The sequence below is a fragment of the Rhodovulum sp. PH10 genome, from assembly GCF_000293785.1.
Taxonomy (GTDB): domain Bacteria; phylum Pseudomonadota; class Alphaproteobacteria; order Rhizobiales; family Xanthobacteraceae; genus Rhodoplanes.
This window is the reverse complement of the sequence record NZ_AKZI01000012.1, coordinates 1-54,160: the sequence shown is the minus strand read 5'-3', so window position 1 is coordinate 54,160 and position 54,160 is coordinate 1. Positions and strand designations below refer to the sequence as shown.

Genomic DNA, 54,160 nt, shown 5'->3' with positions numbered 1-54,160 from the left:
TCGATATCGGGTGGGAGGTTCGGGTGTTAACGCGTTCCGGACGGGGGTTCAAGTCGCACGCGGCAGCGCAATACCGCGACTTTATGAGAATTCCCGCGAATCCGAACTTTTTTTCATTTCTTCCGGACGACGAAATCCTACCGCCGGAACCGGCCGCGCGTCAGGTCTCGACCAGCCCGGCGGTGTCGCCCGAGGGGCCGGTGCGGCGGCCGTGCGGCAGGGCGAGATAGGACTCGGACGCCATCTCGATCAGCCGCGAGGCGGTGCGATCGAACTCCCGCGCCTCGACGCCTTCGGTGGCCCGATAGAGGTGCTCGGGGTCGGCATCGGCCGAGGCGACCAGCTTCACGCCGTGGTCGTACAGCGTGTCGATCAGCGCGATGAACCGCTTGGCGGCGTTGCGATCGGCCAGATCCATCACCGGGATGCGGTCGATCAGAAGCGTGTGGAACTCGTGGGCGAGGCGGAGATAATCGAGCGATCCCAACGGCTTCTCGCACAGCTCGGCGAACGTGAAGCGGGCGACGCCCATCGAGGTGCGCGGCACCAGGAGGGTGCGCCCCTTGATCGTGAGCTCGGACGGATGCCCCTCGTGCCCATGGGTCAGCGCGAGCCACGCGGCGTCGAGCGCGGCCGTGGCGTTGGCGTCCGCCGGCACGTGCCACACCGACACGCCGGCGAGTTTTTCGCGGCGATAGTCGGTGCGCGCCTCGAGCCGCACCACCTCCATCCGCTCCTTCATCAGCGCGATGAACGGTAGAAACAAAGCGCGGTTCAGACCATCCTTGTACAGCTCGTCCGGCACCACGTTGGAGGTCGCCACCACCACCACGCCCAGTCCGAAAAGCCGGGTGAACAGGCGTCCGAGAATCATCGCGTCGGCGATGTCGGTGACGTGGAACTCGTCGAAGCACAGGAGCCACGCCTCGGCGGCGAGGTCGCCGGCGGTCAGCGTCACCGGGTCCTGGCCCGCAAACTCGCCGGCCTTGAGGCGCTGGCGATAGGCGTGCACCCGCTCGTGCACGTCGGCCATGAACTCGTGGAAATGCGCGCGGCGCTTGCGCTCCACCGGGGTGGTGGCGAAGAACAGGTCCATCAGCATGGTCTTGCCGCGGCCGACCTCGCCATGGACATAGAGCCCCCGCACCAGCGCCGGCGGCTTGGTGCGCGGCGCGAACAGCCAGCCGAGCGCCGACGACTTCTTCGCCATCCGCTGGGTGGCGAGCCGTTCCTGCAGGTCGGCGAGGTGTTCCACGACCCGGCTCTGGGCGCGGTCGCGCTCGATCTCGCCGGCGGCGAGGAGCGCCGTGTATCGGTCGGTGATGGGCACAGGGGGTCTTTCCGGGCAAGCGGACGAAGCGCTGAAGTCGAGCCTCGGTGATAAAGGCGGAGGGCGCCTCGCGACAAGGCGCTTCGCGGCCCGGCCGCCACCTCGCGTGCCACCCGTGCCTGTCGGCGGGCAGAACCTCCCGGCATACGGGATACCCACAAGCGATGGTCGTGTCGCAAGACTTTTACGCTGGATCAAATTCCGGCGATCGGACACTCGCCATACTTCGAGTCGCTCGGTGCCCCGGCATCACCATATTGCAGTGCAATATGAGCGCCGGCGGGCGCGGCGACGCGCCGCCACACGAGCCGACGAGAGCGGGCCGTCGTCCCGCCGGAAAGGCACGGGGAAAACGCCCGGGGACGCGCGACCAACGCAGGAGACCCCCGGAATGCAGGAAGTTTTCGTCGAAGGCGGGTTGATCCGCAAGCTGTGGACGATCGAGGCGCACGCCTATCGTGACCATCTGCTGCGGCTCGATCCCGACAGCCGCCGCAGCCGGTTCGGTGGCGCGGTGTCGGACGAGATGATCCGCGTCTACACGGCCACGCTGAAAAGTACCGATACCGTGATTCACGGCTTTTTCGTCGACGGCGTGATGCGCGGCGCGGCCGACCTCCGGCTGCTGTCGCCGGACGAGGCCGAAGCGGCGTTCAGCGTGGAAAAGGCGTGGCAGAGCCACGGCGTCGGCTCGGCGCTCTTGGAGCGCTGCCTGCTCGCCGCCCGCAACCGCGGCGTCACCCGGCTGCACGTGTGCTGCCTCTCGGAGAACCACCGGATGCAGCAGCTCGCCCGCAAGTTCGCGGCCGAGCTGTCGTTCGACTTCGGCACGGTGATCGGCAAGGTGGAGAACGCCCGCCCGACGCCGCTCTCGCTGATGCAGGAGATCGTCACCGACGGCCACAGCTTCGCCGCCGCCTGCATCGACTACCAGTCGCGGCTGATGAAGCCGCCGGGCAGCGGCACCACCACGCTGTCGACGCTGCCGCCAGCCCCGCCCGCCGGCACCGCGTCGCCCACCGCCGATTGACTTGCCGGCGTTTCCGGCACAAGGATTCGGCGCCGACGGTGTCCCGCTCTCGGGCGGGACGAGAAGGGAATTTCGGGCGCGTCGGGCCCGGTCGCACGACCGGACCCGCGTGAAGCCGAAGCTGCCCCCGCAACTGTGAGCGGCGAGCCTGCGCCGAAGCCACTGGGTCTTGCGACCTGGGAAGGCGGCGTAGGCCTTGACCCGCGAGCCAGGAGACCTGCCGTCGCCTGCATGGACGCCGTTCCGGGCGGGGTGTTCCGGAGGGAGGTTCGGCCGAACGGAGTGCAGGTCCGCTCGCCGCACGTCACGGGCAGCTTTTCCGGCCGCCCGTCCGTCGACGGATTCTGTCTGCATGGCCTCGCCCGCCGAACCCTGCGCCGCTCCTCGCCCGAAAACCCCCGCCGAAACACCCGCCACCCTGTTCGTCTGCGTGACCTGCCGCCGTGCCGGCGACGATCCGCAGGCGCCGCGCGCCGGCCGCCGCCTCTACGAGGCCGTCGCCGCCGCCCAGGCACAGGACGGCGGGCCGGACCTGCGCGTCGTCCCCGCCGAATGCCTGTCCAACTGCAACCGCGCCTGCGCGATCGCCTGCGCGGCACCCGGCCGCTGGACCTATGTCTATGGCGACCTCGACGAGAGGGCGGCCGCCGACATCCTGACCGTCGCCCGGCTGTTCGCGCAAAGCGCGGACGGCATCGTGCCGTGGCGCGACCGCCCGGCCGCGCTGCGCCGCGGGCTCACCGCCCGCGTGCCGCCGCTCCCCTGCGCCTGACCCCCGGAGGCCGCCATGTCGCTCGCAAAAATTCCCGTCACCATCGTCACCGGCTTTCTCGGCGCCGGAAAGACCAGCCTCGTGCGCCACCTGATGGAGAACTCCGACGGCCGAAAGCTCGCCGTGCTGGTCAACGAGTTCGGCGACGTCGGCATCGACGGCGACATCCTCAAGGGCTGCGCCGACCCGAACTGCCCGGAGGACGCGATCGTCGAGCTCACCAACGGCTGCCTGTGCTGCACCGTCGCCGACGAGTTCGTGCCGACCATGACGGCGCTGCTGGCGCGCCCCGAGCCGCCCGACCACATCTTGATCGAGACCTCCGGGCTCGCGCTGCCGAAGCCGCTCCTCAAGGCGTTCGAGTGGCCGGATCTGCGCACCCGCATCACCGTCGACGGGGTGATCGCGGTGGCCGATGCCGAGGCGGTGGCGGAGGGGCGCTTCGCCCCGGATCCCGCAGCGCTCGCCGCCCAGCGCGCCGCGGACACCAGCATCGACCACGACACCCCGCTCGGCGAGGTGTTCGAGGACCAGGTCGCCTGCGCCGACATCGTCATCCTCAACAAGGTCGACCTGATCGACGCCGCCGCCCTGCAAAAAGCCCTCGACACCGTGCAGGCCGAGGCGAGCCGGAAAATCCCGGTGGTCGAGGCGAGCGAGGGGCGGGTCGATCCGCGCATCGTGCTCGGGCTCGGCGCCGCCGCCGAGGACGACCTCGACGCGCGGAAAACGCATCACGAGGACCACGGCGCGCACGACCACGACGACTTCGAGACCATCGTGGTGACGCTGCCCGAGCAGGCGAGCCCGGCGAGCGTGGTGGAGACGCTGGAGGCGGTCTCGCTCGCCCACGGCATCTTGCGTGCGAAGGGGCATGTCGCGGTCGCCGGCAAGCCGATGCGGCTTCTGGTGCAGGGTGTCGGCGGCCGGGTGCGCGCCCAGTTCGATCGGCCGTGGGCGGCGGGCGAGCCGCGGCTCTCCCGCCTCGTGGTGATCGGCGAGAAGGGCTTCGATCACGCCGCGGTCACCGCCGCCTTGCAGGGTTGAGCCGAACACCCCATGCACATCCTGCTGCGCGAGAAGCACGGGCTCGAGGAGACCGCGACCGCCGAGGATCTCGGCCAGTCGCCGGCCGACCTCGTGGTGCTGTCGTTCGCCGATAGCGATCTCGGCGCCTTCGCCGCCGGCTGGCGCGCCGGCCGCGCCGATCTGCCGACGCTGCGGCTCGCCAATCTGCAGCGCCTGCAGCACCCGCTCTCGGTCGACCTCTATCTCGAGAAGACGCTTTCGCACGCCAAGGGCATCCTGATCAGATTGCTCGGCGGGCTCGACTACTGGCGCTACGGCATCGAGCAGGTGCGCGCGCTCGCCGCGGCGAAGGGCATCGCGCTGGCGATCGTGCCGGGCGACGGCCGCGCCGATCCGCGGCTCGACGAGGCCTCCAACGTGCCGGTCTCGACGCTGCGCCGGCTGCAGGCGCTGTGCGACACCGGCGGCGCGCTCGCGGCGCAAGGGGCACTGGCCCAGCTCGCGCTCGCCTCCGGCCTGTGGGCGGTGCCGGTGCTCGGCGTGAAAGCCCTGCCACGCCACGGGTTCTATCCGGGCGACCCGGCCGGCTGCCCGGTGGAGGCGCCCGCGCCGGGCGACCCGCCGCGTGCGCTCGTGGTGCTCTATCGCGCCTTCGTCGCCGCCGCCGACACCGCCCCGGTCGACGCGCTGATGGCCGCCCTGTCCGCCCGCGGCTTTTGCACGGTCGGCGTGTTCGTCGGCAGCCTGAAGGAGGCCGAGACCCGCGCGTGGCTGCGTGATCGGCTGGCCGTCGTGCAACCCGACGTGATCGTCAACGTCACCGCCTTCTCGGCGCGCGGCGCCGACGGCTCGCCGCTCGATGCCGCCGACGCGCCGGTGCTGCAGGTCGCGCTCGCCGGTTCTTCGCGCGAAGCATGGGAGGAGGCCGAGCGCGGGCTGTCGCCGCCCGATCTCGCGATCCACGTCGTGCTGCCGGAGATCGACGGCCGCATCTTTGCCGGCGTGGTCTCGTTCAAGGCGCAGGAGGCGCCCGATCCCGATCTCGGCTTCTCCCGCGTCGTCCACGTGCCGCACGACGAGCGCATTTCCGCCGTCGCCGACCGCGCGCGGGCCTGGGCGGCGCTGCGCCGAAAGCCACGTGCGGAACGAAAGCTCGCTCTCGTGCTGTCGGCCTATCCGGGGCGTGACGATCAGATCGCCCACGCGGTCGGGCTCGACGCGCCGGAAAGCGCGATCGCGGTGCTCGGTTTTTTGGAAGCCGCGGGCTGGACGGTGACGAGCAAACCCGCGACCCACGCTGCGCTGATCGACGAACTTTTGGCCGAGCAGATCACCTGGCCGCTCGCGGACTACGAGGCCGCGCTGCAACGGCTCCCTGCGGCCCTGCGTGACGAGCTCTTCGCACAATGGGGTCCGCCCGAAAGCGACCCCGCCGTGAGAAACGGCCTCGTCCATTTCAAAGCTCAAAAATATGGACACGTGATCGTCGCGGCGCAGCCCGATCGCGGCTCGCGCGCCGAGCGCACCGCCGAGTATCACGATCCGCGCCGGCCGCCGCGCCACGCCTTCGTCGCCTTCTATCTGTGGCTGCGCGAGGTCGCCGGCATCGATGCGCTCGTCCATATGGGCGCGCACGGCACGCTCGAATGGCTGCCCGGAAAGTCGGTCGCGCTGTCGGGCGCTTGCTGGCCGGACGCCCTGCTCGGTGCGACGCCGGTGGCGTATCCTTTCATCGTCAACGATCCGGGCGAGGCAGCGACCGCCAAACGCCGGCTCGGCGCGATCACCATCGGCCACATGACACCGCCACAACGTCGCGGACCGTTGCCGGAGGGTTTGCACACGGTCGAGCGGCTGCTCGACGAATATTCCAACGCCGATGGCCTCGATCCGCGCCGCCGCGAGCGCTTGGCAAAAACCATCGTCGAGGCAGCGCAGGACACCGGCCTCGACCGCGACAGCGGGCTCGTCCCCGACATGCCCGCGCGCGACGCGGTGGTGAAGCTCGATGCGTTCGTGTGCGACGTGAAGGCGACGCTCTTTTCCGACGGGCTGCACGTTTTTGGCCGTACGCCGAACCTGCCCGAGACGGACAAGACGTTTGCCGCGATGCCGTTCGGTGCTTGCGCCGCCACCGAGCGCGACGGCCTGCTCGCAGCGCTCGACGGAAAATTCGTTACACCGGGACCGGCCGGCTCGCCGTGGCGTGGACGCCGTGACGTGCTTCCGACCGGCCGCAATCTGTTCGCCGTCGATCCGCGCGCGGTGCCGAGCCGGGCCGCCGACCTGCAGGGCGAGACGCTCGCCGATGCGCTCTTGACGAGGCATCTGCAGGACCATGGCGACTATCCCCGTTCCGTCGTCGTCGACCTGTGGGGCTCCGCCACCATGCGCACCGCCGGCGAGGAGTTTTCCATGGCGCTGCGCCTGATCGGCGTGACGCCGACCTGGGACGACACCTCCGACCGCGTCTCGGGCTTCGAGATTCTGCCGCTCGCAAAGCTCGGCCGCCCGCGGGTCGACGTGACGCTGCGCATCTCCGGCCTCTTCCGCGACGTGTTTCCAACGCTGCCCGTTCTGTTCGAGCAGGCAACGGAGGCTTTGGCGCAACGCGACGAGCCGGCGGACGAGAATCCGTTCGTGATCGGTTCCGACCCGCGGGTGTTTGGTCCGGCTCCTGGCGGCTACGGCGTCGGCGTCGCCGAGACGGTCGACGCCTTGACCGACGACACGCTCGCCGCAGCAGCCGAAGCGTGGCTCGCCGGCAGCGCCTATGCCTATGGCCGCGCCGGCGGCGTGCTGTCACGCGACGCGCTGGAGAAGCGCGCCGGCAGCGCCGACGCCTTCGTCCACACGCAGGACCTGCCAGAAACCGATCTTCTGATGGCGCCCGATTATGCCGCCCACGAGGCCGGCTTTTCCGCCGCCGCAAAACGGCTCGGCGGGACGCCCACGCTCTATCACGCCGATTCGGCTCGCGCCGACGCACCCCGCATGCGCACGCTGACGGAAGAAATCGCCCGCGTGGTGCGCGGCCGCGCCGCCAATCCGCGCTGGATCTCCGGGCAGATGCGCCACGGCTTTCGCGGCGCCGCCGAGATCGCCTGGACGCTCGATCAGATGGCGCTGTTCGCCCATCTCGCCGGTGCGGTCGAAAGCCATCACCTCGATCTCTATTGGGACGCGACGCTCGGCGACGACGATGTCTGCCGCTTTCTGGACGCGGCGAATCCGCGGGCGGCCGAGGCGATGCGCGCGCGTTTCCGTCAGCTCGTCGAAGCCGGCTACTGGACCACCCGCCGCAACAGCGTGATCGACACCATCGCGGACTCGTCCGCGGCGAAGCCACCCGCTCGCACCGGAACCAACGCATGACTCTCACATACGAAAAGGACGGCGCAGAAATCTATCGGCGTTCCTTCGCGATCATCAGGAGCGAGGCATACTTATCGCGCTTCTCGCCGGAGGAGGAGAAGGTCGCGGTGCGGGTGATCCATGCGAGCGGAATGGTGGAGATCGCCGACGACCTGATCTTTTCCGATGGCGCGGTCGCCGCCGGCCGGGCGGCGCTGCGGGCCGGCGCGCCGATCTTTTGTGATGCGCAGATGGTCGCGCACGGCGTGACCCGCTCGCGGCTGCCGGCCAACAACGACGTGATTTGTACCTTGTCGGATTCGCGCGTGCCGGCGCTGGCGGAAAAGCTCGGCACCACGCGCACCGCGGCGGCGATGGAGATTTGGCGCGACAGATTGGGCGGCGCAGTGGTGGCGATCGGCAACGCGCCGACCGCGCTGTTTCGCCTGCTCGAGATGCTGGACGAGGGCGCCGAGAAACCGGCGGTGATCGTCGGCATGCCGGTCGGTTTCGTCGGCGCCGCCGAATCGAAGGAGGCGCTCCTAGCCGACGGCCGCGTGCCGGCGCTGATCGTGCGCGGGCGCAAGGGCGGCAGCGCGATGACCGCCGCGGCGATCAATGCGATGGCGAGCGACGCGGAATGAGCGCCACCGTCTACGGCATCGGGCTCGGGCCGGGCGACCCGGAGCTGATCAGCGTGAAGGCCGCGCGGCTCATCGCACGCGCCGAAATCGTCGCCTATTTCTGCAAGGCCGGCACGCGCGGCAATGCGCGGACGATCGCGAGCGATCTGATCAGGAGCGACGCGCGCGAGATCGCGATGGAATACCCGATGACGACCGAGGTCGCGGTCGGCGATCCCGCCTACAACGGAGCGCTCGCCGAATTTTACGAGCGCTGCGTGGAACAGCTGCTCGCGCAGGTGAATGCCGGCACCGACGTGATGGTGCTGTGCGAGGGCGACCCGTTCCTCTACGGCTCGTTCATGCACCTGCATGCGAGGCTCGTCGACCGCGCGCCGGTGGTGGTGGTGCCGGGCATCCCCGGCATGAGCGGCTGCTGGACCGCGACCGACGTGCCGATCACCTGGGGCGACGACGTGCTGACGGTTCTGCCGGGCACGCTCGACGAAGCGACGCTCGCCGAGAAGATCGGGGCGAGCGACGCGTCCGTGATCATGAAGCTCGGCCGGAATTTTGCAAAAGTCCGGCGGGCAGTGGAAGCCGCCGGCCTGATGGATCGCGCCTGGTATGTCGAGCGCGGCACCATGCCCGATCAGAAGGTCGTGCGATTGACGGACAAGCAGGACGAGGCGGCACCTTACTTCTCGATGATCCTGGTGCCCGGAAACGGACGCCGGCCATGAGCGACACTCGAGAACAGGGTTTTGTGATCGTAGTCGGACTCGGACCAGGTGACAAAAATCTGATCACACCGGAGGCGAGCGCGGCGCTCGCCGCGGCGACCGATCTCGTCGGGTACGCGACCTATGTCGCGCGGGTGCCGGAGCGACCCGGCCCGACCCGTCACATCTCCGACAATCGGGAGGAGATCGACCGCGCCCGCCATGCCTTGACGCTCGCGGCGAGCGGCCGGCGCGTCGTCGTGGTGTCGTCGGGCGATCCCGGCGTGTTCGCGATGGCGGCCGCGGTGTTCGAGGCGATCGACGAGGGCGATCCGGCGTGGCGCGCGCTCGACATCAGAGTGCTGCCGGGCATCAGCGCGATGTTGTCCGCAGCCGCCCGCGTCGGCGCGCCGCTCGGCCACGATTTCTGCGCGATCAACCTGTCCGACAATCTGAAGCCGTGGGGCCTTGTGGAAAAGCGCCTCGCGCTCGCCGCCGAGGCCGACTTCGTGATCACCTTGTACAATCCGGTGTCGAAGGCGCGCCCCTGGCAGCTCGGCCGCGCATTCGAGATTTTGCGCACCGTGCGGGCGCCCGAAACCCCGGTGATCTTTGCGACCGCCGTCAGCGACGCACGCGAGAGGATCGACACCGTGCCGCTCGGCAAAGCGGTGGCGGAGCGCGCCGACATGCGCACGCTGGTGATCGTCGGCTCCTCCCGCACCCGGACGATTGCGCGGGAGGGAAAGCCGCCGTTCGTCTACACACCGCGCAAGACGCCCGCGGAGCCGTCGCCGTGAAGCCAGCGCATCACCTCGTCGACCGTCTCGACACTCGGCCGCTGCGGAATCCTTGGGCGCCGCACCATCACGACCGGCAGGTTCAGCGCGCGTGCGGCCAAAATCTTGGCGACCGACGCGGTGCCCCCGGCATTTTTCGAGACGACAATCTCGCTGCCGTGCCGTTCGAGCATCGCCGTGTCGGAGGCGACGTCGAACGGGCCGCGGGCGACGATCACCTCGACGGTCGGAAACGGCAGCGTCTCGCGCAGCGGATCGACCAAGCGCACCAGATAAGAATGCTGCGGCTTTTCGGCGAACGCCGCGAGATGCAGCCGGCCGATGCCGAGAAAAATTCGGCGCGGCGTCGCGCCGACCGCCTCGGCGGCGTCTTCCAGACTGGCGACCTCGATCCAGCGGTCGCCGGGCTCCGCGGTCCACGGTTTTCGCTCGAGCGCGAGCAGCGGAATCTTCGTCGTCTCACAGGCCGCCACCGCATGCGTGCTCATCTGCGCGGCGAACGGATGCGTCGCGTCGATCACCCGGTCGATTCTTTCGCTTCTCAGATAGTCGATCAGGCCGCCAATGCCGCCGAAGCCGCCGACCCGAAACGGGATCGGCGGGGGCAGCGGGCTTTCGGTGCGGCCGGCATAAGAGAGCACCGCGTCGATGGTCGATTCTCCAGCGACACGCCGGGCGGAAAGCCGCTCCGCGGCGAGCCGCTGGGCGAGGCGGCGCGCCTCGCCGGTGCCGCCGAGAATCAGAACACGCAGGCGTCGCATCGCCACTCCTCGAAAGGTCGCCTCGCGAGCAACGCAGCGCCGAGACGAAAGGAAATCCGGGCCGGCGACTATAGGCGCGCGGGCCCGTGGTGTCAGGGCCGAGCATGAGCCAGTCGGACGCATCCAAGGGCCACATTGCGCTGGTCGGTGCGGGGCCGGGCGATCCCGATCTTCTCACGCTGCGCGCGGTCGCGCGGCTCGGCGCGGCCGACGTCGTGCTGTACGACGATCTCGGCAGCGCCGGCGCGCTCGCCCATGCGCGCGAGGAGGCCGAGCTGATCTCGGTCGGCAAGCGCGCGGGACGGCACGCACCGAAGCAGGCGGAGGTGAGCCGGCTGATGGTCGCCTATGCCGCGCTCGGCAAGCGGGTGGTGCGGCTGAAGTCGGGCGACCCGACCATCTTCTCCCGCGCCGACGAGGAGATTTGCGCCGCCCACGAGGCGGGCTTTTCGGTGGAGATCGTGCCGGGCGTCACAACTGCCACCGCCGCGGCGGCGCATCTCGGGGCGGCGCTCACCAAGCGGCTGGTCGCGCGCCGGGTGCAGTTCGTCACCGCCCACGAGGTGACCGGACACCTGCCGGACGATCTCGACCTCGGCGCGCTCGCCGATCCCTTGGCGACCACCTGCGTGTTCATGGGCAAGGCGACCTTTCCGGCGCTCGCCGAAAAGCTCTTTGCGCACGGTCTCTCGGTGGAGACGCCGGCGGCGGTGGTGGAAAGCCTCGGCACCGAAAGGACCGCGGTGATCAAGGGCACGGTCGAAACCGTCGCCGCGCGGCTGAAAGAAAACCCGCCGGAGGGGGCATGCATGATCCTCTACGGCGCGGCGCTCGCCGACGTGTGTCGGGCGTGAGAGCCGCGCCCGCCCGACACCGCGATCCGCATCCGGCCGGCGGTCAGAGAATGCAGACCGAGCCGGTGGTGGTGAGGCCGATCGCCCGCGCCGCGCCGCGGCTGAGATCGAGATGCAGCCCCGGCTTGAACGGCCCGCGGTCGTTCACCCGCACCTCGATCGTCTTTCCGGTGCGCGGATTGGTGACGCGGAGTTTCGTGCCGAACGGCAGCGTGCGGTGGGCGGCGGTGAGCCCGTCGGGATCGAACCGCTCACCGTTGGCGGTGTGGCTGCCCTGCCAATAGAAGGTCGTGCGCACCAGCCGGCCGGTGCCGCACACCGCCGGCATCGCCTTGCGCATCGGGTTGGGGCGGGGCACCGCCACCTCGCCCTCGTCGGCCGGCGTCGGCGCGACATCGGGGGCGATCTCGATCGGCGCGGCCGCTTCGGCCGCGGCCTCCGCCGGCGTCTCGGCGACCGCCGCCGGCACCGAGGCGATCTGCACCGCGCCGATCACCGGGGGCGGGGCGATCGGCGCCGGCAGCGCGGCTTCCGCGCTCTCGGCGGCGGCCTCCTGCTGCATCAGCGCCACCAGCTCGGCCGGCCGCGGGCGCGGCAGCGGCACGCCGCGCAACACCCGGTGGGCCACCTTCTGCGACACCGCCTTGGCCTCCTTGGCCGCCGGCGCAGCGCGCTCGGTGGCGAATCCGTCGCCCGCTCCGACCAGTCCCGTCGTGCCGACGACCACGGCACACACCAGCAATCTGCGCATGACGCCCCCCGTGGCGTGGCAGTGCGCGGCGGCTCGCCGCACCTGCGATTGACCGTCTCGACGCGTGTGCTACACATGTGACCAAAGTACGGCCGAAAAAATCTCTTCTTCGTCAGGCTGTTACGGCGACACGCCGGGCTCGTCCGGGGTGGCGCGACGTGGCGGCGCGAGCACCGGAGGCCCATGATGACGATCCGACTGCACCGCGGCGACCTGCCGGACCTCTCGCATTATCCGGGTGCGGTGGCGATCGACACCGAGACGATGGGCCTTCGCCCGGAGCGCGACCGGCTGTGCGTGGTGCAGCTTTCGCCCGGCGACGGCAGCGCCGACGTGGTGCAGATTCCGCGCGACGGCACCGACGCGCCGAACCTGAAGGCGCTGCTCGCCGACCCGACGAAGCCGAAGATCTTCCACTTCGCCCGGTTCGACCTCGCGATCCTCTACAAGACGCTCGGCGTGATGCCGACGCCGGTCTATTGCACCAAGATCGCCTCCAGGCTCACCCGCACCTATACCGACCGGCACGGGCTGAAGGACCTCACCAAGGACGTGCTCGGGATCGACGTTTCGAAGCAGCAGCAGTCGTCCGACTGGGGCGCCGCCGAGCTCACCGAGCCGCAGATCGCCTACGCCGCCTCCGACGTCTTGCATCTGCACGCCATCAAGGCGAAGCTCGACGAGATGCTCGCGCGCGAAGGCCGCACCGATCTCGCCGCCGCCTGCTTCGCCTTCCTGCCGACCCGCGCGCGCCTCGACCTCGCCGGGTGGGCCGAGGAGGACATTTTCGCCCACTCCTGAGCCACCGACGCCGCCCGCCGTGTGCCGGCCATATTCCGAAGCGACGGTGTCGCGGCGGATCGCGGGGGCAAGCGCGGTTCCGGACCGAGACGCTGGGGATGAACCGACCGACCTTCGCGGCTGCCGATCATGCTCACGCCCACGCCCTCGGCGCCGGGTGGGCGGACGACCGCGCGCGCAAATTCCGCAAGGCGGCGCGCCACAGCCGGCTGATCCGCGTGCTGCGGGTGGCGATCCCGGCCGCCATCGTCGCCGCCTGCGGGCTGGTGGTGGTGGTCACCTTCTTCAACCCGTTCCGGCTGCCGCCGGACGCCGCGATCGACCCCGGCAAGCTGGTGGTCAGCGGCAGCAAGATCACCATGGAGGCGCCGCGGCTCGCCGGCTTCACCAACGACCGCAAGCCCTACGAGCTGACCGCGCAGTCGGCCGCCCAGGACCTCACCAAGCCGACCATCCTGGAGCTGACCGAGCTGCGCGCGAAGGTGGAATCGAACGACCAGGGTGCGGTGACGCTGCAGGCGGCGACCGGCACCTACGACACCAAGGCCGACCTCCTGCGCCTCGTCGACAAGATCGTCGTGCGCACCGGCAAGGGTTTCGAGGCGCGGCTCACCGAGGCCGTGGTCGACGTCAAGAAGGGCACCATCGTGTCCGAGGCGCCGGTCACGGTGACCCTGCCGGACGGCACGGTGGCCGCCAACCGGCTCGACATCTCCGACGGCGGCGGCGTGGTGCTGTTCAGCCGCGGGGTGCGGACCAACCTGACCTTCGGCGGCGACCGCAGCCGCAGCGCGAGTGCCCAATGACGTTTCGTCCGTGCCCTGCCGCCCGGCTCGCCCGCCGCCTCTTCCTGTCGGCGGTGCTGGCGCTCGTCTGCGCACCGAGCCTGCCGGGCCTCGGCGCCGCGCCCGCGCTCGCCCAGCCGGCGAGCGGCCCGCCCAACGCGCTGCAGGGCTTCTCCCAGAATCGCGACAAGCCGGTGCAGATCGATTCCGCCTCGCTCGAGGTCCGCGACAAGGAGAAGATGGCGACCTTCGCCGGCAACGTGCATCTGGTGCAGGGCGACGTGACGCTCAAATGCAACAGCCTGGTCGTGTTCTACGAGAACGACCCGGACAAGAGCGCCAAGTCAGCCGGCGGCGGCGGCAAGCCGGCGGGCGGCATGCAGACCACCTCGGTGCCCGGCGGCGCGGCCGGACCGGGGGGCAACTCGGCCCAGCAGATCAAGCGGATCGAGGCGCGCGGCAACGTCGTCGTCACCCAGAAGGACCAGACCGCGATCGGCGACAACGGCGTGTTCGACATGAAGGCGAACACCGTCACGCTGATCGGTAACGTGGTGATCTCGCAGGGCCACAATGCCGTGAAGGGCGACCGGCTGGTGGTCGACATGACGACCGGCGTGTCGCGCGTCGAGTGCGGCAAGGGCGGCAACTGCCGGGTCCGCGCGGTGCTCCAGCCGGGCAGCCAGAACGGCTCCGACGGCCCGGGCTCCGGCTCCTCCGCCGGCGGCCGCGAGCCGCCGCGACGGCAATCCGGCCCCTCCGGCCTCTACTGATCCCGGTGCCGGCGCCCGGTTGCGCCGCCCCGCCAACCGTCTATGGTCCCGGCCGGCCGGCGCCCGGGGTGAGACGAACCCTCCCGGGCCGGCGCGGAGGCATCGAGGCGCGCGTGAGCGATCCCTATGCGAGGTTCGAGGCCGGCCAGGAGCCGGACGGTCGTCCGGGGTCCGAGGCCTATGCCGGCACCGACGGCCGGGCCGCAGCCGCGGCCGACGGACGGACCTATCGCGAGATCCCGGCGCCCCGCGCCGAGCCGCCGCCCCCCCGGCGGGCGCCCACCCGCGACTATCTGGCGATCCACGGCGTGGAGAAGACCTTCGTCGGCCGCAAGGTGGTGAAGGGCGTCAGCCTCTATGTCCGGCGCGGCGAGGCGGTCGGCCTGCTCGGCCCGAACGGCGCCGGCAAGACCACCGTGTTCTACATGATCACCGGGCTGATCAAGGCCGACCGCGGCCGCATCGAGCTCGACGGCTACGACGTCACCGGCCTGCCGATGTATCAGCGCGCCCGCCTCGGCATCGGTTATCTCGCGCAGGAGCCGTCGATCTTTCGCGGGCTCAACGTCGAGGACAACATCCGCGCGGTGCTGGAGATCGTCGAGCCGAGCAAGAAGCGCCGCGAGGCCGAGCTCGACGCGCTGCTCGACGAGTTCAATATCGGCCGCCTGCGCAAATCCCCGTCGATCGCCCTGTCGGGCGGCGAGCGCCGCCGCGTCGAGATCGCCCGGGCGCTGGCCAGCCGGCCGAGCTACATGCTGCTCGACGAGCCGTTCGCCGGCATCGACCCGATCGCGGTCGGCGACATCCAGGCCCTGGTGCGCCACCTCACCCAGCGCGGCATCGGCGTGCTGATCACCGACCACAACGTCCGCGAAACGCTCGGCCTCACCGACCGCGCCTACATCATCTATTCGGGTGAGGTCTTGACGGAAGGTCGCACCGACGACATCGTCAACAATCCGGACGTCCGGCGGCTCTATCTGGGCGAAGGGTTCCGGATGTAGCGCCAGGCCGTGCCGTTCGGCGGGGACGCCCGGCGGGTAGATCCGGCGGTCGTGCGTCTCGCGCCGGCCGAGACGGCAGCCCGTGCTCCCTCACCGCCGGCGAGAGTCTATTCCGCCGCCATTCTAGCCCGCTCCGGCGAGCCGCATACCCCGCAAAAATTCGGATATACAGCGCCGGGCAAACCGGATAAGCAAAAACCGGACCAAGTTTCGGTGTGCAATGGCGCTTTCGCAAAGACTTCAGCTCCGCCAGACCCAGTCTCTGGTGATGACGCCGCAGCTCTTGCAGGCCATCAAGCTGCTGCAGCTGTCGCATCTCGATCTCAGCGCCTATGTCGAAGGCGAGCTGGAGCGTAACCCGCTGCTCGAGCGCGACGCCGGCGAGGACAACGGCCCGGCCGAGCAGCCCGCCGAGCCGGAGCCGATCCAGAACGCCGCCGAGGGCGCCGACGAGCCGTGGATCGCCGACACGCTCGACACCAGCCGGGAGTCGATCGAGGCGCGGCTCGACACCGACCTGGAGAACGTGTTTCCCGACGAGGGCGGCCCCGGCGCCTCGCGGCTCGACGACCAGAAGCCGGCCGCCTATTCGGAGTGGTCGGGGGTCGGCTCGGGCGGCCGCGACGACGACGACTACAACCTGGAAGCGTTCGTCGCCGCCGAGGTCACGCTCGCCGACCATTTGGCCGAGCAGCTCGCGCTCGCCGTCACCGATCCGGCCGAGCGGCTGATCGGCCAGTACCTGCTCGACATGGTCAACGAGGCCGGCTACCTCGCCGGCGACCCGGCCGAGGTCGCCGACAAACTCGGCTGCCCGCCCGAGCGGGTCGAGGCGGTGCTGGAGAAGCTGCAGGCGTTCAACCCGTCCGGCGTGTGCGCGCGCAATCTCGCCGAGTGCCTCGCGATCCAGCTCAAGGAACGCGACCGCTTCGACCCGGCGATGCAGGCGCTGGTCGCCAATCTCGACCTGCTCGCAAAACGCGACGTCGCCGCCCTCAAGCGCAAATGCGCGGTGTCCGACGAGGACATCGCCGACATGATCGGCGAGATCAAGCGGCTCGACCCCAAGCCGGGGCTGCGGTTCGGCTCGGCGGTGGTGCAGCCGGTGGTGCCGGACGTGTTCGTGCGGGCCGCCCCCGACGCCAGCTGGATCATCGAGCTGAACACCGACACGCTGCCCAAGGTTCTGGTGAACCAGACCTATTATGCGCGGGTCGCGGGCCGGACCAAGAAGGACACCGACAAGACCTATCTGTCCGACTGTTTGCAGAGCGCCGCCTGGCTGGTGCGCGCACTCGACCAGCGGGCCAAGACCATCCTCAAGGTCGCGACCGAGATCGTCCGTCAGCAGGACGCCTTCCTCACCCAGGGCGTCGAGCATCTGCGGCCCTTGAACCTGAAGACGGTGGCCGACGCGATCGGCATGCACGAGTCGACCGTCTCGCGCGTCACCGCCAACAAGTACATGGCGACCCCGCGCGGCACCTTCGAGCTGAAATTCTTCTTCACCTCGGCGATCGCCGCGGCGAACGGCGGCGAGGCGCATTCCGCCGAGGCGGTGCGCCACCGCATCAAGCAGCTGATCGACGCCGAGGCGCCGAACGACGTGCTGTCCGACGACACCATCGTGGAGAAGCTGCGCGAGGCCGGCATCGACATCGCCCGCCGCACCGTCGCAAAGTACCGGGAGGCGATGCGGATTCCCTCCTCGGTGCAGCGCCGCCGCGAGAAGCAGATGCGCGCCGCCGCGGTTTAGCTCTTCCCGCCGGATGGTGTAAGGCTGCGCCGCACCGCACCGGGCCGCATGCCGCCGGCGGATGCCGAGACTGCGGCCGCACGACGGCCGGGCGGCCAGACGCGAGCGAAAATGCCGGACGACGACGCCAGCGCAGCTCGGGTGCCTTTTCCGGACGGCGGAGCGCTCGCCCTCGCGCCGGACGCAGCGCCGACGCGCGCCCAGGAGCCGGAGGCATCGGACCCGGCGCTAGCGCCGGCGCCGGCGCCGGCGGCGCCGACCGAGGCGGACCGCCCGATTCTCGCGAGCCCCACCGTCCGCGGCACGCTGCGGGCGGCGCTCGTTGTCTCGGTCGCCGCCCACGTCGTGGCGTTCTTCCTGCTCGCCGGACCGGGCCGCCGGCTCGCCGCCTCACCAAATCAGCCGATCGAGGTCGAGCTGGTGCAGGCGGAGCCAGAGGAACCGCCGAAGGAGGACGAGGCGAAGGCGGGCGCGCCGGAGGTGCAGGCCGAGGTCGAAAAGCCCGAGCCGGAGAAGGCGCCGGAGCAGAAGCCCGAAGAAAAGCCTCAGGAAAAGACCGAGCAGAAGCAGGCGGAAGCGCAAAAGCCGCCGCTACAGGAGAAGCCGGCGACGCAGGAGCCCGCGAAGCAGGACCCGGTGAAGCAGGAGACGTCCCAGGCTGCGCCGCAGCAGGCCGAGGCCTCGCAAACCCAGCAAAACACCGCGCAGGCAGCGCCAGAGCAGTCGGCAGCCGCGGAGACCCCGCCCGCGGACTCGCAGTCACCCGAGGCGCCGGCCGAGGAAAAACCGATGCCCTCGCCGTCGGGCGTTTTTGCGCAGATGCAACAGACCGAAGAACCGGCCGCGAGCTGGGTCGACTCGCCGCTGATGACGCTGTCGAACGGCTATCAAACCCCGGCATCGAGCGCCAAGCTGACCGAGGCGGAGATCGCCGCCTTCCGCCGGCATCTCCAGGGCTGCTGGAACGCCCCGGCGGGCCTCGCCGGCGCCTCCCGGCTGATGGTGGTGCTGCGGGTCGGCTTCTCGCGCACCGGTGCGCTCGCCGGCGAGCCGACGCTGATCGCCGCGAGCGCATCCCCCAAGGGCGCGGCGCTGATCGACACGGCCAAGCGCGCGCTGCGCGGCTGCCAGCCGGTCGGCGTGCTGCCGGCCGAAAAATACAAGGAATGGAAGCTGCTCGACCTCGCCTTCTCGCCCGCCGGCCTCACCGGTTTGCCGGATTTTTGAGACCGGTGGCAGGGCCTTCTCCTCGTCCTGAGGGGCCGCGAAGCGGCCGTCTCGAAGGACGAGGCCCGAGGCTCGCCACCGTCCGTGCGGCCGCGCCTCACGCCATCGGCGGCGGGACGTCAAGCACCGAGCGGGTGATGGGAAAACGGTCGGCGAGCAGCGCCGCCTCGAACCGCCCGGCATATTCCGACCAGGAAATCCCCTGCTGGTGACGCAAGGCCGCCTCGTGCTGGCGCCGCCACAGATCGTCGTCGGTGAGGAGCGCCACCGCCCGCTCCGCGAACCGCGCGGGATCGGCCTCGTGAAAGCCGGTGATGCCGTCGAGCACCCGCTCCGGCACCGCCGCGACCGGCGCCACCACCGCCGGCACGCCGAGCGCCTGCGCCTCGCCGACCGCGAGGCAGAACGCCTCCACCTTGTGGCCGAGATAGAGCATCACCCGCGACCCCCGCATCTCGCCGATCAGCGTTTCGCGCGATACGGTCGGGTGGACGCGCACCGAGGCGCGCAGCGCCGGCGACGGGTTTGCCGGCAGCAGCGAGCCCGCCCACTCGTCCCACGGATCGACGCCGGGCGGCGTCTGGTGCACGCCGAAAACGTCGAGCACCGCGTCGGGCACTCTTGGCAGGATGCTTTCGCCCCAGATCTCGACCAGCCGGCGGAGGTTTCTCTGCGGGTTGGAGGCAAAGATCGCCCGGCGCGGCGGCGGCGCCGAGAGCGGCGCAAACCCGCGGACGTCGTCGCCGAGCGCAAGTGGGATCAGGATGTGCGGGTTCCGGCGCGGCAGGAACGGCGAGTAGATCCGCACCTGGTGCAAGCTCTGCAGCACCGGGATCGGCCGGTGCCACCACACTTTGCCGATCTGCTTGTAGTGCTTGAGGTGGTTCGGCTGCCACAGCACCCACACGGCGAGCCGCTTCGGCCGCTTCACGAAGGACAACAGCCGCGGATGCTGACAAGCGACATAGAGGTCGCAGGTTTCGGGCCGCTCCGAGGTCACCGGGCGCCATTGCACGCCGTGGTCCTCGACCGGCGCCGCGCAGTTGGAGAAGACGGTGACGCGGTGATTGCGCCGCACCAGCTCGCGGGCGAGCCGGATCACCGAGGTTTCCGTGCCGCCGAGCGGACGCGTCTCGAGGTCCCGGCCGTCGTAGCCGCCGGTGGTGTCGGTGATGACGATGTCGGCCATTGTTCTCGGACTCGGGGGCGGGTGCACTGCGGAAACGCTGGCGCCGTCATAGCGCACTCGGCGCCGTCGCTGAACTCACCGCCGGCGCCTGATCCGCACATAGAGCGCGCCGGTGCCGCCGTGGCCGGTGGCGGCGTCGAAGCCGGTCACCAGCGCGCGGAATTCCGGCAACGACAGCCAGTGCGGCACCTGGCGGCGCAGGACACCGCGGCTGCGGGCGAACGGGTCGCCGTCGCCGCCCTTGCCGGTGATCACCAGCACCCAGCGCGCGTCGCGCGCCTGTGCCTGGGCGAGAAACCGGTGCAGCACGGCATGCGCCTCGGCCTGGGTGAAGCCGTGCAGATCGAGCCGGGCGTCGATCTCGATCACCCCGCGCACGACCTTCTTCGTCTCGCGGCGCGACAGCGGGGCGAGCGCCGGCACCTGCGGCACGGCGGGCTTTTCCGGGCGGGCCGGCACCGAGGCGCGCGGCGTCGCCGGGCGAGGGCGGGCGGCGGCGGCCCGGGTCTCGGCCGGCAATGGTGCGACGCTCGCCGGCGAAGCCGTGCGCGGCAAAGGCTTTTTCGGCTCGAGCGGGCGCACCGAGCGCAGCACCGCGGTCCACACCCGCTGCTCCTCCTCGGTCAGCTTCCGGCTCATCGCGCGGCTCCGGCCTGCGCCTTCGCCGCCGGGCGGGGGCGCGGCAAGGGCATTCTTGCGCCCGCCGCCACCGGATCGATGCCGCGCGGCACCAGCATCGCGAAGTATCCCGGATGGCGCAGCCGCCCGGCGATGGCGCCGGCGGCATCGCCCGCCCCGAGAAAGAGGTCGGCACGCGCCGGGCCGACGATCGCCGAGCCGGTGTCCTGGGCGATCATGGTGCGGCGAAACGGGTCGGACGTATCCGGCCCCGCGATCGGCAGTGCGGCCGAGATGAAGAACGGCGTCCCGTAGACGTGCAAAAGCTTGTCGACCGCGATCGAGCGGCCCGCCGTGAGCCGGATGCCCTGGGCGCCGATCGGGCCGCGCTCGTCGTCGAGCCCGACCACGCGGAAGAAGACATAAGAGCGGTTCTGCCGCCGCACCTCGGTCGCCGCCTCGGGATTCGCCAGCATCCAGGCATGGATGCGCGCCATCGACATCTCGTCGCGCGGGATCGCGCCGCGCTCGATCAGCACCCGGCCGACCGCGGTGTAGGGCCAGCCATTGTGGCCGTCGTAATTGACCCGCAGCAGCGTGCCGTCCTGGAGCCGCAGCCGGGCCGATCCCTGGATCTGGACGGTGAGGAGATCGGCGGCGTTCTCCAGCCAGGCGAGCTCGAGATGGCGGCCGGACAACGCCCCTTCCTCGATCTCGGCGCGATCCCAGTAAGGCACCCGCTCGCCGGTGGCGGTGCGGCGAAACACGTCGCCGCGGTTCGGCGGCGGCTCGCCGGGCGCCGTCTTCGGCACCACGAGATCGGGCGGGCGGTGATACATCGGGACCGAAAAGCGCGGCGAGGGGAAGCGGGAGGCCGGAATCTCCGGCTCGTAATAGCCGGTGAGGAAGCCTGCGTCGGCACCGAACGGCGTGATCGTCACCGGCCGGAAATTTTTCTCGAAGAATTTGCGCGCTGCACCGTCGTCGAGCCGCCGCGCCTTCACCGCCCGCCGGCACAGCGCGACCAGCGCCCGGCGCATCGGCCGAAGGTCGTCGGCGCCGGCACGAGTGCCGGCACTCGTGCCGGCGCCGCGCAGGATCGGGCGGCAGCTCGCGAGAAAAGCGGAGAAGGCCGCTCCCTGGGCGTCGTCGGACCAGCCCGGAAGATCGGCAAAGGCGACCGGCTCGAGGCCGGCGCCAGGAATTTGCAGTGGAGAAGGAGGCGCGGAAGGCCGGTGTCTCGCCGACGCCGGCCCGGAGGCGGCCAAAACAACCGCCGTCAGGCCGACGGCGATTGCGAGCGCGAAGCGGTGCGCGCGGGCGTGTGGCAGCAAAGCCGCGGCCGTGCGCGGCGCTGGCGCCCTGGTCCGCATCGCATCGCCCGGCCTGTTCCCGGCCTACTGGCCGGCCTCGGTGGCGACCAGCTTCCAGTTCGGATCGCGCGAGGTGACGTCACGGGCAAAGGTCCACACGTCGGTGACCTCGGTGACCTTGTCCTCGTGGCCGTCGACCACCGCGCCGGCGCGGTCGCGCGTCGCGGTGACCAGCTGCGAGACGAAGCGCAGCGTCACCTGGGCATTGCGGCCGCGCAGCTCGGCGCCGGTGATCGCCGCCTCGTCGATCGACACGAACCGGGTCTCGACCGTCTCGCCGCGGCTCTCGCGGTCGCGGATGGCCGCCTCGAAGCCGTCGAACACGTCCTTGGACAACAGGTTGCGCAGCGTGCGGCGGTCGCCCTCGGCGAACGCCGAGACGATCATCTCGTAGGCGGCGCGGGCACCGGCGAGGAAGTGCTTGGGGTCGAACTCGGGATCGGCCGCCATGATGGCTTCGAGCCCGGCCGCCGCCGGCGAATCGGTCGGCACCACGCCGGCCAGCCGCTCGGCGAGCGACACCGTGGGCTCGGCCGGCCGCGGGCCGATGTCGGGGCGGGCCTCGCCGCGCTGCGGCAGCGCCACCACCTTGTCGTTCGCGGCGCCGTTGGCCGGGCCGTTCGCCGGATTGTTGTTGCGCACCGCGTCACGCGAGGAGAACGGATCGTAGGGCGGCCGCTCGCGGCCGGTGCGCTGGCCCAGCACACTGCGCAGCCGCAGGAAGATGAACACGGCGAGCCCCAGGAAGATGAAGGTCAGGGTGTCGAACACGTCCTGCACGCTCTCGCTGACGTTGAAAATGGCTATGGCCGCCGGCTTCGACCTTCGGCCGGGACACGGATCCGATCGAACGGGTTCCGGCCCGGGTCGCGGTGATCTAGGCTCCTCCGCCGACTCCGGACCGGCTTCGATCCGTGCTCGGAATCCGCGGCGGGGCCGAGAGCCGTGTCCTGACTTAACTCCCGGCGCCTCGTGGTTCCAGTGGCCGCGGCCACACGTCGCGTCGACCGATGCCGAGCCGGGGTGAACGGGTTTCACCCATGGGCATACGGGTAACAGTTGTGACCGCTTCCGGGTGGGAGATCAATGAAAATCGGAAAATGGCTCCTGCTCGGTGTCCTGCTGCTGCCGCTCGCGGAGCTGGTCGCGTTCGCGATCGTCTCGGCCCTGATCGGCGGCTACGGGGCGACCGTTCTCGTGCTGGTCGGCTCGGCGATCGGCGGCACAATGCTGTATCGCGAGGGGCCGGACTGGCTGCGGTCGCTGCGCGACGTCCTGGCCGGGCGCGCCTCGCCGGCGATGGCCCGCCGCCTGCCGGTGCGACAGGCGCTGATCGCCGTGCTGCTCGCCGTGCCGGGCCTGCTCACCGACGCCGTGGCGCTGGCGCTGCTGCTGCCGCCGGTGCGCACCCGGCTCGACATGCTGCTCGGCCGGATCGGCCCGCACGATCCGGGGCCGGGCCCCGGCGCCGGCTTCCGCCGCCCGCCCGGCGGGATGATCGATCTCGATCCCGACGAATGGGAGCGGCTGCCGGATCCCTCCGCCCGCAAGGGACGCAAGCGGCGCAAGAGCTGACCACCGCACCCCCGCTCGGACCGGTTCCCGCCGGTTCCGCCGGCTTGTCGGTCCCGGATGCGTGTGTTAGCCACGACCACGACGTGCCGGCGGCACCGGCGGCGTCCCGTGCGCACGACCGAACGCACACATTTCATTCGCAGGATCGGCAGCGAGCCGCTCGCGGCAAGGAGAGTTCATGGCCACGACCACCAATGGCGGGGACGAGGCGCACCCGGCGCAGCCGACGGGTCCGTCGCTCAACGTGCTCGCGCAGTACGTGAAGGACTTCTCGTTCGAGAACCCGAACGCCCCGCGCAGCCTGATGCAGGCGCCCAAGCAGCCGCAGATCGGCGTGCAGATCAACGTCAACAGCCAGGCGATGTCGGCGACCGAGTTCGAGGTCGAGCTGAAGCTCGAGGGCAAGGCCGAGCTCGACGGCAACACGCTGTTCGGCTTCGACCTGCTCTATGCCGGCGTCTTCCGCCTGCAGAACATCCCGCAGGAGAACCTGCCGCCGCTCCTGATGATCGAGTGCCCGCGCCTGCTCTTTCCGTTCGCGCGCGAGATCATCGGCAACGCCGTGGTGCACGGCGGCTATCCGCCCTTGCTGCTCGACCCGATCGACTTCGTGTCGCTCTATCAGCAGAAGGTCGCGAGCATGCAGGCGCAGCAGCCGACCACGGCCTGAGTTTTTCGCGCTCGTACCAAGGGCGACAGAGTCCGACCTCGTCCTGAGGAGCACTCCGCAGGAGTGCGTCTCGAAGGGCGAGGCCACGGTGCGGGCCTCATCCTTCGAGACGTCGCCTTCGGCGACCCTCAGGATGAGGTCATCGTTTCCCGCTGCTGGTATTACGGTTTCGAGACGAGCGGCGGCGGCGGGGTTTTCTCACCCGGCCGCCGCTTTTTCTCGTGTCGCGTCCTCGGCGGCCGCGGCCTCCGTCGGCGCCGGCAGATAGTCGCGCCACAGCGCGTCGTCGCCGAGCGTCTTCACGAAGTCCCGGTGCGCCGCGATCTCGTCCGCGGTCAGCCGCGGCGCGAGCGGCACCGGCCGAACGCGCGGGGCGGCGCTCGCCGCCACCAGCACGCGCGAGGCGCCGGCGCTTTCGAGCCCGAGCTGGGCCTGCCGCGCCTCGATCAGCTCGAGATAGACCTCTGCCAGAAGCTCGGCATCGAGCAACGCGCCGTGCTTGACGCGGCGCGAGGTGTCGACCCGGAAGCGGGCGCACAGATCGTCGAGCCGGTTGGAGGCGCCGGGAAACTTTCGCCGCGCCAGCAAGAGCGTGTCGATCAGCTGCGAGCGCGGGATCGCCGGCCGCGAGAGACGCTCCAGCTCGGCATTGAGAAAGCCGAGGTCGAACGAGGCATTGTGGGCGATCAGCGGGGCGTCGCCGAGAAAGGCGACGAGCTCCTCGGCGATGTCGGCGAACAAGGGCTTGTCGGCGAGAAACTCGGCCGACAGGCCGTGCACGTCGAAGGCCTCGGCCGGCATGTCGCGCTGCGGATTGATGTAGCGGTGAAACGTCTGCCCGGTCGGGATGCGGTTGACCAGCTCGATGCAGCCGATCTCGACCAGCCGGTCGCCCTTGAAGGGGTCGAGCCCGGTCGTCTCGGTGTCGAACACGATTTCGCGCATCATCGTGGAAGCATCCTCACGGGCGCGTCGCGTCGGCGGCACGACTCGCGACCGCCCGCAGGATCGCATGAACCTGGGCCCTGGCGGAATCGAAGCCTTTTGCGCTGTCCACGATGAAATCGGCCCGCTTGCGCTTTTCCCCGTCGGGAAGCTGCTTGGCGAGCAGCGCGAGGAATTTTTCCTCGCTCATGCCGGGCCGCTTGAGCACCCGCTCGCGCTGCAGCCAGGCGGGCGCCGACACCACGACCACATAGTCGACGCGGGCGTCCGCGCCGGTCTCGAACAGGAGCGGAATGTCGAGCACCGCGACCGCCGCACCCTCCGCGCGGGCTTTTTCCAGGAACGCCGCCTCCTCGCGCTGCACCAGCGGGTGGACGATCGCCTCGAGCCTTTTCAGCGCCGCCGCGTCGTTCACCACCCGCGGCCCGAGCCTTCCGCGGTCGATCCGCCCGTCGACGGTGACGCCCGGAAACGCCGCCTCGATCGGCGCCACCGCGTCGCCCTCGTAGAGCCGGTGGACCGTGGCGTCGGCGTCGTGCACCGGCACGCCGGCCTCGGAAAACATCCGGGCGGTCGCCGATTTGCCCATTCCCAGCGAGCCGGTCAGTCCGATCACCTGCATCACGAACGTCCGAAAATGAAAAGGTCAGGCCGCGAGATGCCCCTCGCGACGCAAGAATCCGAGCAGCGGCAGCAGCGGCAGCCCGAGAATGGTGAAATGGTCGCCCTCGATCCGCTCGAACAGATGAATCCCGACCCGCTCGAGCTGGTAGCCGCCGACGCTCGCGAGCACCGCGTCGCCGGCGGTCTCGAGGTAAGCGTCGAGGAAGCGGTCGGTGAGGCGGCGCAGCGTCAGGCGGGCGGTGTCCACATGGCTGTGGATGACGCGGCCGTCTTTTGCGAGGGCGACCGCCGCGTGCAGCTCGTGGGTCCGGCCACCGAGCGCACGCAGCTGCTCGCGGGCGGCGGCGAGGTCGGCCGGCTTGTCGAACCGCGTCTCGCCGAGCGCCAGCGTCTGGTCGGCGCCGATCACGATGTGGCCGGGCCAGCGGCCGGTCACCGCCTTCGCCTTCTCGCGCGCCAGCAACAGCGCGGTGTCGGCCGGGGCGAGAGGCCCGTCGCGGCTCTCGACCGCCCGCTCGTCGATGTCGGCGGCGTCCACCACCACCGGCAGGCCGGCGGATTCCAGAAGCGAGCGGCGGACGGCGCTGCGCGAGGCGAGCACCAAGGGCGTGTTCGACTGCCACAGCATCATTCGTGGTCCAGCGGCTGGCGACGGCGCTCGGCGAGCAGCGCCATCACCGCGGCCGCGGTCTCCTCGATCGAGCGGCGGGTGACGTCGATCGACGGCCAGCCGTTCTTGGCGCACATGCGGCGCGACAATTGAATCTCCTCGGTGACCGCGTCGCGGTCGATGTACTGGTCGTCCTCGTTGTGGGCCTTCAGCCCCAAGAGCCGGTTCTGGCGGATCGCGACGATCCGCTCGGGCGTCGCGAACAGCCCGACCACCAGCGGGTTCTTCAGCGTGGGAAGCTCGGGCGGCAGCGGCACGCCGGGAACCAGCGGCACATTGGCGGTCTTGATGCCACGGTTGGCGAGATAGATCGAGGTCGGCGTCTTGGAGGTGCGCGACACCCCGACCAGCACCACGTCGGCCCGCTCGAGGTCGTCGGTCATCTGCCCGTCGTCGTGCATCATCGTGTAGTTCAAGGCGTCGATCCGCTTGAAATACTCGGCATTGAGCACGTGCTGGGCGCCGACCTTCGGGGTCGATTCGGTGCCGAGATGCGATTCGAACAGCCGCAGCACCGGGCCGAGGATCGACAGGCACGGCAGGCCGAGATCGAGGCAGGTCGCCTCGAGCCGGGTGATCAGGGCCTCGTCGAGCAGCGTGTAGAGCACCACGCCCGGCTCCTGCTCGATCTCGGCGAGCACGTGGTCGAGCTGCTTGCCGGTGCGCACGGCGGGGTAGACGTGCTCGACCGCCGACACCTGGATGTATTGCGCGGTCGCCGCCCGGGCGACGGTGATCAGCGTCTCGCCGGTCGAATCCGAGATCAGGTGCAGGTGAAAGAAGGCGGTCGGCTTGCTCATGGGGTCCGCGGGGGCGACGGTGAACAGGGACGGGGGACGAGTGTGGACCGCTGGGGAGAACCCGCGCGCGCGCCGCCTCGCAGCCGACCGGGCGGTGCACCCCCTCCCGAACGAACCACATGTTCACAGGAGGGGACAGCCAGGGGCGGATTTATACTCCTTCATTGTGAACAACGGCAATGGTATCAGGCCATGAGCGACAGGCCCACGCGGCCGCTGCGGCACGGGGTTTTTCGACACGCCCCGCCGGCACGGCCGATGAACGAACGGTGGACCACGATGTGGACGACGCTGCGCGACCTGTGGACGGGGGAGTCGTGAGTCTTTTCCCGCCTCCAACAGACTCAACACTTAAAAATCTCTTAATAGATTGAAGAAGACGATGTCAGACACCCGTTCCACGATTCCCGACGCTTCGGTTCCCGGCTCCTCGCCCGCCTCCGGCGGGACGACCGGCAAGCCGATGCTCGACGTCCTGTCGGGCAAGACCGCGACCGTGCCGCCGGTCTGGATGATGCGCCAGGCGGGCCGCTATCTGCCCGAGTACCGGGCGACCCGCGAACAGGCGGGCAGCTTTCTCGACCTGTGCTTCTCGCCGAAGCTCGCGGCGGAGGTGACGTTCCAGCCGATCCGGCGGTTCGGCTTCGATGCGGCCATCCTGTTCTCCGACATCCTGGTGGTTCCCCACGCGCTCGGCCAGACGGTGAGCTTCGCCGCCGGCGAGGGTCCGCGGCTCGCGCCGGTGGTGAACGCGGAGAATGTCGATCGGTTCGGAACCTTCGACCTCGGCAAGCTCGACGCGGTGATCGAGGCGGTCGGGTTGATCAAGGCCGGGCTGCCGCCGGAGGTGACCTTTCTCGGCTTCTGCGGTGCCCCCTGGACGGTCGCGACCTACATGGTGGCGGGGGAGGGCACGCCCGACCAGGCGCCGGCGCGCACGCTCGCCTATCGCGATCCGGCGACGTTCCAGAAGCTGATGGACGCGCTGGTCGAGGCCTCGATCACCTATCTGGTCGCGCAGTTCCGCGCCGGGGTCGATGCCGTGCAGCTGTTCGACACCTGGGGCGGCATCCTGCCGCCGCTCGAGTTCGACCGCTGGGTGATCGCACCGGCGAAAAAGATCGTCGACGGCGTGCGATCGCAGGTGCCCGGTGCAAAGATCATCGCGTTCCCGCGCGGCGCCGGCACCCAGCTCGAGCGGTTCGTCGGCGAGGTTCCGGTCGATGCGGTCGGCCTCGACTGGACGATGGATCTGAAGTTCGCCCGCGAGCGCATCCAGAGCAAGGTGGTGGTGCAGGGCAATCTCGACCCGCTTCTGCTGATCGCCGGCGGCGAGGCGCTCGATCGCGGCGTCGACGCGATCCTCGAGGCGTTCTCGGGGCGGCCGTTCGTGTTCAATCTCGGCCACGGCATCACGCCCGACGCACCGATCGCGAATGTCGAGCGGATGCTGAAGCGCGTGCGCGGGGCGTGATGGCAGACGCCGGTCCGCCTCGGGGCGAGCTCGCCTCGCCGGGCCGGCGGGTGGTTCGTGCGGCGATCGGGCTGTTGGCGCCGGTCGCCGCGGCGGTCGGCTTCGTGCTGGTGGTGCCGGTCGAGGCCTATTTCTGGATGAAGGCGGCGCATCTCCTGGCGGTCGGCGGCTGGATCGCCGGCATGCTGGCGGTGCCGCCTTTGTTCGCGATGCACGTGGCGGCGGGCTCCGGCCCGTCGGCCGATCTGCTCTCCGGGATCGAGCACCGGCTGGTGCGGCGGCTGGTCAATCCGGCAATGGTGCTGACCTGGGGGCTCGGCGGCTGGCTCGCCTGGCAAGGGGGCTGGCTTTCGAGCGGCTGGTTCCACGCCAAGCTCGCGCTGGTCTTCCTGCTGTCGGGCGTGCACGGTGTCGTGTCGGCCGAAACGCGTCGTCTCGCGCGCCCCGGCGGGCCGGAACGCGCCCGCGGACGGGAGCGAACCTATCGCGTTCTCGACGGGCTCGGGGTCGCCTGCGTGGTCGCCATCGTGGTACTGGTGGTGGTGAAGCCCTTCTGAGCAGCAACCTGCACGTCCTTTCGCCAGCGAACTCTCTTGCGTATCGGACGGCGTTTACCTATGTTGGCGCCATCTCCCCGAACGCAGGCAGATGCGACCGAACAGGGCCCCCCGGGGCCAAATCGCAGCATCGGGGCCAGAGGCCCGAGCCCATTTCGCCCGAAGACCTGCGACCTCCCTTCCAGCGTCGAGCGGCATTCGCCCGTCGACCCACAGGATAACCCGCATGCGGGAAATGAAGCTTCAGGACCTCAAGTCCAAGACTCCGACGGAATTGCTTGCGTTCGCGGACGAGCACGAGGTGGAGAACGCCTCCACCATGCGCAAGCAGGAGCTGATGTTCGCCATCCTCAAGCAGCTCGCGCAAAAGGATATCGAGATCATCGGCGAAGGCGTCGTCGAGGTCTTGCAGGACGGGTTCGGGTTCCTGCGCTCGCCCGAGGCCAACTACCTGCCCGGTCCGGACGACATCTACGTCTCGCCCTCCCAGATTCGCCGGTTCGGCCTACGCACCGGCGACACCATCGAAGGCCAGATCAGGAGCCCGAAAGAAGGCGAACGCTATTTCGCGCTCCTCAAGGTCAACACGATCAATTTCGAGGACCCGGACAAGGCGCGCCACAAGATCAATTTCGACAACCTGACCCCGCTCTATCCCGACGAGCGGCTGCGCATGGAGGTCGAAGATCCGACGCGAAAGGACCTGTCGGCCCGCGTCATCGACATCGTCGCCCCGATCGGCAAAGGCCAGCGCGCCCTGATCGTGTCGCCGCCGCGCACCGGCAAGACGGTGCTCCTGCAGAACATCGCCCACGCGATCACCGCCAATCACCCCGAGTGCTACCTGATCGTTCTTCTGATCGACGAGCGCCCGGAGGAAGTCACCGACATGCAGCGCTCGGTGAAGGGCGAGGTGATCTCTTCCACCTTCGACGAGCCGGCCTCCCGCCACGTGCAGGTCGCCGAGATGGTGATCGAGAAGGCCAAGCGGCTCGTCGAGCACCAGCGCGACGTCGTCATCCTGCTCGATTCGATCACCCGGCTCGGCCGCGCCTACAACACGGTGGTGCCGTCCTCCGGCAAGGTGTTGACCGGCGGCGTGGACGCGAACGCCCTGCAGCGGCCGAAGCGCTTCTTCGGTGCGGCCCGCAACATCGAGGAAGGCGGCTCGCTGACCATCATCGCCACCGCGCTGATCGAGACCGGCAGCCGGATGGACGAGGTGATCTTCGAGGAGTTCAAGGGCACCGGTAACTCGGAAATCATTCTCGACCGCAAGGTCGCGGACAAGCGGACGTTTCCGGCGATCGACATCACCCGGTCCGGCACCCGCAAGGAAGAGCTGCTCACCGAGAACCAGACGCTCAAGAAGATCTACGTCCTGCGCCGCATCCTCAACCCGATGGGCACCATGGACGCGATCGACTTCCTGCTGGACAAGCTGCGCAACACCAAGAACAACGGCGAGTTCTTCGATTCGATGAACACCTGATCGTCCGCCGGACGACCGGGCACCGTCGCGAAGCACCGCGGTTCGCTTCACCCCATGCCGAACGGTCTTGCGGCCTTCTCCGAACGGCCGCGACGGGATTTTGCGTCTGTCATGGGGCGGGGATCGTGATCCGCGTCGACATTTCGGCGGGGTGGGCGGGGGATGCTCGCCGGCGTGTCACCGGCTCGAGGGAGCGGGTATGCGGAGCGTTCCCCAGCGGCTGGCGATCGGCGAGGCGCGGTGGCCGCACGATCGCGCCGCCGTCGAGGAGTTGTTTCGCGAATATGTCGGCTCGCTCGGGCTCGATCTCGGCTTTCAGAAGGTCGACCGCGAGCTCGCGACCCTGCCGGGCCGCTATGCGAGGCCCGCGGGCTGCGTGCTGATCGCCCATGCCGGTGACGAGCCGGTGGGCGTGGGCGCATACCGCCGCTTTCGCGGAAAAACCTGCGAGATGAAGCGCTTGTACGTCCGCCCGGCGTTTCGCGGGCTGGGCATCGCCCGCTCGCTCGCGGGCGCGCTGATCGAGGAGGCGCAGGCGGCGGGCTACCGAAGAATGGTGCTCGACACGCTTGGCGGCATGAAGGCCGCCCGCGCGCTCTATGCCGCGCTCGGCTTTTCCGTGATCGAGCCCTATTACGTCAATCCACTGCCCGACGTGATCTATCTCGGCCGGGCGCTGTGAGCGGTCCGAGCGCGGAGGTCAGGTCTCGGGTTGGGCGGGCGGCGTGACGAGGGAGAGGATCGCCTCCCGCAAACCCTCCGGGGTCGTCACCGGCAGCGAGCAGCGCTCGCCGGCGCACACGAAGGCGGCGCCCTCCGGCGCGGCCGCCGCTTGCGCGCGGGCCGGGTGATTTTCGGGCAGCGCCTCGGGTGATGGTGCGCGGAAGAGGATGCGCGACCCGAACGGAATATGCTGCGCTGCACCAGTGAGCGCAGCAATGTGCGGCCCTTCGCCGACGATCGCGATCTCGAGGCCGCGCAACCGGAGGTCCAGCGCGTTCATCACCGACAAATGGCCGAACAGATTGTCGGCAGCGCGCGGCAACAAGCCCTCCAGCAGGGCGTCGGCGCGCTCACGCCAGCGGTCGTCGCCGGTGAGCACCGCGAGGCGGACGAGATTTTGCGCGGCGAGACCGTTCGGGTTGGGGATCGCGTCGTCGGTGGTGGCGGATGGCCGCACCACCAAGCCTTCGGCATCGTCGGCGCTGAGATAATAGGTGCCCGTCTCGACATCCTGGTGATGGTGGTCGAAGGCCTCTTGCCAGGCCACCGCGCGATCGAGAAACTCTTTCTCGCCCGTGGCTTCGTGGAGGGCGAGGGCGGCGCGGATCATCGCGGCATAATCGGAGGCGAGGCCGGGAAAGAGCAGCCGGCCGTCCCGCCAGGAGTGGCCGAGCCGGCCGTGGCGCGTCATCTCGGTCGCGACGAAAGCAAAGGCGCGGCGGGCGAGGTCGATCGAGGCCGGGACGTCGAGCAACGTGCCGGCATTGGCGAGCGCGGCGATCGTCAATCCGTTCCAGTCGGCGAGGATCTTGTCGTCGGTTCCCGGCCGGACGCGCGTGCTGCGGGCATCGAACAGACGTTGACGCATCGCAGCAAGGTCGGCCTCGATCCGTGCATCTGCGTATTTGTGCAACGCAAATGGTAGCCCGGTGCGGGCCTGGGCCGCCTGGTCGAGCCCCGGCAGGCGATCGAGAATGGTCTTCCCTTCGAAATTGCCGGCCGGCTCGACGTCGTAATGCGCGGCGAAGCGCGCCGCGTCCTCCGGCCCGAGCACGCCGACGATCTCCTCGAGCGTCCAGACATAGAACTTGCCTTCCTCGCCCTCGGAATCCGCGTCCAGGGAAGCGCAGAACGCGCCCTCCGGCGTCGTCATCTCGCGCAAAAGCCAGCCGACCGTTTCCTCGGCCCGCTGGCGGAACAGCTCGTGGCCGGTGCGGGCATGGGCGAGGGCAAGCAGCTCGAGGAGCTGGGCATTGTCGTACAGCATCTTCTCGAAATGCGGCACCAGCCAGCGGTCGTCGACCGAGTAGCGGGCGAAGCCGCCGCCGAGATGGTCGAAAATACCGCCCTCGCACATCCGCTCGAGGGTGAGCGCCACGAGATCGTAGAACAGGTTGGTCGGGTGGGCGAAGCCGGTGCGGGCGTCCTCCCGCTCGCCGGCCCGCCAAATCGTTTCGAGCATCGTCGGCTGCGGAAATTTGGGCGCGCCGCGCAAGCCGCCGTTCACGAGGTCGATCGCGCCGGCGATCTGGGCGGCCATCCGGTCGAGCTCGGCAAGCCCGATCACCGGGCGCCCGGCGGCCTGTGCCCGATGCGCCAGCCGGCCCATCAGAGCGCGGCGATTCTGCTCGATTTTTTCGGGCTCCTCGCGAAACAGGCGGGACACCTCGCGGAGCACATCGACGAAGGCCGGCTTGCCGAAGCGGGAGACGCGCGGAAAATAGGTGCCGCCCCACACCGGCTCGCCGGACGGGGTGAGGAACATGGTCAGCGGCCAGCCGCCCTGGTCGCCGAGATGGTGCAGCGCCGCCATGTAGATCTGGTCGATGTCGGGCCGCTCCTCGCGGTCGACTTTTATCGGCACGAACAGCTCGTTCATCACCGCGGCGGTCGCCGGATCCTCGAAGCTCTCGTGCGCCATCACGTGGCACCAGTGGCAGGCGGCGTAGCCGACCGAGAGCAGGATCGGCTTGCCGGTGCGCTCGGCCTCGGCCAGCGCCTCCGGCCCCCACGGCCACCAGTCGACCGGATTGTGCCGGTGCTGCAGCAGATACGGGCTCGTCTCGTGCGCGAGGCGGTTATCGTGCGCGGGCGTCGGTGTCGTGTCCATGAGGCTCCCCGGTTGTCGGTAGTGTGGGGAGAAACGGTTGACGCCGCGAGGGGTGCCCGGCGGATTTTGTCGGGCCGGTCGGCGGGGCTTTACGGGGCGAGAAGTTTGCGCCATCGCTCGCCCGCCATGACGACAGTTTCCGATACGATTTTTGCACTCTCGTCCGGCCGGCCGCCCGCCGGTATCGCGGTGGTGCGGGTGAGCGGCGCGCTTGCGCGTGAAGCGTTGCGCCTGCTGGTGGGGCGCGTGCCGGCGCCGCGGGTGGCGGTGGTGGTCATGGTTAAAAATCCGGAAACGAGCGAGCCGATCGACCAGGGGCTGGCGCTGTGGTTTCCGGGTCCGGCGAGCGCGACCGGCGAGGACGTCGCCGAGCTGCACGTTCATGGCGGCCGGGCGGTAGTCGGGGCGATTCTGGCGTCTCTGGGCCGAATCTCGGGGTGCCGGCTGGCCGAGCCCGGCGAGTTCACCCGACGCGCATTCGACAACGGCAAGCTCGACCTCACCCGCGTCGAGGGGCTTGCCGACCTGATCGCGGCCGACACCGAGGCGCAGCGGCGCCAGGCGCTGCGCCAACTGACCGGATTGTTGGGTGACCGTGCGGAAGACTGGCGGAAGACGCTGATCGAGGCGCAGGCGCTCGTCGAGGCGAGCCTCGACTTCTCCGACGAGGGCGACGTGCCGGACGATCTGGCTACGCCGGCGCGTGCACGGGCGAAAGCGCTGCGCGAAGAAATCGCCGGCGTGCTGGCGGACGGTGGACGGGGCGAGCGGCTGCGCGACGGGCTGACGGTCGCCATCGCCGGCCCGCCGAACGTCGGAAAATCGAGCCTGTTGAACAGGATCGTGCGGCGCGAGGCGGCCATCGTGTCGCCGATCGCCGGCACGACCCGCGACGTCGTCGAGGTGCATCTCGATCTCGGCGGCTGGCCGGTGACGCTGCTCGACACCGCCGGGCTGCGCGACAGCGACGATCCCGTCGAGCAGGAGGGGATTCGGCGGGCGCGGGCACGGGCGGGGGAGGCCGACGTCGTGCTGTGGCTGGTCGATTCGACGGGGAGCGAGGCGCCGGCGCCGGCAGAGTTCAGTGCGAAGGCTTGGATCGTCGGGACCAAGGCCGATCTCGGCGGTTGGCCACTCGGCCCGGCGGGGGGTGGCCAGGTTGCGACGTCGGCGAAGACGGGGGAGGGGATTTCGGCGCTGCTGAAGGCGTTGGAGGACGCAGCCGCCGGGCTGGTGGGATCCGGAGAGCCGGCGCTGGTCACGCGGGCGCGGCATCGTGAGATGCTCGAGGAGACGGTGGCGGCGCTCGATCGCGCGCTCGCGATGAACGGCGCAGGGCGCGAGGAGATTTTTGCCGAGGAGCTGCGGCTCGCGGCGCGGGCGCTCGGGCGGCTGGTCGGGCGGGTCGACGTCGAGGAGGTGCTCGACGCGGTGTTCCGTGATTTCTGCATCGGGAAATGATAGATCGCCCGGCGGGCTACGGCCGGTGTTTCACGTGAAACAATCGCGCGAGCGAGGCGCCAGCGAATGGACATGCGATACGACGTCGTCGTGGTGGGAGGCGGGCACGCCGGCTGTGAGGCGGCGGCCGCGGCCGCGCGAATGGGCGCGCGCACCGCGCTGGTGACCCACCGCTTTGCCACCATCGGCGCGATGTCGTGCAATCCGGCGATCGGCGGGCTCGGCAAGGGCCATCTGGTGCGCGAGATCGATGCGCTCGACGGGCTGATGGGACGGGTGGCGGATGCGGCCGGCATCCAGTTCCGCGTGCTGAACCGGCGCAAGGGCCCGGCGGTGCGCGGGCCGCGCTGCCAGGCGGACCGGACGCTCTATGCCGCCGCGATGCAGGCGGCGATCCGCGCCACGGCGAACCTCTCGGTGATCGAGGGCGAGGCGGAGGACCTCGTGATATCGGAAGGCCGGGTGACGGGGCTCCGGCTCGCCGACCGGCAAAGGATTGCCGCCGGCGCGGTGGTGCTGACGACCGGCACGTTTTTGCGCGGGCTCATCCATATCGGCGAGCGGACGACGCCGGCCGGCAGGGTCGGCGAGGCGCCGGCGATCGGCTTGTCAAGGACACTCGAACGCCTCGGCTTTGCGCTCGGCCGGCTGAAGACCGGCACGCCGCCGCGGCTCGACGGGCGGACGATCGACTGGGCCGCGCTCGAGATGCAGCCGGGCGACGACCCGCCGGAGCCGTTCTCGACGCTCACCGAGCGGATCACGACGCCGCAGATCGAATGCGGGATCACCCGCACGGTCGCGGCGACCCACGACGTCATCCGCGCGAACGTGCACCGCTCGCCGATGTATTCGGGCCAGATCGCCAGCCGCGGCCCGCGCTACTGTCCCTCGATCGAGGACAAGATCGTCCGATTCGGCGAGCGCGACGGCCACCAAATCTTTCTGGAGCCCGAGGGGCTCGATACCGACACCGTTTATCCGAACGGGATTTCCACGTCGCTGCCGGAGGAGGTGCAGGCGGCCCTGGTGGCGACCATCCCTGGCGTCGAGCGGGCAAGAATCACGCGGCCGGGTTACGCGATCGAGTACGACCACGTCGATCCGCGCGAGCTGTTGCCGTCGCTCGAGGCGCGGCGGGTGGCAGGGCTCTATTTCGCCGGCCAGATCAACGGCACGACGGGCTACGAGGAGGCGGCGGGGCAGGGGCTCGTCGCCGGGCTGAACGCGGCGGCGCGGGCCGGAGGCGGTGGGCCGATCCTGTTCGACCGGGCGGACGCCTATCTCGGCGTGATGATCGACGACCTGGTGACGCGCGGCATCGCCGAGCCGTACCGGATGTTCACCTCGCGCGCCGAGTATCGGCTGACGCTGCGGGCCGACAATGCCGACCAGCGGCTCACCGATCGAGGCATTGCGCTCGGCTGCGTCGGCACGGTGCGGGGGGAACGGCATGCTGCGAAAATGTCGGCGCTCGAAGAGGCGAGGGGGCTTGCCCGCAGGCTCACCGTGACGCCGTCGCAAGCCGAGCGCTACGGCATCGCGCTGAAGAAGGACGGGCAGCGGCGCAGTGCCTTCGATCTTCTGTCCTATCCCGATTTCCGGATGACGGACGTGGCGCGCATCTGGCCGGAGCTTGCCGCGCTGCCAGCGGCGGTCGCGGCACAAGTCGAGATCGATGCCAAATACGCGGTCTATCTCGAGCGACAGGCGGCGGATGTCGCGGCGTTCCGGCGGGACGAGGCGGTGAAGCTGCCCGAAAACATCGATTATGGCGCGGTGCCGGGACTGTCGAACGAGGTGCGGCAGCGGCTCGGCGCGGCGAAGCCGGCGACGCTCGGCCATGCCGCGCGGCTCGACGGGGTGACGCCGGCGGCGCTGATGCTGCTGGCGAGCCATCTGCGGCGGCCCAAGGCGGGGCGGGAAAGCGCATGAGCGGGCACGCCGAGCCGCACCGCCGGCCGCCGCGGGTTCTGCCGGCGATCGATCCGGCCGACCGCGCTGCCGCGCTGGCGCTGACCCCTGTTTCACGTGAAACAGAGGCCCGGCTCGATCGTCTGGTCGCGCTGCTGCTCGCCCGCCAGGCCGTCACCAATCTGATCTCGCCCGGCAGCATCCCGACCCTGTGGACCCGCCACGTCGCCGATTCGCTCCAGCTTCTCGACCTCGCCCCGAACGCCCGCATCATCGTCGATCTCGGCAGTGGCGGCGGCTTTCCGGGGCTGGTGCTCGCCTGCGCGCTCGCCGAGGTGCCGGGCGCGAGGGTCCATCTGGTCGAGAGTATCGGCAAGAAGGCGGCGTTTCTGGCGGAGGCCGCCGAAACCCTCGCGTTGCCTGTTGTCGTTCACCCCGAGCGAATCGAATCCTTCGTCGCGCGAAAAAACGTGCGGCCGGACGTGGTCACCGCCCGCGCGCTCGCGCCCCTGCCGGCGCTGCTCGCTCACGTCCATCCGCTCCTGAAAAGCGGGGGATTTGCGCTGCTGCCGAAAGGCCGCGACGTCGCTGCCGAATTGACCGAGGCGCGCAAATCCTGGACAATCACCGCCGACCTCGTGCCGAGCAGGACCGATCCGGAGGGCCGGATCGTCGTCGTCCGGCACGTGGCCCCGCGCCGCTGACCCGCCGCCCGCACACGCCCGCCTCCGGCCGGCGTGCCTCGCCGCGGACCGCGGAGGACCACCGGAAGCGCGATCAACCGGAAGCGACCGAGATGTCGGACATGTCCACGGATGTGGTGCCGTTCCCCGGCGAGGCGCCGGCCGCCGGCCGCCGTCCCCGCGTGCTCGCGGTCGCCAACCAGAAGGGCGGCGTCGGCAAGACCACCACCGCCATCAATCTCGGCACCGCGCTCGCCGCCAGCGGCGAGCGGGTGCTGGTGCTCGACCTCGACCCGCAGGGCAATGCCTCGACCGGCCTCGGCATCGATCGGCGGAACCGCAGCGCCTCGACCTACGACGTGCTGATCGGCGACGCGCCGCTCGCTGACGTGGTGGTGCCGACCTCGGTGCCGCATCTGTGGCTCGCGCCCTCGACCCTCGACCTCGCGGGCGTGGAGCTCGAGATCGGCCAGACGCGCGACCGGGCGTTTCGCCTGCGCAACGCCGTGCGCGACCTGGCGAGCGGGCCGAACGGGTTCACTTATGTCCTGGTCGACTGTCCGCCCTCGCTCAATCTCCTCACCGTCAACGCGATGGCGGCGGCGAACGCGATCGTGGTGCCGCTGCAGTGCGAGTTCTTCGCGCTCGAGGGGCTGACCCAGCTTCTCGAGACCGTCGAGCAGGTGAAGTCGACCCTCAATCCGGACCTCACCATCCACGGGGTGGTGCTGACCATGTACGATGCGCGCAACAATTTGTCGGCCCAGGTGGTCGCCGACGTGCGCGACTATATGGGCGGAAAGGTCTACAACACGGTCATCCCGCGCAATGTCCGCGTCTCGGAGGCGCCGTCCTACGGCAAGCCGGTGCTGGTCTACGACCTCAAATGCGCCGGCAGCGAGGCCTATCTCCGGCTCGCCACCGAGGTGATCCAGCGCGAGAAGGAGCTGACCGAGCGGCTCGCCGGCTAGCGTTTCCTGCCGCGCGCCGCGAGCGGGGCGTCCCGCCGCGCGCGGTCGGGTGCGGGGCCGGACAGCATGGGCCGTAGTTTGTATATAAAGCTGGCGGCATCGCGCCGGCTCGTCTTTATACTTGGTATGAGAAGCTCGTCGTGGTGATGAAGAGACCGTCTGGAGATCGTGCCATGGCCGAAGACGCCCCGCGCTCGCGCCTCGGGCGCGGCCTTGCCGCGCTGATCGGCGACGTCGATCCGGGAGCCGCGGGGTCGGGGTCGGCGGCGTCCGCCGAGCGCGTGCGCGGCACGCGAAAGGTGCCGATCGAGTTTCTGCGCCCCAATCCGCGCAACCCGCGCCGCACGTTTGCCGAGGCCGAGCTCGACGAGCTCGCCGCCTCGATCGCCGCGCGCGGGCTGATCCAGCCGATCGCCGTGCGGCCGGTCAAGGGCGCGAGCGAGTCTTACGAGATCATCGCCGGCGAGCGGCGCTGGCGCGCCTCGCAGCGCGCCGGGCTGCACGACGTGCCGGTGGTGGTGCTCGACGTCACCGACAGCCAGGCGCTCGAGCTCGCGATCATCGAGAACGTGCAGCGCGCCGACCTCGACCCGCTCGAGGAGGCGATGGGCTATCAGGCGCTGCTCGACAGCTTCTCCTACGCGCAGGAGGACGTCGCCAAGACGGTCGGCAAGAGCCGCAGTCACGTCGCCAACACGCTGCGCCTGCTGAAGCTGCCCGAGGGCGTGAAGACGCTTCTGAGCGCCGGAAAGCTCACCGCAGGGCACGCCCGCATGCTGGTCGGCGAGCCGGATGCCGAAAAGCTCGCGAACGAGATCGTCGCCCGCGGCCTCAATGTGCGGCAGGTCGAGGATTTGGTGCGCAAGGACGGCGACGGCCCGCGGCCCGGGCCGAAGCCGAAGGCGCCGCCGAAGCCGAAGGACGCCAATACCCGCGCGCTCGAGAAGCGGCTGTCCGACACGCTCGGCCTGCGCGTCACCATCGATCACGAGGGCGAGGCGGGCACCATGCACATCCGCTACGCGGATCTCGACCAGCTCGACGAGGTGTTGCGGCGGCTCGAGGCGGTGTGAGCCTTTATTCCTCGGGTGCGTCGGGGCGCCAGTGGGCCGTCGGGGGCAGGCGGGGCAGCCGCGCCCATATGATCGCTTGACCGCATATGCGCATTGGCGCATAGCGGTCGCATGGCCGACCCGATCCGAATCCTCGCCGCGCTCGCCGAGCCGACCCGCCTCGCCGCCGTCCGCCTCCTGTGGGACGGGCGGGAGCACTGCGTGTGCGAGCTGATGCGCACCATCGGCGCCACCCAGTCGCGCATGTCGCGCCACATGGCGGTGCTGGAGGCGGCCGGCCTCGTCATCGGCCGGCGCGATGCCCAATGGGTGCGCTATCGCCGCCGCCCCGATCTGCCGGCGGAGGTCGCCGCGTTGGTCGATGCCGCCGTGGCGCTGTCCGATACCGAGGCGCGGAGCGCCGCCGCATGACCCTCGCTTCGCCACACCCGGACCGGGCGCTCGCGAGGAAGCTCGCCGCGACCGCGGGTGTGCTGGCCGCGTGGGTCGCCCTCTACGCCGCGCTTCCCGCCCTGTCGGAGACGCTGGCGGCATCCCTCCCGCTCGATCCGAAAAGCGGCCTCGGCCGGGCGGTTGCCTTCTTCCTCTACGACACCCCGAAGGTGCTTCTGCTGCTGACGCTCGTCGTGTTCGCGATGGGCGTGGTGCGCAGCTTCTTCTCGCCCGAGCGCACCCGTGCGCTGCTCGCCGGCCGCCGTCTCGGCACCGGCAACGTCGCTGCCGCAGCACTCGGCGTGCTGACGCCGTTCTGCTCCTGCTCGGCGGTGCCGCTGTTCATCGGCTTCGTCGGCGCCGGGGTGCCGCTCGGCGTCACCTTCTCGTTCCTGATCGCCGCACCCATGGTCAACGAGGTGGCGCTCGGCCTGTTGTGGGCGCTGGTCGGCTGGAAGGTGGCGCTGACCTATCTCGGCTTCGGCCTCGGCGTCGCGATCGTCGCCGGGCTGGTGATCGGGCGGCTGAACCTCGAAGCCTGGCTCGAGCGTTGGGTGCGCGAGCTGCGCACCGCCCCGGTCGGCGTCGCGGCGGCGTCGCCAGGTCTCGCCGACCGGATCGACGCCGGCACCGAGGCGGTGCGGGAGATCGTCGGGCGGGTGTGGATTTGGGTGGTCGCCGGCATCGCGCTCGGCGCCGGCATTCACGGCTTTGCGCCGGCCGACCTGCTCGCCGCGGCGATGGGGCGCGACGCCTGGTGGTCGGTGCCGGCCGCGGTGGTGATCGGCATTCCGATGTACGCCAACGCCGCCGGCATCGTGCCGGTGGTCGAGGCCTTGCTCGGCAAGGGCGCCGCGCTCGGCACCGCGCTCGCCTTCATGATGAGCGTCACCGCGCTGTCGCTGCCGGAGCTCGTGATCTTGCGCAAGGTGCTCACGCTGCGGCTGATCGCGGTGTTCGTCGGGGTGGTCGGCCTCGGCATCCTCGCCGTCGGCTTCTTGTTCAACGCGTTGTTCGGTCCATGACGGCAGAACGTGGGGACGGGACGAGGAAGGTCGTCAGATGAAGGTCGTAAAAGTGCTGGGGCCCGGCTGCAAGCGTTGCACCGCGACCGCCGAGATGGTGCAGAAGGAGGCCGAGGCGCTGGGTGTCGCGGTGACGATCGAGAAGGTCACCGACTACGCCGCGATCGCCGGCTACGGCATCGCCGCGACGCCGGGCGTGGTGATCGACGGCACGGTGGTGCATGCCGGCGGACTGCCGAAGCCCGACGACGTGCGGCGCTGGCTGTCGGCCTGACGCCGCAAGCCCGACCGGGCCGACCTGGCCGGGTGGGGCTTGCGCCGAGGTATCGTTTCCATTATTCTAGAACTATGGAAACGTTACAGGCGATCGACGCCCTCGCGGCACTGTCCCAGGCGACGCGGCTCGAGGTGTTTCGCCTGCTCGTTAGGCACGCGCCGCACGGGCTGCCGGCCGGAACGGTGGCGGAGGCGCTCGGCGTGCCGGCCAACACGCTGTCGGCCCACCTGTCGGTGCTCGGCCGCGCGGGCTTGGTCGAATCGCAGCGGCACGGCCGCTCGATCGTCTATCGCGCAAACCTCGATCGGCTGCGCGAGGTGGTGCTGTTTCTGCTGAAGGATTGCTGCGGCGGTCGCCAAGAACTGTGCGCCCCGCTGATCGCCGATCTCGTCCCGTGCTGTCCCGCCGAGGAGCCCGCCGATGGCCGACCCCTGTAACGTGCTGTTTCTCTGCACCGGCAATTCCGCCCGCTCGATCATCGCCGAGAGCATCTTGCGCCAGGACGGCGCCGGGCGCTTCCGTACTTTCTCCGCCGGCTCGCGGCCGGCCGGCCGGGTGAACCCGCTCGCTTTGAAGGTGCTCGCCGACTGCGGCTACCCGACCGAGGGCTTGCGCTCCAAGAGCTGGAGCGAGTTCGCCGGCGACGACGCGCCGAAAATGCACTTCGTCTTCACGGTGTGCGACGATGCCGCCGGCGAGCCCTGCCCGGTGTGGCCCGGCCAGCCGATCACCGCGCATTGGGGGATCGAGGATCCGGCCGCCGTCACGGGCTCGGAGATGGAGAGGATCCGCGCCTTCGTCACCGCCTTCAAATATCTGCAGCGGCGGATCGCTCTCTTCACGGCATTGCCGATCGGCTCGCTCGACGCGCTGGCGCTCGGCGGAAAGCTGCGCGAGATCGGCCGCATCGAGGGCGCCACCACGCCACGCCCGCGGGTCGCGTGAGGCCGGTCGGAGACGTCGGCATGAGCAGGTTCGAGCGGTATCTCTCCGTGTGGGTCGCGCTGTGCATCGTCGCCGGCATCGCGCTCGGCCAGACGATGCCCGGCGTCTTCCACGTCCTCGGCGGCATGGAGATCGCGCGGGTGAACCTGCCGGTCGCCGTGCTGATCTGGCTGATGATCGTGCCGATGCTGATGAAGATCGATTTTTCCGCGCTCGGCCGGGTGAAGGAGCACTGGCGCGGCATCGGCGTCACGCTGTTCGTCAACTGGGCGGTCAAGCCGTTCTCGATGGCGCTGCTCGGCTGGCTGTTCATCGGCTGGCTGTTTCGTCCGCTGCTGCCGGCGGATCAGATCGACGGCTACATCGCCGGCCTGATCCTGCTCGCCGCCGCGCCCTGCACCGCCATGGTGTTCGTGTGGAGCAACCTGTCCGACGGCGAGCCGCACTTCACCCTGAGCCAGGTCGCGCTCAACGACGTGATCATGGTCTTTGCCTTCGCGCCGCTCGTAGGCCTGCTGCTCGGGCTGTCGTCGATCACCGTGCCGTGGGGCACGCTGGTTCTGTCGGTGGTCTTGTACATCGTGGTGCCGGTGATCGTCGCCCAGATGATTCGGCGGCGGGTTCTCGCGACGGGGGGTGGTGAGACCGGCAAGCCGGCCGGCGGGCCGGCCGACGAGTCGGCCGACGAGTCGGCGGCGCTGGCACGGCTGCTCGGCCGGCTTCAGCCCTTGTCGCTCGTCGCGCTGCTCGCGACCCTCGTGCTCCTGTTCGGCTTCCAGGGCGAGCAGATCATCGCTCAGCCTCTCGTCATTGCGCTATTGGCCGTGCCGATCCTGGTGCAGGTCTACTTCAACGCGGGGCTCGCTTATCTCCTCAACCGCGCCGCGGGAGAAGCCCACTGCGTCGCCTCACCCTCGGCCCTGATCGGCGCCTCGAACTTTTTCGAGCTGGCGGTCGCCGCCGCGATCGGCCTGTTCGGCTTCACCTCCGGCGCAGCCCTCGCGACCGTGGTCGGCGTGCTGATCGAGGTGCCGGTGATGCTGTCGGTGGTGAAGATCGTCGGCGCGACGAAGGGTTGGTACGAGCGGCCCCGCATTGCCTCGCGCCCGGTCTCCGCCCGGCGCTCCTGACGGCCGCAGCCGCCTCCGCCACGCGTCGTGCCCGTCCCGTGCGTGACCGACGGCCGGACAGGTCATACGGATGCGCGTGGCAAGGATCGGGAGGAAAGCGCTGGTGCTGCCGGTCAGGATTGAACTGACGACCTCTCCCTTACCAAGGGAGTGCTCTACCACTGAGCTACGGCAGCGACCGCCGCGGCGCGACACCGAGCGGTGCGGCGCGGAACGCGGGTTCCTTGCCACAAGGCGCGGCACGGCGCAAGCCGAGATGCGGCGGTCCCCAATCGGCGCGCGGTCTCGGTGACCGTGCTCCCGTGGTGGCGGTGCGCTGCAGGCAAGGTCGATCCGCCTTCCCGTGGCGGCGGAAGGCCGCCGCGGGCGTCTTCCACGCGGCTTCGGGTTCCACGCGTCTTCCTTCGGGGCGGCGACGCGGAAGGCCGCCGCAGGCCGGATCGGCGTGCGACGACCATGATTCGCGGCCCGGCGCGGCAGGGATGCCCGCGGCCCCGGTCTCGGCCGTGGCCGCAGAGCATGCCGCCGCCCTGATTCCCGCCGGCCGGCGTCCGCTCAGGGGCCGCCGCTGCCGCCGGTGGCGCCGAAGATTTGGCCGGTCGAGTAGCTCGACGTCTCCGCCGCCAGCGCGACATAGAGCGGCGCGAGCTCGACCGGCTGGCCCGGCCGGCCGAGCGGGGTGGAGGCGCCGAACCGGGGGATCTCCTCCGGCGGCTGGCCGCCCGAAGGCTGCAGCGGGGTCCAGATCGGGCCGGGCGCCACGCCGTTGACGCGGATGCCGCGCTCGGCGAGCTGCTTGGCGAGCGCCTTGGTGAACACCATGATGCCGCCCTTGGTGGTGGCGTAGTCGAGCAGATCCTTCGGCGGATCGTAGGCCACCACCGAGGTGGTGTTGATGATCGCCGCCCCGGCCGGCAAATGCTCGAGCGCCGCCTTGGTGATCCAGAACATCGCGTAGAGATTGGTCTTCAGCGTCCAGTCGAACGCGTCCGACGAGATCTCGGTGATCGACGGCGCGGCGTGCTGGCGGGCGGCGTTGTTGACCAGGATGTCGAGCCCGCCGAGACCGCTCACCGCGTCCGACACGAGCTGCCTGCAGAACGCTTCGTCGCGGATGTCGCCCGGCAGCGGCACCGCCTTGCGGCCGGCGTCGCGGATCAGCTTCACCACGTCGTCGGCATCCGGCTGCTCGACCGGCAGATAGTTGAACGCGACGTCGGCGCCCTCGCGCGCATAGGCGATCGCCGCCGCCCGGCCGATGCCGGAATCGCCGCCGGTGATCAGCGCACGGCGGCCTCGGAGCCGGCCGGATCCGCGGTAGCTCTCCTCGCCGTGGTCGGGCTGCGGCTCCATCCGTTGCGCGAGCCCCGGCCAGTCCTGCTCCTGGCGTGGAAACGGCGGGCGCGGATAGGCGTCCTGCGGGGCGAGCAGCCCGGACGACCCGGCATGCGCGCCGCCGGCGCCCCCGTTCGACGCCGAGCCGGCAGTGCCCGACCCGGCAGTGCCCGACCCGCCGGCTCCCGTCGAGCCCGACGATCCCGAATTCTGCGCCCCCGAATTCTGCGCCGAGGCGGGGCCGTCGAGGGCGGCAAGCAGGCCGGTGGCGATGCCGCCACCGACCACCACCCGACGCGAGGCGTCTCGACGCGAGGCGTCCCGACCCGAGGCGTCGCTCGTGTCCGCTGTCATTCCGTCTCTCCGTCTTCCGATTGACCGTTTCCGGCGCGTCATACTGTTTCCGAATGATCAACTCGGACCATCGGCCGCGGCACGGCCTCCACCTCTCCCTGCCGGGGAGAGGTCGGACCGCGAAGCGGTCCGGGTGAGGGGGACCTCGAGCAAATTACTGGCGCACACGCCCCTTGGCCCGGCGAGCTGCGCTCGCCGACCCTCTCCCCACGGGAGAGGGTGAGAACCCGAGCCGTTCAGCCGGAAACCGTATCACTCGGCCCCGCGGCCGACGCCCGGCCGATAGCCGCTCTGGGCGACGGGCTCGTCGACCTTGAACGCGGTCGCGAACGGCACGAGCTGCCACAGCGCCGACAGGCCGACGATCACGTAGATCACGCGGGCAAAATCGGCGCCGAAGATCGCGTCGACCAGATTGAACTCGAACAGGCCGACCAAGCCCCAGTTGATTCCGCCGACGATGATCAGGATCAAGGTGATCAGGTTGATGGCCTTCATGTCAGGATCTCCCGTTGAAACACAGTCGCGGGGAGAAAGGCCGACGGCGCGCGTTGTTCCTGTGCGTCGCCCGACACAGCGGCAACGATTTCGTGTGTCGTCACAACGACATGACGATAGTTTTCCCGAACGGGGAATGCAGTCCCGGTCCTCGATCGCGCGCGCCGACGCGCGCCGACGCGCGGCGGCCAGGGACGGCGAGGCACGGCGACGAGAGACGGCGGCGCCGCGTCAAGCCTTGCCGTTGCGGCTCTCGCCGTATTGCAGAACCTGCACCTTCTCGATCGTCACCAGCCCGGACGGCATCATCGCGTCGAGGGTCGGCAGGAAGGCGTCGATCTTCTCGGGCGTGTCGATCAGCTCGATCACCATCGGCAAGTCGGCCGAGAGGCGGAGAATCTTCGTCGTGTGCAGCGTCGAGGAGTGGCCGTAACCGATCGGCCCGCGCAGCACGGTGGCGCCGGCGAGCCCCGCTTCGCGCGCCTTCAGCACGATCGCCTCGTAGAGCGGGCGCTTCTCGAACTTGTCGTCCTCGCCGATGAAGACGCGGAGCAGAACGGCATCGCGGGGAAGCTTCATGGTGTCGTCCCCTGACGTCATGGGTCAAATCCACCGCATCGTGTTGATGGTCGCGGCCAGCGCCGCGCCCGCCCACACCGCGATCAGGCACAGTAGCACCGAACCGACCACGTTGCCGCCGGCCGACAGCCACTGGCCGTCGCGCATCAGGTCGAGCGTCTGCAGGCTGAACGAGGAGAAGGTGGTGAAGCCGCCGCACACGCCGACCATCACGAACTGGCGCGCCGGGGTGCCGACCAGGAGCCGGCCGTCGGGGCCGGTGAGGGTCGCGACGAAGCCGATCACGAACGAGCCGACCACGTTGACCGTGAAGGTACCCCAGGGAAACGTCTCGCCGATCAGGCGGGCGACCAGCCCCGAGCAGAAGAAGCGGCCCATGCCGCCGAGCGCGCTGCCGACCGCGATCCAGAGATAAGCCATCGTTCCATCCCGAACGAACACGACAACAAAAAACCGCCCGCGGGCGGTTCGGGACGGATTCCCGCCGCTCGGCGCGGCAGGAGTCGTCAGCCTCGGAACCGGACGACCGGGCGAGGCGGTTGTCGGGGGACTCCATCCCCATCGGGCGAAAACCTAGCGGCAGCATGCCGCACCGGTCAATCCCGTCGGAGCGCGCCGCCTCCATGCAGCGGTGGTGGGAGGTGGTGAGTCGACACCGCCCCGCGGGTCGACAAGAGCGGGGGCGGGGGCCTATCGTCCCCCTCGCGATGCCGACACGCCGACCCGGAGGCTTTTCGATGAACGAAACCCGCACCCGCGTCGTCACCGTCGGCGAGGTGATGATCGAGCTCGCCCGCGGCGCCGACGGCCGGTTCGGCCTGTCCTGCGGCGGAGATGCCTTCAACACCGCGATCTATCTCGCCCGCGCCGGCGTGCCGGTCGCGCACGCGACTGCGCTCGGCGACGATCTCTATTCCGACCGCATTTTCGCGCTCGCCGCCGCCGAAAGCGTCGCCGGCGACCTGATGCTGCGCCGGCCCGGCCGGCTGCCGGGCGTCTACATCGCCGACACCGGGCCGGACGGCGCGCAGATCGTCCATGCCTGGCGCGAGGGGGCGCCGGCCCGCGAGCTGTTCGACGCCGCCGACTGGGCGACGATCGCCGAAGGCTTGATGGGCGCCCGGCTGATCTATTTCTCCGGCATCACCTTGTCGCTCTACTCCAACACCGGGCTCGGCCGCTTCCTGGCGGTGGTCGAGCTCGCCCGCAAGAACGGCACCCGCGTGGTGTTCGACGGCAATTTTCGCGCCCGCGGGTGGAACGGTGATCTGGGGCGGACGCGTGCCGTCTACATGGAGGCCCTGAAGCGGGTCGACCTCGCGCTGCCGACCTTCGAGGACGAGGCGCTGCTGTGGGGCGATCCGAGCCCGGAGACCACCATCGCGCGGCTGCAGGCGTTCGGGATCGGCGAGATCGTCGTCAAGAACGGCTCGAAGGGGGCGCTGCTCGCCACCGCCGAGCGCAAGGAGCACGTGCCGGTGCCGGAGATCGTGGTGCCGGTCGACCGCACCGCCGCCGGCGACGGCTTCAATGCCGGCTATCTCGCCGCCCGCCTCGCCGGCCGGCCGCCGCTGGAGGCCGCAGGCCTCGCCCACCGGCTGGCGGCGGACGTGATCCGCCACCGCGGGGCGATCGTCCCGCGCACGGAAACCGTGATGCATTGAGGGGACCGGCAAAACGACGGTGGCCGCAGCCGCCGTCGTCGCCGGTCACGCTTCGTCACGCCTTGGGGTGACGCGCCAGGAAGTCGCCCATCCGGCCGAGGGCGGTCTCGATCTCCTCGGTCGAGGCCGCATAGGAGAGCCGCACATAGCCTTCGCCGCAGACGCCGAAATCGGGGCCGCCGATCAGCGCGACGCCGGTCTCCTCGAGCAGTGCCGCGGCGAGCGGCTTCGCCTTCCAGCCGGTGCGCGAGACGTTGGGGAAGGCGTAGAACGCGCCCTTGGGCGTGGCGCAGGAGACGCCGGGGAGTTTGTTCAGCCCGTCGACCACGATCTTCCGGCGGCGGTCGAACTCCTCGACCATGGCCACCGTCGCGTCCTGCGGCCCGGTCAGCGCGGCGATGCCGGCATACTGGGTCGCCGCGTTGACGCAGGAATAGAGGTTCACCGCGAGCTTGCGGGCGTTGTCGTAGAGCTTGCCGGGCCACACCGCGTAGCCGAGCCGCCAGCCGGTCATCGCATAGGTCTTCGACCAGCCGTTGAGCAGAATCAGCCGGTCGCGGATCTCCGGATAGGTCAGCAGGCAGACATGGGTCTCGCCATCATAGAGCATGTGATCGTAAATCTCGTCCGACATCACCGCGACGTTCGGCCACTTGGCGAGGCCGGCGACCAGCTTGTCGACCTCCGCCTTGGGGGTGACGCCGCCGGTCGGGTTGGCCGGCGAGTTGACGATCAGGAGGCGGGTCTGCGGGGTGATCAGGCCGAGCGTCTCCTCGGCGGAGAAGGCGAAGCCGTTCTCCTCGCGGATCGGCACCGGCACCGGCCGGGCGCCGGTGAACTCGATCATCGAGCGATAGATCGGAAAGCCGGGGTCGGGATAGAGGATGTCGACGCCGGGCTGGCCGAACATCAGGATGGACATGAACATGGTCGGCTTGCCGCCGGGCATGATCATCACCTCCTCGGGCGACACCGAGACGCCGAAGCGGGCGTGGAGATCGGCGGTCACCGCCTCGCGCAGCGGCAGGATGCCGACCGCCGGGGTGTAGCCGTGGTGGCCGTCGCGCAGCGCCTTCACTGCGGCCTCGACGATGTGCGCCGGGGTTTTGAAGTCGGGCTGGCCGATGCCGAGATTGACGACGTCGCGGCCGGTGGCGGCGAGGGCGGTGGCGCGGGCGAGCACCGCGAAGGCATTCTCCTCGCCGATGCGGTCGAAACTCGCGACGGTATCGAGCATTCTCGTCTCCTGATGGCTGCCGGCGGCCGATTCGGCCGGCGGGTCGGCACGACTTCGAGGGAGACGATAGTGGAAAGCCGTTTCGAGGCGGATCACCGAGGCCATGCGGTGGGCGCAGGCCAGCCCGGCCGTGTACCTCTCGCGTTCCGCAATGCGGGGGTGCGGACATGAACCCGCTGGTCGAGATCGCCATCCTGCTCGCGCTCTTCCTTCTCAACGGCTTCTTCGCGATGGCCGAGCTCGCGGTGGTGTCGTCGCGCCGCATCCGGCTGCAGCAGATGGCGGAGGAGGGATTGCCGGGCGCCGCGCAGGCGCTTCGGCTGGCCGACGATCCGGGCGGCTTCCTGTCCGCGGTGCAGGTCGGCATCACCCTGATCGGGATCCTGTCGGGCGCGTTCGGCGGCGCGACGCTCGGGCCGCGGCTCGCGCCGCTGCTGGAGGCGGTGCCGGGGCTCGCGCTCTATGCCGACCAGATCGCGGTCGGCCTGGTGGTGGTGATCGTCACCGGCCTGTCGGTGGTGCTCGGCGAGCTGGTGCCCAAGCAGATCGCGCTGTCCGCACCGGAGACGATCGCCCGCCGGATCACCGGGCCGCTGCGGCTCGTTCAGACCGTGTTCGGCCCGTTCGTGTTCCTGCTCGAGCGGTCCTCGACGCTTCTCCTGAAGCTCCTCGGCATTCGCGAGCGCAACCGCAACGGCGTCACCGAGGAGGAGGTTCTCTACACCGTCAAGGAGGGCACCGAGGCCGGGGCGATCGCCGAGGTCGAGCGGCAGATGATCGGCGGCGTGCTGGCGCTCGCCGACCGCCCGGTCGCCGCCATCATGACGCCGCGGCCCGACGTCTCCTGGATCGATCTCGACGACGAGCCCGACGAGGTCGCCCGCGACGTCGCCGACTCGCCGTTCTCCCGCATCGTGGTGGCCCGCGACGGCGACCTCGGCCGGCCGCTCGGCGTCGTCCAGAAGAAGGACTTGCTCGGCGACCTGATGGCCGGGCGCGGCCTCGCGGTGGAGCCGCATCTGCGCGAGCCGCTCTACGTGCCGGAGAGCATCACCGTGCTGCGGATGCTGGAGATGTTCCGCACCGCGCCGCTGCATCTCGCGTTCGTGGTCGACGAGTACGGCGACTTTCTCGGCCTCGTCACCCTGCACGACGTGCTGCGGGCGATCGCGGGCGACATCCCGGAGGAGCACGACCCCAACCCGGACGACATCGTCGCGCGGCCGGACGGCTCGTTCCTGGTCGACGGCCGGGTGGCGATCGACGAGCTCGCCGACCGGCTCGACCTGCCCTCGCGCCCCGAGGGCGAGTTCCACACCGCGGCCGGGCTCGCGCTCGAGACGCTCGCCCGCATCCCGACCGAAGGCGACACCTTCGACATCGAGGGCTGGCGGGTGGAGGTGGTCGACATGGACAACCGGCGGGTCGACAAGCTCTTGTTCACGCCGGCGGCGAAGGCCGGGTGAGGCGGGCGGTTCAGCCGGTGCCGGCGAGCGACCGGCTGATGCGGGTGACGATGCCGTCCCAGGCGCGTTTCTCCGCGGCCGGATAGGCGAGATAGACGCAGTGCATCCGGCCCGCGGCGCGGCGGGGAAAATTGCACCGGCTGTAATAGATGTCGCTGCCGGCAAAGCCGGAGACCGCGAAGAACCGGCCGGTGACCCGGCGATAGACCAGCTCGTCCCGCGGCACCCGCAACGTGCGGCGCAGGAAGCCGGCGGGCGTCACCCCGCGGGCATTCTCCTCGGTGTAGATCATCATCCGGGCGCGGCCGTCGGCCGAGCGCAGCTCGATGCCGTCGCCGCGCCGGGCCGGACCCGCCCTCACCGGAAAGATCGCCGCCGGCAGATCGACCCGCGTGCCGCCGTCGCCGGAAAAGCGCACCCAGCCGGGATCGTCGAGCGACGCACGAGCGGCGATGCCGCCCGGAATTTGTCCGCCCGGCATTCGTGCGCCCGAAGTCTGCTCGCGCGCCGTCTGTGCCGTGGCCGGCAGAGGCCCGGCGAGCCCGGCCGCCGCGGCGAGAGCCACCACCGACGCCGCGAGCCCCGCGATGGTCGTTCCGGTGATGTCCGTTCCGGCTCGCATGGCTCGCCTCCCGTTGCTCTCCGGCGCCGCCACCGGCGGTCGTCGAAAAGCAACGCGAGGCGCGTGTGACCGTTCCTGTGTGGCCGTTCCTGCGCGAACGAACGGACCGGCGAGCGCGCCGGCCCGAGCACCGCCACCCTTTCACAGCCACCCTTTCACCGCCACGCGCTCACCGCCACGCGCTCACCGCCACGCGCTCACCGCCGCGGCGGTCGGCGCATCCGTTGGCGGCGCGGCGTCAGCGGCACTCGGCCGCGGCCTTGTCGAGCGCCTGAGAGACGCCCATCAGCGAGTACTGGTCGGTGGTGGTGGTGCCGCGGCTCGACACGCCCTTCACGGTCGCATCGGCGCCGCGCCGCATCGCCTCGACCAGCCGCGACTCCTCGGCGACGTTCTTGGTCCAGCCGCCGTCGCCCTGGGTGTAGAGGTCGAAGGTCGAGCCGCCGATGGTGATGGTCGCGTCGGCGTCCGGCTTCAGCCCGTAGCCGAAGATCACCGACACCTCGTCCTTGACGTTCTCCGCCGGCCGGGTCGACACGAACAGATAGGGCGGATCACGCGGCCGGTTGGGCGGATCGGTCTCCGCCTTGACCGGCTTCGACAGCGCGAAGCACACCTTCTTGCCGCCCGGAGTCGCCGTGTAGGCACCCCAGTTCTCGTACTGCCCGATCAGCTTGGGCTGGCTGTTGCCCGCCTGCGCCAGCCGCACCACGGGGGCCGCCGACGCCTCGATCGCGATCGTGCTCACCATGCCGAGCGCCAGCAGCGCCACCGGCAGGGCCGGCGTCAGCCGGCCGAGAGTCGTATCGACACCCGGCGTCAGCCGGCCGAGAGTCGTGTCGACAGCCGGCGTCAGCCGGCCGGAAAGGAACTCGGAGTGTCGTGTCTTCGGGTCTCGTGCGAAATCCATCCGGACTTGTTATCCCATTCTCCAACCGAAAATTTTCCCAGGGAATCGCAGCATGGTACCGCAACCCCGCCGGGGCGCCTAGACCGAACCGGCCGGGGACACCGGCGGGGCGCCGGCGAGCCGAATCGATGGTCGGCGCTTAGCGTGCCAATTCGTCGAGCGCGTGGCGAGCGGCCTCGCGATGCTCCGGAGAGACGTGGGAGAAGAACAATTTCAGCACGGTGGCGAGCACGGCGGCGTCGTCGGTGAAGCCGAGGCCGGCGACGAAGTCGGGAACCAGGTCGGTCGGCAGCACGAAATAGGCGAGCGCGCCGAGAATCGCGATCCGCACGTGGCGCGGCGTGTCGCGGTCGAACGCGCAGTAATAGGCGGCGAGCAGATCCTCGGCGAACGGCAGCCGGGCGGCGAAGCGCCGGATTTTCGGCCAGAACTCCGCCCGCACCGTCGCCTCGTCGCGCGCCGCGCGGGCAACGAGGTCGTCCGCCGGCGCAGCGCTGGCCGGTTCCGTCCCGGTGCCTGCCGATCCGCGTGCAAACTCCCAAGCCCTGATCATCGTTCGCCCCTCGGTTGCGTCCCGCTCGTTCCAGGAGAAAGAATATGCGCGGGCGGCCGCTTCGCAAGCCGCCCAGGGTCCGCCGCCCAGGGTTCGCCGCCCAGGGTCCGCCGCCGGGGCGAGCCGTCGGGCCGCACGGCGCGGCGCGCTATCGGCCGCCGGCGATCTTTTCCATCGCCGCCGCGAGCGTGACGTCGCGCTCGGTGACGCCGCCCGCCTCGTGGGTCGAGAGCGTCACCGCCACCGTCTTGTAGACGTTGGTCCATTCGGGATGGTGGTCGAGCTTTTCGGCGACCAGCGCCACCCGCGCCATGAAGCCGAACGCCGCGTTGAAGTCGGCGAAGCCGAAGGTTTTCGCGATGGCGTCGCGCGGCGCCTCGCCGCGCTTGGAAAGATCCTCCCAGCCGGGCAGGGCGGCGAGCGCCACCTTGCGGCGCTCCGGGGTCAGGCGATCGATCATGCGGTCCTCCTCGCGAACGGTCGCGACACGGGGTCGCGTCTGGTGGGTGGATCGGGCCGATCCTATCTCCGGTTCGTGACTCTTGAGCGGAGCGCCCGACGGCTTCACGGAACTCGGCCGGAATCCGCACCTCTCGAAGGAAACGCTCGGGGCTCGCATCGGGTCGCCGCGGAGGATTTTTCCCATGTCGTGGTCGGTCAATATCGGCACCATCGCGGGCACCGCGGTCCGCATTCATCTCACCTTCGTGCTCTTTCTCGCCTGGATTTTCGGCGCGAGCTGGGTGCAGGGCGGCCCGGCCGCGGCGTGGAACGGCCTCGCCTTCATGATCCTCCTGTTCGCCTGCGTGCTCGCCCACGAGTTCGGTCACATCGCCGTCGCCCGCCGCTTCGGCGTGCGCACGCCCGACGTCACGCTGTTGCCGATCGGCGGTGTCGCGCGGCTCGAGCGCATCCCGGAGAAGCCGGCGGAAGAATTTCTGGTCGCGATCGCCGGGCCGATGGTGAACGTGGTGATCGCCGCGGTGCTGATCGTGCTTTTGGGGGCGCACGGGGCGGCGAACGATCTGGTCGCGGTCGAGAGCACGCGGGTGTCGATGCTCGATCGGCTGGCCGCGGTGAACGTCTTTCTGGTGCTGTTCAACCTGATCCCGGCGTTTCCGATGGACGGCGGACGGGTGCTGCGCGCGCTCTTGGCGATCAGATTGGGTCACGTGCGGGCGACCGAGATCGCCGCGACGATCGGCCAGTTCACCGCCTTCGCGTTCGGCTTTCTCGGGCTGTTCGGCAACCCGATCCTGATCTTCATCGCGATCTTCGTCTATCTCGCCGCCTCCTCGGAGGCGCAGCTGGTCGCCATCCGGGCGATGTCGCGCGACGTGCCGGTGTCGGCGGCGATGATCACGTCCTATGCGACGCTCGCCCCCGACGAGCCGATCGAGGCGGCGATCGAGACGCTTCTGCGCACCAGCCAGCAGGAGTTTCCGGTGGTCGATCCGGCCGGGCGCCTGGTCGGCGTGCTCAGCCGCGCCGACATGATCAGGGCCTTGAAGAATGTCGGCCCGCAAGCGGTGGTCGCCGAGGTGATGACGACGGAGATCCCGATCATGAGCCATCGCGGCCGGCTCGAGCACGCGTTTCGCATGCTGCAGGAGAAGCAGAAGCCGGCGGTCGGCGTGGTCGACGCCTCGCACCGGCTGATCGGCCTCGTCACCTCGGAAACCGTCGGCGAGATGCTGATGGTGCGCGACGCCCTGCCGAAGAACACGCGCATCGGCCCCTGGGGCCGCGCGGCGGACGCCTAAGAGCCCGTTTGGGAACTCCGACGGGGCTGCGCCGGAGCCGCTTTCGCCGATCCGGCAGGAGCCGATCGAGGCG

At 70.0% G+C, this 54,160-nt stretch carries 55 protein-coding genes, 1 tRNA gene and 2 riboswitches; of the genes, 34 read left to right on the top strand and 22 right to left on the bottom strand.

The genetic code is table 11. The features are described from left to right. Window positions 1-160 precede the first annotated feature (160 nt). Complete coding sequence (gene zapE, locus A33M_RS03125; protein ID WP_008383357.1) at window positions 161-1,330, bottom strand: cell division protein ZapE; 1,170 nt, start codon at window positions 1,328-1,330, stop codon at window positions 161-163. 391 nt (window positions 1,331-1,721) lie between these two features. Between zapE and A33M_RS03120 the strand changes: the two genes are divergently transcribed. From A33M_RS03120 to cobJ, 7 genes are all read left to right on the top strand, one after another. Then, the gene (locus tag A33M_RS03120; RefSeq protein ID WP_008383355.1) at window positions 1,722-2,360 is read left to right on the top strand and encodes a GNAT family N-acetyltransferase; all 639 of its coding nucleotides are present in this window, start codon (window positions 1,722-1,724) and stop codon (window positions 2,358-2,360) included. A 19-nt stretch (window positions 2,361-2,379) separates the two neighbouring features. Next, window positions 2,380-2,599: riboswitch (cobalamin riboswitch) on the top strand. Window positions 2,600-2,712: 113 nt separating this feature from the next. Continuing rightward, window positions 2,713-3,132: a DUF1636 family protein gene (locus A33M_RS03115; RefSeq protein WP_008383353.1), complete on the top strand. Its 420-nt coding sequence runs from the start codon at window positions 2,713-2,715 to the stop codon at window positions 3,130-3,132. A gap of 15 nt (window positions 3,133-3,147) precedes the next feature. After that, on the top strand, window positions 3,148-4,179 hold the full coding sequence (cobW, locus tag A33M_RS03110) for a cobalamin biosynthesis protein CobW (RefSeq protein ID WP_008383352.1): 1,032 nt from the start codon (window positions 3,148-3,150) through the stop codon (window positions 4,177-4,179). Window positions 4,180-4,191: 12 nt separating this feature from the next. Next, on the top strand, window positions 4,192-7,536 hold the full coding sequence (cobN, locus tag A33M_RS03105; RefSeq protein WP_008383351.1) for a cobaltochelatase subunit CobN: 3,345 nt from the start codon (window positions 4,192-4,194) through the stop codon (window positions 7,534-7,536). Further along, a complete protein-coding gene (locus A33M_RS03100) occupies window positions 7,533-8,159 on the top strand; it encodes a precorrin-8X methylmutase (RefSeq protein WP_008383350.1) in 627 nt (208 codons plus the stop codon). Before cobN ends, A33M_RS03100 begins: the two co-directional genes overlap by 4 nt. Continuing rightward, entirely contained in the window at window positions 8,156-8,881 is a 726-nt protein-coding gene (locus A33M_RS03095; protein ID WP_008383349.1) for a precorrin-2 C(20)-methyltransferase, read from the top strand. The genes A33M_RS03100 and A33M_RS03095 overlap by 4 nt, the downstream gene beginning before the upstream one ends. Next, window positions 8,878-9,660 (top strand): precorrin-3B C(17)-methyltransferase, encoded by a 783-nt coding sequence (cobJ, locus tag A33M_RS03090; protein ID WP_040619050.1) that lies wholly within the window; start codon window positions 8,878-8,880, stop codon window positions 9,658-9,660. The genes A33M_RS03095 and cobJ overlap by 4 nt, the downstream gene beginning before the upstream one ends. On the opposite strand, the gene A33M_RS03085 is transcribed toward cobJ, so the two are convergent. Continuing rightward, window positions 9,621-10,421 (bottom strand): cobalt-precorrin-6A reductase, encoded by an 801-nt coding sequence (locus tag A33M_RS03085; protein WP_008383347.1) that lies wholly within the window; start codon window positions 10,419-10,421, stop codon window positions 9,621-9,623. The genes cobJ and A33M_RS03085 overlap by 40 nt on opposite strands. Window positions 10,422-10,525: 104 nt before the next feature. Between A33M_RS03085 and cobA the strand changes: the two genes are divergently transcribed. After that, window positions 10,526-11,275, top strand: coding sequence for a uroporphyrinogen-III C-methyltransferase (gene cobA / locus A33M_RS03080; RefSeq protein ID WP_008383346.1), 750 nt, complete (start codon window positions 10,526-10,528; stop codon window positions 11,273-11,275). Between the two features lie 43 nt (window positions 11,276-11,318). Here the strand turns inward: cobA and A33M_RS24350 are convergent, their stop codons facing one another. Further along, entirely contained in the window at window positions 11,319-12,026 is a 708-nt protein-coding gene (locus A33M_RS24350; protein ID WP_052026821.1) for a septal ring lytic transglycosylase RlpA family protein, read from the bottom strand. Window positions 12,027-12,212: 186 nt separating this feature from the next. Between A33M_RS24350 and A33M_RS03070 the strand changes: the two genes are divergently transcribed. The 6 genes from A33M_RS03070 (at window position 12,213) to A33M_RS22085 (ending at window position 18,375) form a co-directional block, all read left to right on the top strand. Continuing rightward, a complete protein-coding gene (locus A33M_RS03070; protein ID WP_008383344.1) occupies window positions 12,213-12,827 on the top strand; it encodes a ribonuclease D in 615 nt (204 codons plus the stop codon). Between the two features lie 98 nt (window positions 12,828-12,925). Beyond that, window positions 12,926-13,633 (top strand): LPS export ABC transporter periplasmic protein LptC, encoded by a 708-nt coding sequence (gene lptC, locus A33M_RS03065; RefSeq protein ID WP_008383343.1) that lies wholly within the window; start codon window positions 12,926-12,928, stop codon window positions 13,631-13,633. Next, the gene (locus A33M_RS03060; RefSeq protein ID WP_008383342.1) at window positions 13,630-14,385 is read left to right on the top strand and encodes an LptA/OstA family protein; all 756 of its coding nucleotides are present in this window, start codon (window positions 13,630-13,632) and stop codon (window positions 14,383-14,385) included. The genes lptC and A33M_RS03060 overlap by 4 nt, the downstream gene beginning before the upstream one ends. A 113-nt stretch (window positions 14,386-14,498) precedes the next feature. Continuing rightward, the gene (gene lptB / locus A33M_RS03055; RefSeq protein WP_008383341.1) at window positions 14,499-15,392 is read left to right on the top strand and encodes an LPS export ABC transporter ATP-binding protein; all 894 of its coding nucleotides are present in this window, start codon (window positions 14,499-14,501) and stop codon (window positions 15,390-15,392) included. A 220-nt stretch (window positions 15,393-15,612) separates the two neighbouring features. Beyond that, a complete protein-coding gene (rpoN, locus tag A33M_RS03050) occupies window positions 15,613-17,148 on the top strand; it encodes an RNA polymerase factor sigma-54 (RefSeq protein ID WP_008383340.1) in 1,536 nt (511 codons plus the stop codon). Window positions 17,149-17,259: 111 nt separating this feature from the next. Further along, a complete protein-coding gene (locus tag A33M_RS22085) occupies window positions 17,260-18,375 on the top strand; it encodes a hypothetical protein (protein WP_052026820.1) in 1,116 nt (371 codons plus the stop codon). 97 nt (window positions 18,376-18,472) lie between these two features. Here A33M_RS22085 and A33M_RS03040 read toward each other — a convergent pair whose 3' ends face one another. The 4 genes from A33M_RS03040 to A33M_RS03025 all read right to left on the bottom strand — a co-directional run bounded on the left by A33M_RS03040 (window position 18,473) and on the right by A33M_RS03025 (window position 22,326). Further along, on the bottom strand, window positions 18,473-19,564 hold the full coding sequence (locus A33M_RS03040; protein WP_008383338.1) for a glycosyltransferase: 1,092 nt from the start codon (window positions 19,562-19,564) through the stop codon (window positions 18,473-18,475). A gap of 75 nt (window positions 19,565-19,639) precedes the next feature. Beyond that, window positions 19,640-20,203: a Smr/MutS family protein gene (locus tag A33M_RS03035; protein WP_008383336.1), complete on the bottom strand. Its 564-nt coding sequence runs from the start codon at window positions 20,201-20,203 to the stop codon at window positions 19,640-19,642. Continuing rightward, complete coding sequence (gene mltA / locus A33M_RS03030) at window positions 20,200-21,222, bottom strand: murein transglycosylase A (RefSeq protein WP_337459997.1); 1,023 nt, start codon at window positions 21,220-21,222, stop codon at window positions 20,200-20,202. Before mltA ends, A33M_RS03035 begins: the two co-directional genes overlap by 4 nt. A 357-nt stretch (window positions 21,223-21,579) precedes the next feature. Then, window positions 21,580-22,326: a Tim44/TimA family putative adaptor protein gene (locus tag A33M_RS03025; RefSeq protein ID WP_008383333.1), complete on the bottom strand. Its 747-nt coding sequence runs from the start codon at window positions 22,324-22,326 to the stop codon at window positions 21,580-21,582. Between the two features lie 315 nt (window positions 22,327-22,641). Between A33M_RS03025 and A33M_RS03020 the strand changes: the two genes are divergently transcribed. After that, a complete protein-coding gene (locus A33M_RS03020) occupies window positions 22,642-23,130 on the top strand; it encodes an FxsA family protein (protein ID WP_008383331.1) in 489 nt (162 codons plus the stop codon). Window positions 23,131-23,308: 178 nt separating this feature from the next. Further along, the gene (secB, locus tag A33M_RS03015; protein ID WP_008383328.1) at window positions 23,309-23,800 is read left to right on the top strand and encodes a protein-export chaperone SecB; all 492 of its coding nucleotides are present in this window, start codon (window positions 23,309-23,311) and stop codon (window positions 23,798-23,800) included. A 198-nt stretch (window positions 23,801-23,998) separates the two neighbouring features. Here the strand turns inward: secB and dnaQ are convergent, their stop codons facing one another. Genes dnaQ through A33M_RS02995 form a run of 4 tightly spaced genes read right to left on the bottom strand, consistent with a single transcriptional unit; the run spans window position 23,999 to window position 26,839 of the window. Continuing rightward, entirely contained in the window at window positions 23,999-24,745 is a 747-nt protein-coding gene (gene dnaQ, locus A33M_RS03010; RefSeq protein ID WP_052026823.1) for a DNA polymerase III subunit epsilon, read from the bottom strand. A gap of 16 nt (window positions 24,746-24,761) precedes the next feature. After that, entirely contained in the window at window positions 24,762-25,367 is a 606-nt protein-coding gene (gene coaE / locus A33M_RS03005; RefSeq protein WP_008383324.1) for a dephospho-CoA kinase, read from the bottom strand. A 24-nt stretch (window positions 25,368-25,391) separates the two neighbouring features. Then, entirely contained in the window at window positions 25,392-26,000 is a 609-nt protein-coding gene (locus A33M_RS03000) for a Maf family protein (RefSeq protein ID WP_008383322.1), read from the bottom strand. Beyond that, entirely contained in the window at window positions 25,997-26,839 is an 843-nt protein-coding gene (locus A33M_RS02995) for a pyruvate, water dikinase regulatory protein (protein WP_008383320.1), read from the bottom strand. Before A33M_RS02995 ends, A33M_RS03000 begins: the two co-directional genes overlap by 4 nt. Window positions 26,840-27,302: 463 nt before the next feature. Here A33M_RS02995 and hemE point away from each other — a divergent pair, with 463 nt between their 5' ends. The 4 genes from hemE (at window position 27,303) to A33M_RS02975 (ending at window position 31,044) form a co-directional block, all read left to right on the top strand. After that, window positions 27,303-28,313, top strand: coding sequence for a uroporphyrinogen decarboxylase (gene hemE, locus A33M_RS02990; protein ID WP_040619048.1), 1,011 nt, complete (start codon window positions 27,303-27,305; stop codon window positions 28,311-28,313). Next, window positions 28,313-28,870: a CopD family protein gene (locus A33M_RS02985; protein ID WP_052026819.1), complete on the top strand. Its 558-nt coding sequence runs from the start codon at window positions 28,313-28,315 to the stop codon at window positions 28,868-28,870. The genes hemE and A33M_RS02985 overlap by 1 nt, the downstream gene beginning before the upstream one ends. A 226-nt stretch (window positions 28,871-29,096) precedes the next feature. Beyond that, window positions 29,097-30,362, top strand: a complete 1,266-nt coding sequence (gene rho / locus A33M_RS02980) for a transcription termination factor Rho (protein ID WP_008383314.1) — start codon at window positions 29,097-29,099, stop codon at window positions 30,360-30,362. 199 nt (window positions 30,363-30,561) lie between these two features. Next, on the top strand, window positions 30,562-31,044 hold the full coding sequence (locus A33M_RS02975) for a GNAT family N-acetyltransferase (protein ID WP_008383311.1): 483 nt from the start codon (window positions 30,562-30,564) through the stop codon (window positions 31,042-31,044). Between the two features lie 18 nt (window positions 31,045-31,062). Here the strand turns inward: A33M_RS02975 and A33M_RS02970 are convergent, their stop codons facing one another. Then, the gene (locus A33M_RS02970) at window positions 31,063-33,195 is read right to left on the bottom strand and encodes a thioredoxin domain-containing protein (protein WP_008383309.1); all 2,133 of its coding nucleotides are present in this window, start codon (window positions 33,193-33,195) and stop codon (window positions 31,063-31,065) included. A 126-nt stretch (window positions 33,196-33,321) separates the two neighbouring features. Between A33M_RS02970 and mnmE the strand changes: the two genes are divergently transcribed. The 11 genes from mnmE to arsB all read left to right on the top strand — a co-directional run bounded on the left by mnmE (window position 33,322) and on the right by arsB (window position 43,106). Continuing rightward, a complete protein-coding gene (gene mnmE, locus A33M_RS02965; RefSeq protein WP_040619047.1) occupies window positions 33,322-34,656 on the top strand; it encodes a tRNA uridine-5-carboxymethylaminomethyl(34) synthesis GTPase MnmE in 1,335 nt (444 codons plus the stop codon). A 66-nt stretch (window positions 34,657-34,722) separates the two neighbouring features. Then, entirely contained in the window at window positions 34,723-36,591 is a 1,869-nt protein-coding gene (gene mnmG, locus A33M_RS02960) for a tRNA uridine-5-carboxymethylaminomethyl(34) synthesis enzyme MnmG (RefSeq protein ID WP_008383304.1), read from the top strand. Next, window positions 36,588-37,274 (top strand): 16S rRNA (guanine(527)-N(7))-methyltransferase RsmG, encoded by a 687-nt coding sequence (gene rsmG / locus A33M_RS02955; protein ID WP_008383301.1) that lies wholly within the window; start codon window positions 36,588-36,590, stop codon window positions 37,272-37,274. Before mnmG ends, rsmG begins: the two co-directional genes overlap by 4 nt. Before the next feature lie 101 nt (window positions 37,275-37,375). Beyond that, window positions 37,376-38,224, top strand: coding sequence for a ParA family protein (locus tag A33M_RS02950; protein ID WP_040619073.1), 849 nt, complete (start codon window positions 37,376-37,378; stop codon window positions 38,222-38,224). A gap of 173 nt (window positions 38,225-38,397) precedes the next feature. Further along, complete coding sequence (locus A33M_RS02945; RefSeq protein WP_008383297.1) at window positions 38,398-39,297, top strand: ParB/RepB/Spo0J family partition protein; 900 nt, start codon at window positions 38,398-38,400, stop codon at window positions 39,295-39,297. A gap of 111 nt (window positions 39,298-39,408) precedes the next feature. Beyond that, complete coding sequence (locus tag A33M_RS02940; protein WP_008383296.1) at window positions 39,409-39,708, top strand: ArsR/SmtB family transcription factor; 300 nt, start codon at window positions 39,409-39,411, stop codon at window positions 39,706-39,708. After that, window positions 39,705-40,754: a permease gene (locus A33M_RS02935; protein WP_008383293.1), complete on the top strand. Its 1,050-nt coding sequence runs from the start codon at window positions 39,705-39,707 to the stop codon at window positions 40,752-40,754. The genes A33M_RS02940 and A33M_RS02935 overlap by 4 nt, the downstream gene beginning before the upstream one ends. A 37-nt stretch (window positions 40,755-40,791) precedes the next feature. Beyond that, window positions 40,792-41,028: a thioredoxin family protein gene (locus A33M_RS02930; RefSeq protein ID WP_008383292.1), complete on the top strand. Its 237-nt coding sequence runs from the start codon at window positions 40,792-40,794 to the stop codon at window positions 41,026-41,028. Window positions 41,029-41,102: 74 nt separating this feature from the next. Further along, window positions 41,103-41,468 carry an ArsR/SmtB family transcription factor gene (locus A33M_RS02925; protein ID WP_008383290.1) on the top strand — a complete coding sequence of 122 codons (366 nt, stop codon included), beginning with the start codon at window positions 41,103-41,105 and terminating at the stop codon, window positions 41,466-41,468. Then, window positions 41,452-41,976 (top strand): arsenate reductase ArsC, encoded by a 525-nt coding sequence (locus tag A33M_RS02920; protein ID WP_008383288.1) that lies wholly within the window; start codon window positions 41,452-41,454, stop codon window positions 41,974-41,976. The genes A33M_RS02925 and A33M_RS02920 overlap by 17 nt, the downstream gene beginning before the upstream one ends. Window positions 41,977-41,996: 20 nt before the next feature. Continuing rightward, on the top strand, window positions 41,997-43,106 hold the full coding sequence (gene arsB, locus A33M_RS02915; RefSeq protein ID WP_008383286.1) for an ACR3 family arsenite efflux transporter: 1,110 nt from the start codon (window positions 41,997-41,999) through the stop codon (window positions 43,104-43,106). A 101-nt stretch (window positions 43,107-43,207) separates the two neighbouring features. Here arsB and A33M_RS02910 read toward each other — a convergent pair. The 5 genes from A33M_RS02910 to crcB form a co-directional block, all read right to left on the bottom strand. Beyond that, window positions 43,208-43,282: transfer RNA gene (locus A33M_RS02910), tRNA-Thr, on the bottom strand. Between the two features lie 379 nt (window positions 43,283-43,661). Further along, window positions 43,662-44,795, bottom strand: a complete 1,134-nt coding sequence (locus tag A33M_RS02905) for an SDR family oxidoreductase (RefSeq protein WP_052026818.1) — start codon at window positions 44,793-44,795, stop codon at window positions 43,662-43,664. A 252-nt stretch (window positions 44,796-45,047) separates the two neighbouring features. Continuing rightward, a complete protein-coding gene (locus tag A33M_RS02900) occupies window positions 45,048-45,293 on the bottom strand; it encodes a DUF378 domain-containing protein (protein ID WP_008383281.1) in 246 nt (81 codons plus the stop codon). 231 nt (window positions 45,294-45,524) lie between these two features. Then, a complete protein-coding gene (locus tag A33M_RS02895; protein WP_237718257.1) occupies window positions 45,525-45,893 on the bottom strand; it encodes a DUF190 domain-containing protein in 369 nt (122 codons plus the stop codon). A 3-nt stretch (window positions 45,894-45,896) separates the two neighbouring features. After that, a complete protein-coding gene (gene crcB, locus A33M_RS02890) occupies window positions 45,897-46,292 on the bottom strand; it encodes a fluoride efflux transporter CrcB (protein ID WP_008383276.1) in 396 nt (131 codons plus the stop codon). A 70-nt stretch (window positions 46,293-46,362) separates the two neighbouring features. After that, a riboswitch (Fluoride riboswitch) is annotated at window positions 46,363-46,441 on the bottom strand. A gap of 168 nt (window positions 46,442-46,609) precedes the next feature. On the opposite strand from crcB, the gene A33M_RS02885 reads away from it, so the two are divergent. Then, window positions 46,610-47,536: a sugar kinase gene (locus A33M_RS02885; protein ID WP_008383274.1), complete on the top strand. Its 927-nt coding sequence runs from the start codon at window positions 46,610-46,612 to the stop codon at window positions 47,534-47,536. 55 nt (window positions 47,537-47,591) lie between these two features. Here the strand turns inward: A33M_RS02885 and A33M_RS02880 are convergent, their stop codons facing one another. Further along, window positions 47,592-48,773: a pyridoxal phosphate-dependent aminotransferase gene (locus A33M_RS02880; RefSeq protein WP_040619071.1), complete on the bottom strand. Its 1,182-nt coding sequence runs from the start codon at window positions 48,771-48,773 to the stop codon at window positions 47,592-47,594. A 167-nt stretch (window positions 48,774-48,940) separates the two neighbouring features. Here A33M_RS02880 and A33M_RS02875 point away from each other — a divergent pair, with 167 nt between their 5' ends. Beyond that, entirely contained in the window at window positions 48,941-50,239 is a 1,299-nt protein-coding gene (locus A33M_RS02875) for a hemolysin family protein (RefSeq protein WP_008383270.1), read from the top strand. A gap of 10 nt (window positions 50,240-50,249) precedes the next feature. On the opposite strand, the gene A33M_RS02870 is transcribed toward A33M_RS02875, so the two are convergent. From A33M_RS02870 to A33M_RS02855, 4 genes are all read right to left on the bottom strand, one after another. Continuing rightward, on the bottom strand, window positions 50,250-50,861 hold the full coding sequence (locus A33M_RS02870; RefSeq protein ID WP_008383269.1) for a hypothetical protein: 612 nt from the start codon (window positions 50,859-50,861) through the stop codon (window positions 50,250-50,252). A gap of 238 nt (window positions 50,862-51,099) precedes the next feature. Beyond that, window positions 51,100-51,771 carry an invasion associated locus B family protein gene (locus A33M_RS02865; RefSeq protein ID WP_008383267.1) on the bottom strand — a complete coding sequence of 224 codons (672 nt, stop codon included), beginning with the start codon at window positions 51,769-51,771 and terminating at the stop codon, window positions 51,100-51,102. A gap of 139 nt (window positions 51,772-51,910) precedes the next feature. Then, window positions 51,911-52,324: a YkvA family protein gene (locus tag A33M_RS02860; protein WP_083850276.1), complete on the bottom strand. Its 414-nt coding sequence runs from the start codon at window positions 52,322-52,324 to the stop codon at window positions 51,911-51,913. 148 nt (window positions 52,325-52,472) lie between these two features. Next, window positions 52,473-52,784, bottom strand: coding sequence for a 4a-hydroxytetrahydrobiopterin dehydratase (locus A33M_RS02855; RefSeq protein WP_008383260.1), 312 nt, complete (start codon window positions 52,782-52,784; stop codon window positions 52,473-52,475). A gap of 184 nt (window positions 52,785-52,968) precedes the next feature. Between A33M_RS02855 and A33M_RS02850 the strand changes: the two genes are divergently transcribed. Beyond that, window positions 52,969-54,087: a site-2 protease family protein gene (locus tag A33M_RS02850; RefSeq protein WP_008383259.1), complete on the top strand. Its 1,119-nt coding sequence runs from the start codon at window positions 52,969-52,971 to the stop codon at window positions 54,085-54,087. Window positions 54,088-54,160 lie beyond the last annotated feature (73 nt).

What these genes read in the sequence shown, in the direction of transcription:
- A33M_RS02935 (WP_008383293.1), top strand. Translation starts at nt 39,705, where the DNA reads ATGACCCTCGCTTCGCCACACCCGGACCGGGCGCTCGCGAGGAAGCTC.
- A33M_RS02885 (WP_008383274.1), top strand. Translation starts at nt 46,610, where the DNA reads ATGAACGAAACCCGCACCCGCGTCGTCACCGTCGGCGAGGTGATGATC.
- A33M_RS24350 (WP_052026821.1), bottom strand. Translation starts at nt 12,026, where the DNA reads ATGCGCAGATTGCTGGTGTGTGCCGTGGTCGTCGGCACGACGGGACTG.
- A33M_RS02880 (WP_040619071.1), bottom strand. Translation starts at nt 48,773, where the DNA reads ATGCTCGATACCGTCGCGAGTTTCGACCGCATCGGCGAGGAGAATGCC.
- mnmE (WP_040619047.1), top strand. Translation starts at nt 33,322, where the DNA reads ATGACGACAGTTTCCGATACGATTTTTGCACTCTCGTCCGGCCGGCCG.
- mnmG (WP_008383304.1), top strand. Translation starts at nt 34,723, where the DNA reads ATGGACATGCGATACGACGTCGTCGTGGTGGGAGGCGGGCACGCCGGC.
- A33M_RS02925 (WP_008383290.1), top strand. Translation starts at nt 41,103, where the DNA reads ATGGAAACGTTACAGGCGATCGACGCCCTCGCGGCACTGTCCCAGGCG.
- A33M_RS03115 (WP_008383353.1), top strand. Translation starts at nt 2,713, where the DNA reads ATGGCCTCGCCCGCCGAACCCTGCGCCGCTCCTCGCCCGAAAACCCCC.
- A33M_RS02905 (WP_052026818.1), bottom strand. Translation starts at nt 44,795, where the DNA reads ATGACAGCGGACACGAGCGACGCCTCGGGTCGGGACGCCTCGCGTCGA.
- A33M_RS02940 (WP_008383296.1), top strand. Translation starts at nt 39,409, where the DNA reads ATGGCCGACCCGATCCGAATCCTCGCCGCGCTCGCCGAGCCGACCCGC.
- A33M_RS02855 (WP_008383260.1), bottom strand. Translation starts at nt 52,784, where the DNA reads ATGATCGATCGCCTGACCCCGGAGCGCCGCAAGGTGGCGCTCGCCGCC.
- A33M_RS02950 (WP_040619073.1), top strand. Translation starts at nt 37,376, where the DNA reads ATGTCCACGGATGTGGTGCCGTTCCCCGGCGAGGCGCCGGCCGCCGGC.
- A33M_RS03060 (WP_008383342.1), top strand. Translation starts at nt 13,630, where the DNA reads ATGACGTTTCGTCCGTGCCCTGCCGCCCGGCTCGCCCGCCGCCTCTTC.
- A33M_RS03040 (WP_008383338.1), bottom strand. Translation starts at nt 19,564, where the DNA reads ATGGCCGACATCGTCATCACCGACACCACCGGCGGCTACGACGGCCGG.
- A33M_RS02975 (WP_008383311.1), top strand. Translation starts at nt 30,562, where the DNA reads ATGCGGAGCGTTCCCCAGCGGCTGGCGATCGGCGAGGCGCGGTGGCCG.
- A33M_RS02985 (WP_052026819.1), top strand. Translation starts at nt 28,313, where the DNA reads ATGGCAGACGCCGGTCCGCCTCGGGGCGAGCTCGCCTCGCCGGGCCGG.
- rsmG (WP_008383301.1), top strand. Translation starts at nt 36,588, where the DNA reads ATGAGCGGGCACGCCGAGCCGCACCGCCGGCCGCCGCGGGTTCTGCCG.
- A33M_RS02895 (WP_237718257.1), bottom strand. Translation starts at nt 45,893, where the DNA reads ATGACGTCAGGGGACGACACCATGAAGCTTCCCCGCGATGCCGTTCTG.
- A33M_RS03000 (WP_008383322.1), bottom strand. Translation starts at nt 26,000, where the DNA reads ATGATGCTGTGGCAGTCGAACACGCCCTTGGTGCTCGCCTCGCGCAGC.
- A33M_RS02945 (WP_008383297.1), top strand. Translation starts at nt 38,398, where the DNA reads ATGGCCGAAGACGCCCCGCGCTCGCGCCTCGGGCGCGGCCTTGCCGCG.
- rho (WP_008383314.1), top strand. Translation starts at nt 29,097, where the DNA reads ATGCGGGAAATGAAGCTTCAGGACCTCAAGTCCAAGACTCCGACGGAA.
- cobN (WP_008383351.1), top strand. Translation starts at nt 4,192, where the DNA reads ATGCACATCCTGCTGCGCGAGAAGCACGGGCTCGAGGAGACCGCGACC.
- A33M_RS03020 (WP_008383331.1), top strand. Translation starts at nt 22,642, where the DNA reads ATGAAAATCGGAAAATGGCTCCTGCTCGGTGTCCTGCTGCTGCCGCTC.
- A33M_RS03120 (WP_008383355.1), top strand. Translation starts at nt 1,722, where the DNA reads ATGCAGGAAGTTTTCGTCGAAGGCGGGTTGATCCGCAAGCTGTGGACG.
- A33M_RS03095 (WP_008383349.1), top strand. Translation starts at nt 8,156, where the DNA reads ATGAGCGCCACCGTCTACGGCATCGGGCTCGGGCCGGGCGACCCGGAG.
- A33M_RS02995 (WP_008383320.1), bottom strand. Translation starts at nt 26,839, where the DNA reads ATGAGCAAGCCGACCGCCTTCTTTCACCTGCACCTGATCTCGGATTCG.
- A33M_RS02875 (WP_008383270.1), top strand. Translation starts at nt 48,941, where the DNA reads ATGAACCCGCTGGTCGAGATCGCCATCCTGCTCGCGCTCTTCCTTCTC.
- A33M_RS02870 (WP_008383269.1), bottom strand. Translation starts at nt 50,861, where the DNA reads ATGCGAGCCGGAACGGACATCACCGGAACGACCATCGCGGGGCTCGCG.
- lptC (WP_008383343.1), top strand. Translation starts at nt 12,926, where the DNA reads ATGAACCGACCGACCTTCGCGGCTGCCGATCATGCTCACGCCCACGCC.
- A33M_RS03100 (WP_008383350.1), top strand. Translation starts at nt 7,533, where the DNA reads ATGACTCTCACATACGAAAAGGACGGCGCAGAAATCTATCGGCGTTCC.
- A33M_RS03070 (WP_008383344.1), top strand. Translation starts at nt 12,213, where the DNA reads ATGACGATCCGACTGCACCGCGGCGACCTGCCGGACCTCTCGCATTAT.
- A33M_RS03035 (WP_008383336.1), bottom strand. Translation starts at nt 20,203, where the DNA reads ATGAGCCGGAAGCTGACCGAGGAGGAGCAGCGGGTGTGGACCGCGGTG.
- cobJ (WP_040619050.1), top strand. Translation starts at nt 8,878, where the DNA reads ATGAGCGACACTCGAGAACAGGGTTTTGTGATCGTAGTCGGACTCGGA.
- secB (WP_008383328.1), top strand. Translation starts at nt 23,309, where the DNA reads ATGGCCACGACCACCAATGGCGGGGACGAGGCGCACCCGGCGCAGCCG.
- cobW (WP_008383352.1), top strand. Translation starts at nt 3,148, where the DNA reads ATGTCGCTCGCAAAAATTCCCGTCACCATCGTCACCGGCTTTCTCGGC.
- A33M_RS03085 (WP_008383347.1), bottom strand. Translation starts at nt 10,421, where the DNA reads ATGCGACGCCTGCGTGTTCTGATTCTCGGCGGCACCGGCGAGGCGCGC.
- A33M_RS02930 (WP_008383292.1), top strand. Translation starts at nt 40,792, where the DNA reads ATGAAGGTCGTAAAAGTGCTGGGGCCCGGCTGCAAGCGTTGCACCGCG.
- A33M_RS02850 (WP_008383259.1), top strand. Translation starts at nt 52,969, where the DNA reads ATGTCGTGGTCGGTCAATATCGGCACCATCGCGGGCACCGCGGTCCGC.
- arsB (WP_008383286.1), top strand. Translation starts at nt 41,997, where the DNA reads ATGAGCAGGTTCGAGCGGTATCTCTCCGTGTGGGTCGCGCTGTGCATC.
- A33M_RS02900 (WP_008383281.1), bottom strand. Translation starts at nt 45,293, where the DNA reads ATGAAGGCCATCAACCTGATCACCTTGATCCTGATCATCGTCGGCGGA.
- A33M_RS02920 (WP_008383288.1), top strand. Translation starts at nt 41,452, where the DNA reads ATGGCCGACCCCTGTAACGTGCTGTTTCTCTGCACCGGCAATTCCGCC.
- A33M_RS22085 (WP_052026820.1), top strand. Translation starts at nt 17,260, where the DNA reads ATGCCGGACGACGACGCCAGCGCAGCTCGGGTGCCTTTTCCGGACGGC.
- A33M_RS02865 (WP_008383267.1), bottom strand. Translation starts at nt 51,771, where the DNA reads ATGGATTTCGCACGAGACCCGAAGACACGACACTCCGAGTTCCTTTCC.
- mltA (WP_337459997.1), bottom strand. Translation starts at nt 21,222, where the DNA reads ATGCGCCGGGCGCTGGTCGCGCTGTGCCGGCGGGCGGTGAAGGCGCGG.
- A33M_RS02860 (WP_083850276.1), bottom strand. Translation starts at nt 52,324, where the DNA reads ATGATCAGGGCTTGGGAGTTTGCACGCGGATCGGCAGGCACCGGGACG.
- crcB (WP_008383276.1), bottom strand. Translation starts at nt 46,292, where the DNA reads ATGGCTTATCTCTGGATCGCGGTCGGCAGCGCGCTCGGCGGCATGGGC.
- coaE (WP_008383324.1), bottom strand. Translation starts at nt 25,367, where the DNA reads ATGCAGGTGATCGGACTGACCGGCTCGCTGGGAATGGGCAAATCGGCG.
- cobA (WP_008383346.1), top strand. Translation starts at nt 10,526, where the DNA reads ATGAGCCAGTCGGACGCATCCAAGGGCCACATTGCGCTGGTCGGTGCG.
- hemE (WP_040619048.1), top strand. Translation starts at nt 27,303, where the DNA reads ATGCTCGACGTCCTGTCGGGCAAGACCGCGACCGTGCCGCCGGTCTGG.
- rpoN (WP_008383340.1), top strand. Translation starts at nt 15,613, where the DNA reads ATGGCGCTTTCGCAAAGACTTCAGCTCCGCCAGACCCAGTCTCTGGTG.
- A33M_RS02970 (WP_008383309.1), bottom strand. Translation starts at nt 33,195, where the DNA reads ATGGACACGACACCGACGCCCGCGCACGATAACCGCCTCGCGCACGAG.
- dnaQ (WP_052026823.1), bottom strand. Translation starts at nt 24,745, where the DNA reads ATGCGCGAAATCGTGTTCGACACCGAGACGACCGGGCTCGACCCCTTC.